Source organism: Lysinibacillus sp. BSL11, assembly GCF_052928325.1.
On the sequence record NZ_JAVGCX010000009.1, the window covers coordinates 57,672 to 111,767 of the forward strand.

Consider the following 54,096-nt stretch of genomic DNA (forward strand, 5'->3'; position numbering starts at 1 on the left):
GTGAAGGCACTAACGATTCCTCCCCCACGGCATCCACAAAATATACAGCCTCTACCGATGCAAGCAATTGAAGGGGTATCTGTTGACAGGCTAACCATTGAAAAGATTGTAGAGGAAGTACTCACAAAGCTAAGTAATTAGAGGGGGAAAAGGAAATGAGCGTAGAGATAAATGGAGCTTTAGGCATGATTGAAACAAGAGGCTTAATCGGATCAATTGAGGCGGCAGATGCCATGGTAAAGGCAGCAAACGTCAATATTGTAGGGAAAGTACATGTTGGTGGCGGTATTGTGACGGTGCTGGTGACAGGTGATGTCGGGGCAGTCAAGGCAGCGACGGATGCAGGCTCTGAGGCCGCACGTCGAGTAGGTGAGCTATTATCGGTACATGTTATTCCACGCCCTCATTCGGAATTATACGCAATTTTACCTAAGTGAAAAGTGAGGGAGTGTGATGAAAAACAAGCAAGTACATGCTGCTGTTGTTACGAATCAAAGTATCCCGATTGCGATTTCTGCCCGTCATTGTCATGTTAATGAGGAGGATTTCTATTATTTATTTGGTAGAGAGGCAGCGTTACAGAGCTGGAAGGATCTTTCCCAGCCAGGTCAATTTGCATCACAGCATGTCCTAACGCTAAAGGGACCCAAAGGTCAAATTGACAAGGTTCGGGTTTTAGGCCCATTTCGCACTGCAACCCAAATCGAAATCAGTCAAACGGATGCCATAAAGCTTGGCGTAACACCACCGATTCGTATGTCAGGCGACTTAGAAAAATCTGAATCGATTACATTGATTGGGCCTCATGGAACTCTCCATAAAAAGCAAGGATTGATTATTGCACAAGCACATATACACATGGATATATCCGATGCTATTGCCTTCAATGTCCAAGATAAGGAAATCGTGACGGTGGAAATCTGTGGGGATGTACGTCAACTACGATTAATGAATGTGGTCATACGCGTTTCACCAGCATTCGTTCTTGAGATGCATGTAGATACAGATGAGGCGAATGCAGCCGCTCTTCAACAGTATTCAATTGGCAAGCTTATCAAAATGGAGTGACAGGTATGGATATAAAAGAATTACAGAGAATCATCGAAGAAGTAGTCACATCGATGATGGAAAAAAAGCATAAAAGACTTTTGCTTGTCCATTCTCATACGACCATTTCTGAGAAACAGGTGGGCGTATTACAAAGCTATTGCCATGTTGAGGAGTGGCAGGCAAATGATACCATCAGTCCCACTCAGCTATTCTACGATGCTATTGTTTTTCTCGAGGTGGATCAAACATTTATCGTCAGCAGTGCCCAAGGCTTGCCTACTACACCGGCAGCCTTGTATCTGTCTGAGTTGCTGGTGAACAATCGAACAGCAATTTTAATTCCTAATGAAAAATTATCTGCTGTTGTCACAGCAAAGGAACCGAATCCTTACATGAAAATGTTGTTGCATCATATAGAGCGCCTAAAGGAGTTTGGCTGTGACATTCAGTTATTTGCACAGCTTATTCGATTTTTAAAGCAGCAAGAGGAACCTATTCGTTCGACTATAGTGGCAAACTATTTGACAGCAGAGATGCTTCAATCGTACAAGGGGCAACAGCTGACACTGCCTGCCCACACAAAACTTACAGCACTAGCACAAGAAATGATCCAGGAAAAAGGGATGACGATACAAAGATATTAGCAGGAGTGTTGTTACATGATGAAATCGATTGGTATTGTGGAGACAAGAGGACTTGCGATTTCCATACGAATCGCAGATGCTATGCTCAAAGCAGCGGATATTCGAATACTTCGACAAGAAACCATCGATTTGGCTCTAGTAACCATTGCCATTGAAGGGGACACAGCGGCCATTCAGGAAGCGATAGCCATTGGTACACAACTAGCTAAAGCAGCCAACCAATGGATTGCCTCTTCGACTATTTTAAGGCCAGATATTGCGGTGAATGGATTAGTAACAGAAATTGCGAAAAAGCCAAGTACTTAAAATGAAGAAAAGGAAAGGTGGAGGAACGAGTTGAAGGTCGATTTAACGGGGAAGGTTGTCATAGTTACTGGTGGTAGTAAAGGAATTGGGAAGGGGATTGCTACCGTATTTGCGGAACAGGGTGCTCATGTGGTGATTGCAGCAAGAGGTATTGAAGCTGCCACAGAAGTAGCAAATCAATTACAAGCGCAAGGATTCTCAGCTTCTGCTGCCACTGTTGATGTTGAAAACTATGAATCTGTTGAAAGCATGGCTACGGAGGTTGCTAGCTCCTTTGGTTCCATCGATATTTTATGTGCCAATGCTGGTATTTTTCCCTCCATGAAACTAGAGGACATGACCACTGACCATTGGGATCAGGTATTAAATGTCAATGCCAGAGGAACGATGTTTGCTGTCAAAGCTTGCGTGCCCCATTTAAAGAAAGCGAATGCTGGCAGGGTCATTATTACCTCATCGATAACGGGTCCGGTGACTGGCTATGCTGGATGGACACATTATGCCGCAAGTAAGGCAGCTCAATTAGGTTTTATGCGGACTGCGGCTCTTGAATTAGCCCCTTATAATATTACGGTCAATGCCGTGTTGCCAGGAAATATTGCAACAGAAGGCTTAGATGGTCTTGGTGAATCCTATCTACAAAAGATGGCGAAGGCGATTCCTTTTGGTAGCCTTGGTCGTGTGGAGGATATAGCGTATGCTGCATTGTTCCTAAGTAGTAAGGAGGCAGGCTTTATTACGGGTCAATCGATCATTATTGATGGTGGCCAAACATTGCCTGAAGATGCAGAGGCATTTTAAGAGAAGGAGGGATACGAGATGAATTTAGGCGCATTAGGAATGATTGAAACAAAGGGCTTAGTGGGCTCTATTGAAGCAGCCGATGCAATGGTCAAGGCTGCCAATGTGAATATTGTTGGTAAAGTCCATGTGGGTGGCGGTATTGTCACGGTACTTGTTCGCGGGGATGTAGGGGCTGTGAAAGCCGCAACAGATGCAGGAGCCGCAGCAGCACAACGTGTTGGAGAGCTATTATCTGTACATGTGATTCCACGACCACATGCAGAATTGGAAGCGATTTTAAAAGTGTAATAATGAGTGAGGTGGCTATATGAATGAACAAACAATAATGCAAATTGTTAATGATGTCATAGCCGAATTACTACCTAAAAAAGAAGCAGCTTCTACATCATATGAAATTCCTATAGGTATCTCTGCAAGGCATATTCATTTACAACAAGAGCATGTCGAGCAGCTATTTGGGAAAGGTGCTAAGTTAAGTGTGAAAAAAATGTTAGCTCAACCCGGCCAGTTTGCAGCACATGAAACGCTACAGGTGGTGGGACCAAAAGGAAGCATCCAAAATGTACGTGTATTAGGTCCAGCTCGCACCTTCACACAAATTGAAATTAGTCATACTGATGCGATTGCCCTAGGAATTCAACCACCTTTGCGTGAATCGGGTGAAATTGCTGGCTCAGCTAGCTGTATCCTGGTAGGACCTAGGGGAAGTTTGATTTTACAAGAAGGGGTCATTATCGCACAAGCACATATTCATATGGCACCTGCTGATGCACAGCAGTTAGGTGTTCAAAACGGTCAATATGTCTCCGTTAAGGTGCAAGGGCGACGTCCCATTACCTTTGAGCAAGTGAAAATTCGTGTGGCTGATCACTATCAATTAGAAATGCATATAGATACAGATGAAGCAAACGCAGGCTTCATCCAACAGGGCGAAACAGGTTCAATTATAACAGGTAAGATGGCAGGAGAGCCTTACAATAACTTCGTTCGTCCTCCAATTGAAATTAAACACAAGATTATAACGGCAAATGATGTAAGCCGTTATCAAGGTGAGACAGTGATAGTCCCCAAAGAGGCAAGGTTGACGGCACTGGCGAAGGAGGCCGTGGAAAAATTAGAAATTGAACTTCAGTTTCACGAAAAAGGATGAGGATGCATGCGGATAGGAACAGTGGTCGGAAATATCTGGGCAACACGTAAAGAGGAAGGGCTACAGGGATTGAAATTACTCATTATCCAGCCAATAAAGCTGGATGGTCAACTGAGTGATGAACAAATTGTTGCTGCAGATCGTATAGGTGCAGGTGTTGGGGATAATGTCATTTTAACAATGGGCAGTGCTGCCGTACGAAGTTTTTCTACGACCAGTATTTGTCCAATTGATGCCATTGTTGTTGGCATTATAGATGGCACAGATGAATCGTGAGGTGAACACAGTGACAGAAGCGATAGGAATGATCGAAACGTATGGCTTGATTGGCTCCATTGAGGCTGCGGACGCTATGCTAAAAGCAGCCAATGTCCAATTAGTGAAACAGGAGCTAGTAGACGGTGGTATCGTAACCATTATTGTCGAGGGAGATGTTGGTGCAGTACAGGCTGCGGTTGAGGCTGGCAAAGCGGCAGCAACGCGAACGAGCAAGCTACTAAGCGCACATGTAATTCCACGAGCAGCCAATGAAGTATTCACAGCGATTATTGATGAAAAACAAGCGACAAAAGCGACGGAGACAGCAGCCAAAAAAACAAGCGCTCGCCAGAAGCCTCAGCAAACAAAACTTGTCGAGGATGAGCAGGCAGATAAGTAATCGGCGATCTTTAGCAATGAATCTATGTCGTTAGGAGGGAGAGGCAGATGAGCTTTAGGCGACCCAAAATCGCCATCATTGGCGCTGGACATACAGGTGCAACCGTAGCGTTAATGGTCGCACAGAAACAGATCGGGGATATTGTGCTTATCGATTTACCAGATTTCGAAAATGCTGCGAAAGGGAAGGCACTAGATATTCTCCAAACTGGACCCATAGAAAGATTTAACGTACAGGTGACGGCTACTTCAAAGTATGAGGAAATAGCTCATGCTGATATTGTGGTTATCACGGCAGGTATTGCAAGAAAGCCTGGCATGACACGACAGGATTTAATTCATACAAATGCGGCAATCATCCGCACCGTAAGCGAACAGATCAAACGTTATGCGCCAACTAGCTATATTATCGTCTTAAGTAACCCTGTTGATGCCATGACCTATGTTTGTCTGAAAACTACAGGTTTTCCCAAAAATCGTGTCATGGGACAATCAGGTGTTTTAGATACAGCGCGCTTTAATACCTTTATCGCACAGGCTCTTCAGCTCGCTGTCGAGGATATATCGAGCTTCGTCTTGGGTGGGCATGGCGATGAAATGGTGCCACTCGTTCGCTATACGTATGTCGGAGGAATACCACTAGAAAAATTAATGCCACAAGCACAGATTGAGCAATTAGTGGAGCGAACGCGAAAAGGTGGAGGCGAAATTGTCGCCCTACTTGGCAATGGCAGTGCTTACTATGCCCCAGCCGCCGCCATTGTCCAAATGATTGAAGCGATTGTGAAGGATCAACGGAAAGTATTGCCCATCATTACGTATTTACAGGGCGAATATCAAGTAAACAATGCCTGCATCGGTGTCCCCGTTGTTTTAGGGGGAGCTGGTATTGAAAGTGTAATTGAATTGCATTTAAACGAAGAGGAACAGCAAGCATTTAATCATTCGGTTCACCAAGTTTATCAAACATTAGCCTATATCAAATGATGCAAGCGCATGACACCATCTAATAGTGACATGTATTAGATGGTACCGTACATAGTTGAGGCACCTTACGATGTTGTAAAGGTGCTTTTTGTTGTTCAAAATTTTCTTTTAATGGAAGATTGTTTTCTGTACAATTAAAAATGTTACTACTGATACACAAAGGAGGACACGATGAAACAAGCACTCATCATTATCGATATACAAGAGGCTTTCTTTCTAGATGGCCAGCAAAATCTTTGGAACAGTGAAGCTATTATCAAAAATATTAATGCCTCCATTACATGGGCACGGCGCAACGAAGTACCCGTTATTTTTATTCAGCATACAGACGCAGATGATGTGGATTTTACATTAGGTCAACCAGGCTGGGAACTCTATCATGGATTACTTAGACAGGCGGAGGATCAAGTGATTCAAAAAACAACGTGGGACGCTTTCTATCAAACGGAGCTTGCAGCTTATTTACAAGCGCATCACATCGACCAATTGATTTTCGCGGGTGCTCAAACAGAGTTTTGTCTTGATACAACAATCCGTAGTGCTTTTAGTCATGGCTACCAGCATAATATTTTAATAGAAGATGCACATAGCACCTTAGATAGTAATGTACTGGCAGCACCACAAATTATTCAACATCACGAATCCATTTGGCATAATCGTTTTGTGCGGATTCAGTCAATTGGAGGATTCGAACATGCTGATTGATCAGAAAGAGCTCCAGATAAAAGAGCTATCCTATACAATTCGCTGTGCCCGACGCGAAGATGCCCAAGCCTTATCGAATTTACGCTTGCAATTAGACGGTGAAACGGAAAACTTCGATCGTGAACAGGGCGAGGCGTTGATTGATCGAGCAGGCTTTGAGCGGCTTATTCAACATGATAGCGAAAGCCCCAAAAATCTATGTTTAGTAGCGGTTGTCGATGATCGGATCGTTGGATTCTCAAGGTGTGAGGGCTCTCCACTCAAAAGGCTTGCCCATAAAGTAACATTTGGTGTTGGTGTCAGTAAAGAGTTTTGGGGCTATGGCATCGGAAAAGCCTTGCTGCAAGAATCCATTGATTGGGCAGATGCCAATGGTGTTCGCAAAATAGCACTAGAAGTGTTAGAAACCAATGAAAAAGCGATACAGCTCTATAAAAAAATGGGCTTTTTAGTGGAAGGCATTCTGAAAAATGATAAATGCCTTGCAGATGGTATGTTCTATCATACGATCATAATGGGAAGATGGCAGGAATAGCAACGTAGAAGGAATTTGAAACAGTATGACAAATTTTATGTATATCTTTTGTTTAATTGTCTGGGGTCTTAATTTTATTGCAGTCAAAATTCAAGGAACGCCAGTCAGTTTAGAATTATCTTTAACCTATCGTTTAGTCATGACAGCCCTTTTATTTTTCATCCTTGCTTGGTTCTTGAAACCACAGGGTAAACCACAACAGCGCGATGTACCGTTTATCATCGTTTTTGGCGTTTGTAATTTTGCATTCAGCTATTTAGCACTGTATTATGCGACGATATGGAGCTCGGCTGCGATTGTCACATTAATTTTTTCATTAAAAGTCATACTAACACCCATCGCTCTACGGATATTTCTCAAGGAGCCATTGCATCGTCGTGTTTTAATTGGCGGCATTTTAGGTGTCATCGGCGTGGGGGTGCTGATTTATCCAGCTTTACATAATATCGAGTTAAAAGGAGTTTTGATTGCCTTCGTAGGGACTGTCCTGACAGCCATCGGAGATGCAAGCTCTGCCCGAAATGCCAAGCATCAAATAAACCCCGTTTATGCCAATGCCATTGGTTTTGCATTGGGCAGTGCAGTCATGTGTGCCATTGTTTGGCTACAGGGACAAACAGTCGTGATACCTAAATCTTTTACCTACTTATCGGCTCTCTTGTACTTAACGCTTATCGCATCCTTCCTCGCATGGTTATTTTACTTAAAACTAGTCGAACGAATAGGCGGGGCAAAAAGTGGCTATATGGTTGCGTTATTCCCCGTAATTGGCGGTTTTGCTTCAGTTGTCATTGGCGAATCAACACTTAGTATTTATTTAATTCTAGGCTGTCTTTTTAGCTGTATTGGGGCTGCGATTGCCTTAGGCTTTAAAATTAAGCCTATTTTACGATGAACGAAAACCCCTTTCGCTTCATAAACTAGATAAGAACGCTTGAAAAGGGTGAGGGACAAAATGTCATTCGTTCCATTGAATGCAATGGGTATCAGGAGAGAAAAAGATGAGGATCACTGGGACATTGATCGCTGGGAAAATGATGGTGGCAGAAGCTTAGAGGCGTGAGGGAGACAGAAATTTGTCTCCCTTTAAATATTTTTGAAACCTTTTGATCAATTGCTCGTATGATAAGTAGACAAGTTTTCATTATCAGCTATAAAAAAGGGAGAAATGATTTTTTTGAACCATTGAACAAAACGATTACTATTCATTATTTACGTGATTGTCATTGCGGATGCGTATTACACAACGCTCTATATTGAACCAAAAACACCGCCGCAACACCAAACCATCAAAGCAACAGCCATCACGGTAGACCAACTACGGTAGCAAGCCTCACAAAAAGAGGCGAACAGCCCGTCGCTCGAAGCCTTTTTCCTTCAAGCAATTTCTTCAAAGCGTGGCCCAAGAAATGGTGATGCAAGGAAATTTCGTCGAAGCACGAACTCAAAAGCGTGTCTATTTACACTATCAACAGCTACGTTGCTGACACCCTGTACATTTACAGGGTTTTTTTAATAGGAGGAGCAAAATATGAGTATGGCAACCTATATAGGCTTCAATTTTCCAGTTGAAATACAGGATGACTATACAGAAAATGAAATTGACATAATTTATTTTTTCTCAGTAGAAGAGAATCGCCAAATTGTACAGGCAAAGCATTTTACAACACCCTATGTATATGAAATCGAAACAAAGGGAGAGCCCATTTGGCAAATGCATAACGAGAATAAAGTGTCTTCCCCACATAACTATGAAAAAGCCAAAAAAACTTTTCTTCATGTTTGTGACTTTCTAAAGAATTTCCTTCCCAAAGGAGATTATTGCGAAATCTATATTTGCTGGATAGGAGAAGAAGGGGAGGACCATGAGAAAAAATTCGAACTTTCGTTAGACCAACTGCCAGTAGATGAGGTAGAAATCGATGAGAAATGTTTGATGATGTTGAGAAACTAAAACCTTCAAACAGAAAAAAGATTGAAGCAATAAGCCTCAATCTTTTTTCTGTTTGCTAGGAAGCTGATAGCCCTCTAAGTCTGGAATAAATTCTTGTGGATCAATCGGCACATTCACTTCAAGCCTTTCTGGATGAACATAGCTTGTCAGCTCACCATTTTGGTCATATGTTTCACTTTTAACGAGAATGCCAGTATCTTTATCCACCCAAAAACGAAACGCTTCTGTCGTGCCTTTTAAATTTTCACTATTTGTCACCGTTTCATCCATTTTCCCAGCTAATACGATTGTATTATGACCTAACAACGCTTCATTTTGTTTTTCAATCTCCCAATGTTCCATATTTCTTAAATAACTAGCTGCTTTCTCATAAGCGAACAACGACATACTTGAACTTCCAAATGAAGGTCTTTCTCTCAATTTATTAGATGAAATAGGCGGATATTTCAAGTCAATACTAAAAGCTTGCTCAGGAGTAACTATGTCTCGTTTTGACTTCTGTTTCGTTTCACTAACTGTAGAAACTTTTTGTCCATTAAGTGCTGTATATTTTAACCAGCTCTTTCTGTTGTTATAATAATACTCCTGTGTATCGTTCTTGATTCCCGTCGTGTTATCATCTAAAGCGATTATTTTTTCATAGCCTCCAATTTCTTTTTTGGTACTTACTTTATAAGTAACACCTAATGTTCTAGTGGAATCGTCTTGAGAAATTTTATATTCTTCAAATTTTCCAGCTGCAGAGTGAAAATAATCGATCGAATTTAATAATTTACTCACGACTTCCTCTTTCGTCATATCCCCATAAAATTCTTCTTGGATCGGGGGATGATAAAGAGTAGTTTCCATTGTAGGTTCGTGTGAACGGTCTCCCTTAGCAACTGGTTGTTCTGTCAGCTCCGTGACCATAAAATAGCTAGCCCCTATAAGAAAAAAACCAATGACAGCTATAGGTAACAAATGATTGAAAATGGATTGAAATTGGGGTTGTTTCTTGTGACCTTTTCGAAGCCTCTGCCTTACTTTTTCTTTATGTTTCTCATTAAAATGAATGTCCTTGAATGCCGTGTCATCCAATGCCTTGCCTATATTTTTAAACATATCATTCATTTATCTTGCACCCCTCCATTGATTTTTTGAGCAAAAGGCGAGCCCTATGAAGTCGAGACTTAATGGTTTGTAAACGCAAATCTAACAAATCAGCTATTTGGTTATAGGACAGCTCTTCATAATAATATAAAATAATAAGTTCTCTGTACCGTATTGGTAGAGCAAGAATCTTTTCAGAAAGTAATCGTTTATCCTCCTGTCCGACTAATTCCAGCTCAGGAGATTTACTAGTACTCTTAATTTTTGAGAAAAATTCTGTCAGAACAATATTTCTATAAGACCAGCTTTTTAATTTATCTTTACATAGATTGACAGTAATTCGATATAACCATGTTTTATAGGAAGATTCATTCCTGAAATTATCTAATTGCTCATAGCACTTTATAAACACTTCTTGCGCAATATCTTCCGAAAGCTGCTTGTGCTTTATATACGTAAAGGCAAGACGTGCTATGTCATCTCCGTATGCCTTCATCAACCATTCAAGCCTCTCCTCCTTACTACATTCACTGCTAACTTCTATTGATGTTCTCACATGTTCAAGCATCTTCCACACCCTTTCAATTATTAGACGGAGTTGGTGCTATTTGGTTGTAATCAATTTACTATAATAACGAAGGATTTGTAATAGCAATAGAAAGAGAGTATGAGAGGTTTTTGTGTTATTATTCAATAGTAAAATGCTAATAAATGGTGAAAAAGGGGAGTAGTATGCATACACAATTCGAATTTACGGTTTTTCCTCAATTGGAAACAGAACGTTTTATTTTACGAAAAGGGATATTGGATGATGCCCAAGATATTTTAAGTCTTTATTCTAATGAAAATGTAGTGAAGTACCTGCCATTACCATTGTTTGCTTCAGTTGAAGATGCTATTGATGAAATCAATTGGTATGAGAAAATTTTTAAAGAACAAAAAGGCTTAAGATGGGTAATCGAGGAAATTCAGACCAACAAGGTGATTGGCACATGTGGCTATTTGAATTATGAAAAAGAGCATAATCGTATAGAAATTGGCTATGATTTAAACCCTGACTATTGGGGGAAGGGTGTGATGCAAGAGGCTTTAAGCATGATCATCCACTTTGCCTTTACATCCATGGGAATCAATAAAATCGAAGCAAAAATAGAACCAGAAAACATAGCATCTATCAAACTATTGGAAAAATTAAACTTTTCTCAAGAGGGCCTTTTGAGGCAACATGAATTTGAAAAAGGGAAGTATGTGGATCTCGCTATCTTTTCCCTATTGAAAAGTGAATTTTAGGTGGTTAGAAAAGTCGCACTCATTATGAGGGGTGGCTTTTTTTACTGCGAGATAAATAGAAAATCAGCCATATTTCACGTATTTATTAAATGGAAAATATTATAAAATTAACTAATGTAAGGTATTGTTATAAGTAATGGATAACCTTCTAAGGAGTGAGAGAGATGAAGCTCATAAAAGTTGTATTGACAGGACTATTGATTAGTGGATTGTTAACAGGTTGTATCGAGGAAGAAGAAACGAAAGGCGAAAAGGTAAAAACAGAAGTAACAAAAATCAAACAAGTAACAACAGTAAACCCTTCGAAAATCTGGAAGGATGTTTCAACCCCAGAAGGCTTCAATAACTATGGAATTGAACCAACGTTGGAAGCATGGATTGCCTATCATGCCCAAGATATTAACAAAACAACAGACGTAGACGAATATTATCTAAGGGCAGATCGTCTCACGAAGGAAATGATTTATTTTAGGGTTCAAGGGGAAGACCTTCAAAAGGATTTTGAAAATTTAAATGTACTGCAGATTTTGATGGGACATCTGGATTATGTGATATCGGTAGAGAAACAGCAAGGTCTTGATACAGCTGAGTTCTATGGAAAATTAACTAAGTGTTTTACGTATTTCACTGAATTACTTCACGATCTCAACGTAATCATCAATAACGATGGCAAGGGTGAAACATATGGGCTCACACACCAATTAGACGGGAGCAAGGTGGACGAACTCGAAAAACTTCTTTATTCAGAGGCTGGTAAGGAGTAAAAGTAAAATAGATTTATTTACTATAAAGAAAAATATCAGGAGGAATATTTTTGAATAATAAACAACTAATTCCTACAAATGAAATTAAAGAAGAGTTTGAGGCCATTTTAGTAGAAAATGATAGTATTGCGCAATGTGTGATTCATTTAAAAAACGGCACGATCAAAAACAAACAACGCTTAGACACCCGCTATGACGAGTTTGCTTTGGATACTGTGAATAATGAATTTTGTTTTAGTCTAAAAGATAAAAATAGCATAAATTTTCATAGAATTAATCTTCAAACATTCAGTCAAATAAATGCGGTAACATTAAATTTATACAATTATTTTTCTTCTGAAGAACTTAAGGATGAAAGCTATTATTCCAAGTTAATTTACCTTAATCATCAATATTTGTTGTATTTTATTACGAAAAGAGAAATGAACTATGGACATCCTTTTTATCAATGTATTTTTTTAGTAGACACTTCAACAGGAGAGATAAAACAATTAAATCCTTTACTTCCAAACGGAGATAATTTACTAAGATTAGATACTTCCAAAAACATCTATCTAAGCAATCATAATCACTTTTTGCTGTTAAAAACCGGGAGAATTAGACCCTTTGAAAAACAATCAATGTATAAAAATGTAGATATTGAAAATCCTTATCATGACCACCTTGAATCTATTTATTTAATGAAGGTTTCATCTTTAATTGATCAACAAAATTTTAATAATGCAACACTGATATCTTTATTAAATTATTCAGGTGCTTCTGAAAAATTGCAATATGAGAACAATATTCTATCATACGTAGTATCTGATTTTACTAACAATACTAAAGAATTAATAAAACATGATTTGTTAATAGGGGATATTTCAAAGTTTCAAGATGATCAATTAATACGAGATTATTTAAATGCTGATTTTGAAATATTACCAAACTACTATGATTATATCTCTATATTATCTAAACAGGATAATGCTAATACGTTTAATCTAATTGACGATGAATTGTCGTTTAATGTAAAGCTGGACGAGATAAGCTGAGAGAATTTTAATTTGTTATAAGCATCTGTAATGGAGGATGGATTACATAGGTGGAAGAATAAACCACTCTCCGATGAAGTGACTGCATAGGATAGATACAATTATTTTCATTAGGAAGCTGTTTGGCATAGATTCGATATCCTATCGGGATTCATGTCTTTTAATTTTGCTTTCATCCATGCTAATTGGTTGGAGTGATAAATGGAAATAGTTATCCAAATGAAAGAGTTAAGAGGTATTATTACATTACAAAGCAGATTAGTGGAAGTAAGATCTGAGAGGGGCTTGTGTATGAAGCGTTTAGTTATTGGCATTGTAATAATTTGGTTGATTTTATTGACCATGTGGTTTTTTACTACAGGATCGCCAAGTTAGGGTTTAATTAGATTATTAAGCTAGCGAGGTAGGTTAATGGAAAATTTATCTACTTAGAGAGACGAGGGTAATAAAATGAAATATTTTACTAAAGAATGGCATGAACTGTGTCAAAAAAATAATCTCCATCTGCATTTAGAGGAAGAAAAGCAAGCTGAAACATTCTCAGAAGAATATTTTCAACAGCTTTACGACTTTGAATTAAATAGTTGGCTTACTTTACAGGAAGAAGCTAATTTAATATTAAAATTTAATGAAACAGCAAACAGAGATGAAGATAATCACTATGAACCTTTTAATAAAGAGAAGGGAATAGAACAATTCCATGATATTTTCATACATAATCTTATGTATTTAAAAAAGCAATTACCAAAAACAATAGTAAAACAGATTGCAGATATAAGGGTGTTTGCTTTAGATAAGGCAACTCGTAATGTAATAAATGCTGTAACTCAACTTTGCGAGGAAAATAAAAGAATTGTAACTACAGTAATTGAAGATTATAAAAGATATATAAAAGAAAACTCAGCATTACTGGATATAGAAATTGATGGGGATTTTAGCTTCCATGATTGCAAAATTATAAAATCAATCAAGAATGATAAATCCTTAAATTTACTCCTTGATAACAACGGGAGTTATACAAATATAGATGAGGTCATATTTGAAAATTTTAATATTATCAAACAAGATAATTTGTTAGAAGATGCATGGTGGCTGTATGAGGAAATATATAAAGTGAATGACAAATATGAATTTCAGGTTTTGCTACAAAATGAAACGATGGATTTAATTGATTTTATTATATCAGCTGAACAAATTTCCTTTATAAGTAATAAAAATAATCTTTCATAGTAAACTGAGGCGTTTTTAAAAAAGCCAATCCGTGATGGGTGGTCTTAATTTGTTTATGTATGATTGATTTATTAAAAGTCACATATCCAATCATAAATTTCTTAAAAAGAGTTTGAATTTAAATATGAAGGCATATTCCAAATTATGATATGCTTTTTTTTTTTTGAGGTGTAAACGTTCGTTTAGGTTGCTATTCAAAATAAGCTAACATTGACCTAACGTAAAAATCATACATATACGCCAGAAGGTTATAACAAAATTCTAGCATTTTTACTTTTATAGAAACTAGATAAATTAAATAGCCTTACTCACGCGTTACTTTACACACGTTGCAGTTTTAATCAGCCCTAATTTACATTTAACACCTCAAATTATTAAGTGAATAAAAAGGGAGGTATCTTATTGTTTAAAGAAGTTTCAAAACCTCAATTAGTACTATCTTTTTTAATGGTTTTTATAGGTTTCTCACAAGCATTTAACAACTGGGGAGAAAAGAGAGGTTTATCTTTATTCTTTTTAATTGCTAGTAGTGTACTTTTACTTCTTTCTATTATTGGTCTGATTGTTTATAGGAAAAGGCAAATAACGCTAAAGACTAAAAAGCTTCAAAGGGGTTCTGGGTTATAAAGAAAAAAAGATTGAAGCGATTAGCCTCAATCTTTTTTACTCACGCATTCCTATACATACGCTAGCCGTATTTTATTAGCCACACTAACATGTTGTAAAATACACTTGTTGCTCAAAATAGGGGATATTATCAGAGATGATGATATATCAATTGCATAGTCAACGTGCATTGCTTCTATTTTACGTTCGGATAAATCATTGTTGCTGGGTCTACATATTCATCGAACTGTTCTTCTGTAAGTAATCCGCTTGCGATGGCTGCTGCCTTTAAGGTCGTGCCTTCTTTGTGGGCCTGTTTTGCGATTTTTGCTGCGTTTTCATAGCCAATATATGGATTTAATGCTGTTACAAGCATTAATGAATTTTGTAAATTATGATCAAGTACTTCTTTGTTTGGCTCAATGCCTACCGCACAATGGTCGTTAAATGATTTCATTGTGTCTGCTAATAGGCGAGTTGATTGTAAGAAGTTGTAAATGATGACTGGTTTAAAGACGTTTAATTCAAAGTTACCTTGAGAAGCGGCAAAGGCAATTGTTGCGTCATTTCCAACTACTTGCGTGACAACCATTGTCATTGCTTCACTTTGGGTAGGGTTAACTTTACCTGGCATAATGGAAGAGCCAGGTTCGTTTTCTGGGATCGTAATTTCCCCAATACCTGAACGAGGGCCACTTGCTAGCCAGCGAACGTCATTGGCAATTTTCATTAAATCAGCCGCTAAAGCTTTTAATGCACCATGTGCTACAACAGCTTCATCATGACTTGTTAAGGCATGGAATTTATTTGCAGCCGATGTGAATTGTTTGCCTGTTAGCACACTAATTTCCTCAGCCACACGATCACCAAATTCAGGGTGAGCATTGATTCCTGTACCGACCGCTGTTCCACCAATTGCAAGCTCCTTCATATAGTCAATATTATGGATAATCATATGCTCTGATTTTGCGAGCATGGCTGCCCAACCGCCAATCTCTTGACCTAATGTAAGAGGTGTCGCATCCTGTAAATGCGTACGACCAATTTTAATAATGTCCTTAAATTGAGCGGCTTTATCTTCCAAAGTTGCTTTTAGTAAACGTAGTCTTGGTAATAAATAATCTTCCACTTTTAAAACAGCCGCAATATGCAATGCTGTTGGGAATGTATCATTAGAGCTTTGTGATTTATTGACATCATCATTAGGATGAATACGGTCCGCTTCACCAGCATCCTTTAATAGTTGATTCGCACGGTGAGCAATGACTTCGTTCACATTCATATTGGATTGTGTACCACTACCAGTCTGCCAAACCACAAGAGGGAATTGATCGTCCCATTGACCATTTAAAATTTCATCTGCAGCCTGCACGATGGCATTTGTTTTAATATCAGAAAGTTTGCCTAATTTATTATTCGCAATGGCCGCACTTTTCTTTAGGATCGTCATAGCTTGCACAAGCTCGATTGGCATTTGTTCCGTACCAATTTGGAAATTTTCTTTACTGCGCTGTGTTTGCGCGCCCCAAATTTTATTAGCAGGTACTTTAATTTCACCCATAGTATCTTTTTCAATACGATAATCCATGTCAAAACAGCTCCTTTAGTATGTAAAGTTCTCCTCATGTACAGATAAAAACGGATACTCTTAGTCTGATGTAAGAATATCCGTTTGATACATGCTTATTCAAAAAAGAGGGGGATTCTGAATGAAGCAATTTGGAGAAAGAAATAATCTATTGATAATGATAATTGTTATCAATTAAAAAGTCAACGGTTTAGCTTGAAGAAATTTAAAGTGAATGATTAGCTTACTTATTTTATTCCCGAAATTTAAGGGAATAAACCATGTTTTAGTCGATTATCTCTTTTTCTTTCCAAGCTCTTTAAGAGGCTGCTTTTTAGGGATTTTTTCGAACAATATCTTCACATGAAAATTGTTGTCATCAATTTGTAGTACCTCCAACACCTTTGCCTTACGCCCTTTAATGCGAATATCTTCTTCCACAGTAGGTAGCTTGACGAGCAATTGACTTAAAACGGACGTCTTGTTTTCGTAATAATGAGTCACAAACATCGCGATTCTCCTTCTGACTTTTGATTGTTACTCAATTTATGAGCAAGGGATAATAGTTAGAACTTTGGAGGTGGTGATCAAAAAATGAAGAACAACGAATAGATGCTTAAGATAATTAAAAATTGAAAGGGGTCTCTAGGTGTACAGTTTTTTAAACCTGAAGTATTTTGGTTCACGACATAGTAAATAACAAAAAACTATGTGATAAGAGCTAATAAAATAATTGGGTGTAAAATATGTTTGACACCTTATTTGTCCTACCTTAATATTATGGTGTAAAAGATCTTTTACAAGCCAGGAGCGGAGTGGTGTTAGAAATGAAAAATAAAATAAGGGTATATCGAGAAAAAAATAACCTCTCACAAGGTAAATTAGCGGAGTTATGCAATGTGACAAGGCAGACCATTAATGCCATTGAAAATAATAAATATGATCCAAGTTTGGAATTGGCTTTTACTTTGTCCTATATTTTAAGTGCTCCTATAGAAGAATTATTTATTTTTACATATGGAAGGAATGAGAAAAAGTGACGATTACAAAAAAGGTAAGTTTAATCGGTTCTTTAGTTATTATTGTTTCTATTGGTAGTTACGGTGTATATGAATGGATCACGAAAGAAATGATTGGTGCAGCGACAATTTTCTTTGTATTCTTAGGAATAGGTCTTTTATTTCAGTCCATTACTTGGGGAGAAATGAACGGAGTAAATGAAGGAAAAAAAGATGAGTTAGAAAAACATATAACACTTGTTAGTTCAAAAATTAGTTACTATCTTTTACTGTTATTTATGGTTATTGTTTTAGTGATCTCAGAAAGAGTAACCGCTTTAAATGATATTAAGAATATTCCACTTGTTATTGTCATAGGACTTGCTTGGATTACTATGCCAATTACTGAGTTTGTAGTTTCTAAAAAATATAGTTAAATAAATTGATCATTGTGAAGAAGGCTGATTTATTTTGATGAAGTTTAATTTTAGATCAACTTACCTCGATAGATTGATTAAGAGGTGAGTTGATTTTTTTGTTGGATATTTATGTTAAAATAACTATGGAATTTTATGACAGGTTATTGTTATTAGACTACCATGACAAAAAAATTTAGAAAAAGGGGCGAGAAAGAAGAATGACAAATAATATCATCGAACAAGCAAAACGGGGGTTGGAGGGTTTTGCTATTGGAGGTTATCATACTAGCGGAAATTTTGGTAAGTATCGGGAGGAATACTATAAATATTTTGGAGATCCAGATTATGAAACGAGAAAGTACGCTATAGCTGCATTTACTTGTATGCTGGGTACTTGGGAAACAGGTTCTCTTCAGATATTTCAGCCAATTCAAGAGTGGGAGGAAAATAAGAAATGGAGCTCAAATCCATTAGACCAAAAGCGATTTTATCGTTTTAAAGATTATCTTTATGCACTGTTAGCACATCATGAGCAGATAGAGAAAGAATTTCCTTATATGTTTGAAGAGATTGTTTTGTTTTTAATAAAAATAGAATTAAATCAAGGGATCAGTTATGAAGAATGGTTTCCAGAGCATAACCTGAATTTGTTTCAGCGATTAAGAGAAGAAATTTTAATACCTAAACAACATTTGGCAAATAAAAGAAGTAATTGGGGATTATTGTTAAAAGAAATAGGTATTGAGCCTTTTTTTGAATCGGATTAATTTAGTAATGAAAGTGATCCAAAATATCCGCTCAGAAAGGAAGTCTAGGTGATCAAAAAGAGAGGCATCCCACTTATTAGAGACAATCATTTAGCAAGCCACAGCGAAATAAAATTGCTATGGAAAACACTACTGCATGTTGTGGGGAAATCATTCACTTTGTCAGTTAAAGAGGAGGTCAATGTCCGCTTATTTTATAAAAAAATCAAAAATATGACATGATACTACAGGTAGAAATTGCAACTTTCGACATGTTTTTTATTTATTTCTCGGGAAATATCTCATAGCGATTTGTGAAAATGGTAGGGACTTCGTCAGCTGTTTTAGGCTATTTATGTTTGGCTGGCTCGGGTGGCTACATAAAAAGGTGACATTTCAATCAAACAGGTGGGTGGATTACGTTTCAGCTAGGGGGATGTTCGTTATAATAAGAGTAAGGAGGAAATGAAATGTATTTAAAATCATGTAAGGTGTTACAGGATACGATTCCCAATAAACAGGAGTATCCTTTTAATATTCCAAGATTGCAGGATTTGCATGAGCTGGAGTTCCCGACGAATGTGACGTTCTTTGTTGGGGAAAATGGTTCGGGGAAATCAACATTACTGGAGGCGATTGCTGATCGCTGCGATTTCAATACGGCTGGTGGCGGTCGTCAAAATTTATATGAAGTACATAAGGCGGAATCTTCATTGGGGGAATATATCCGTTTGTCGTGGTTGACGAAAATATCGAATGGGTTTTTTCTTCGATCAGAAACATTTTATCAATTTGCCAGTCATATTGATTTGTTAGAGCGCCATCCAAACAAATATGCTGCTTTTGGTGGGAAATCTCTACACCACCAATCTCATGGTGAATCCTTTCTTGCGTTATTTATGAATCGCTTTAAGGGTAAAGCCATTTATTTATTGGATGAGCCTGAGGCGGCATTGTCTCCAACGAGGCAGCTGAGCTTGCTGAAAATAATGAAGGACCTTGAGCATGAGGCACAATTTATTATTGCTACACACTCACCCATTTTGCTTGGCTATCCCAATGCAACGATTTATAGTTTTGATCAAGGAGAAATTGAATCCATTCGCTATGAGGATACCATACATTACATCGTGACCAAACGTTTTTTAGATGCGCCACAGTCTATATTAAGAGAGTTATTTGATGAGGAGAGAGAATCATGAATCAACGAAAAGGCTTAATCATGCGAGAAATCCGATTAGATGAAATGGCACAGTCCATTGATTTACTGAATTATGTCTTTCAAATGTCAATGTCCATTCACAAGGATCGTCGCTTTGTGAATGCGAAGAGTAGGCAATTTAATGAAGGGCATGCCATCGGGTGGTTTGATGGTTCACAGCTTGTATCGCAAATATTAAGTTTGCCTTTTGAGGTGAATGTGCATGGTAAGATTTATGAAATGGGTGGCATCACAGCAGTTGGGACATACCCTGAATATTCAGGACATGGCTTAATGGAGAGCTTGATAATTGAAAGTCTGCAAAGTATGCGAAATGAAGGACAGTATATATCCTATTTATTTCCATATTCTATTCCTTATTACCGCAAAAAGGGATGGGAAATTATGAGTGATATTGTGGAATTTCAAGTGAAGGATACACAGCTTCCTCATTATGCTGGTCTTAATGGGAAAATTCGCCGAGTTGATCCGAAGCATGAGGATGTGGTGGATATCTACGCACGCTATGCACAGAAAACGCATGGCGTAATGGTGCGCAATAGTATTGCCTGGAACGAGAAATTTCAGGAGGATTTCTGGGAGGAGAAATTTATAGATAGTGATGTGAACCTTCAGGCAGCGGTCTACTATGATGAAGAAGATGTGGCGCAGGGCTATATGTTCTATCGTATTATGGAGGAAAATTATTACATTGATGAAATCGTCTATTTGCAGGAAGAGGCTCGTAAAGGTTTATGGAATTTCGTCTCGGCTCACAGCTCGATGGTCTACAATGTCTACGGGAAAACAACCGGAAATGAAGCGGTAGCCTTTCTATTAGAGGACAGCGAAATCATTCAAAAGGTATCACCTTATTTCATGGCAAGAATCGTCGATGTCAAAGAATTTTTACTGCGCTATCCATTTATCGGTCAGGATTTCGAGCTTCAGCTAGCTGTCAGTGATCGCACTGTGGCATGGAATAATGGTACCTACATCATCAAAATGAAAGATGGAAACCTTGCTGTGCAGAAGGTAAGTGAGACGTTGAACGCGAATGCTGTGCATTTAACAGTGCAAACACTGGCTACCATGCTGTTAGGCTACAAACGTCCAACCTATTTAGAAAAAATTGAACGATTACAGGGACGTGCAGAGGAAATTGCATTGCTTGAGGCGGTTTTACCAGTGGGTATCCCAACATTTATTGATTATTTTTAAGAGGTATGGGGGTTAAAGCCATAACGTTGACGGTTATGGCTGCCACGCCTCTTTTAACAGCTCAATCCCCAGCTTGATTTCTTCCAACGCTAATTTACTAAAGCCTAATTGCAGCATTGGTTCCTTATTTGTTTGATGGATAAAAAAGGGGCTTGTCGGATAAACCTTCACACCGTAAGTCGCCGCTCGTTGGATTAGCTGCTGCTCGGAAAGTGGAGACTTTATTTTCACTAATACATAGAGGCCTGATTGCTCGCCTAACACGGATATTTGCTGCCCAAAATGTCGTTGTAGCTCCTGTACAAGGTGCTGCATTTTTTGTTTATAGGTCAAACGCATTCGTTTAATATGGCGTGTCCATTCTCCCTGCGCCATAAATTGGGCCATAGTGCGTTGATGGAGGGACGAAGCATTTTGTTCAAAGTGAGCAAAACGCTCTTTATATGGCTGAACAAGTGCATTTGGTAGCACCATATAGCTTAAACGCACACCTGGTAAAAACGATTTTGAGAAGGTGCCGAGATAGATTACCCTTGATGAGTCGATGGAGGCCAGGGCAGGAAATGGCTGTTGCGTATAGCGAAACTCTCCATCATAATCATCCTCTAGAATATAACCATCGACTTGTTGAGCCCATTGTATTAAGGTCTGTCGCTGCTGAATAGACATGGACACTCCGTATGGGAAATGATGTGACGGGGTGACATACATTAAGCGTGATTGACAGCTTTGGAGTATATCAAGTTGAGCTCCTGTTTCCATTACAGGTAGTGACTCTATTTCGAAGTGATGTAACTGGAAGGCTTCACGTGCACCGTCATAGCCAGGGTCTTCCAAAAGAATGCTTGGAAAAGAATCTTTTAGTAAAAAGCCAAGATACAAGAGCATTTGCTGTGTGCTACTACCGATAATGATATTGTCGCTCGTTGTATAAACCCCTCTTGCTTGTAGTAAATACGGCACAAGCTGCTCCTTTAGCACTGATTCTCCAAACAGTTCTCCATATTCGTAACAGGTTGATTCCTGTAATACTTGATTGGCAATTTGGCGCCATGTTTTCATGGGAAAATGTTGCTGATCGACAGCCCCTGCGCGAAAATCTACAAGATAGGATGCAACCTTCTTTTTTGGCTGTGTCATAGGGGGCTGTTCCTGCTCCTTTAGAAAAACCTGCTCTAGTGCATTGACGAAATAGCCTTTTCGTCCCTCCCCACGTATGTATCCTTCTGCGACAAGCTGTTCATAAGCGGTTAATGTAGTATTACGACTGACCTGTAAAGTTTCTGCAAGTTTTCGTATGGAGGGCAGGGAATCATCTGTTTGAAGTGTACCTTGCGTAATAAGTACTTTAATTTGCTGATACACTTGCTTATATTTTGCCTCCTTTTCTGTTAATAGAAAGATAAAATCGTCCATAAGGCACCACCTTGACATGTTAAAATGTTTGGAACTGTTTCTTTTGAAATGTCAGATTATTTACTACCATCATACTAGAAGGACAATCAAAAGGAAATGGAGAGCATAACATGAAAATTTGTAAGGTGACACAGGAAACGATAGGAGAAGTAGTCCCATTATTTAATGCCTATCGTGAATTTTATGGACAATCATCTGATTTACAGCAAGCCGAGCAGTTTATACAGGAGCGAGTGATGGGAGGAGAGTCTATTATTTTTCTGGCATATTTGGAGGAGAAGCCAGTTGGATTTGCACAATTGTTTCCAGTCTTTTCATCTGTAGCTATGAAACGAGCGTTTCTCTTAAATGATTTATTTGTGGCGGAACAAGCCAGAAAACAAGGTATAGCACAGTCGTTGATGGAGCAATGCTATGCCTATTGTCAGCAGGAAGGTGCTCGTTACATGATGCTTGAAACCGCCAGAGATAATGTCCAAGCACAGAAGCTCTATGAAAAAATGGGCATGACGGTTGATGAAACTGTTTATTATTACAGTATTTATTGGTGATTTTTTTCGATGTGATGGGAGTTGGTGGAGAGCCCGCTCAAATGTGAGGAGAAAGTGATCCATCAGAAGGAGAACCCGCTCAAACATGAGGAGAAAGTGATCCATCAGAAGGAGAACCCGCTCAAACATGAGGAAAAGTGATCCAACTGAAGGAGAACCCGCTCAAACATGAGGAAAAGTGATCCAACTGAAGGAGAACCCGCTCAAACATGAGGAGAAAGTGATCCATCAGAAGAAGAGCCCGCTCAATGCCCTTTTATATCTAAACTTCAGCCCCCACCATTTATTGTGTAATGGAGGGGGCTTTGTGTTTAGGCGTGGCTCATCCATCCTGAGAAGAGACCTGAGGAGAAAAAGCGGGTAATGTTTTGAAAGCCCGCTTCACTTAATAGCTGTTGGATTTCTTGATCGGAGAGGAAGGAAATATTCATGATGCCCTTGCCCATGCTATCTACCTTTTCTTTTGTATAGCCGGCATCTAAAAAGTAGCTTTGCCATATTTTGATGCGATCTTGTAGTTCGTCACTTTCTCGATCTCCGTAGGCACATGCGAGGACAAAGGGCATTCCAGGTTTTAAGTGCTTGTGAATGTTTTGCAGTAGATGAAGTTTTTCCTGTCGATCTTCAATAAAATGAAGAACGAGGATACAGCTTGCTGCATCGAATTTCGGTGTTGATTGTGGCAAGCGCTCGATTGTTCCTTGTAGTAGCTGAACGCGACTTTCAATATCAAGTTGTACGGCTTTATGTTGTGCGATTTGGAGCATTTCCTCAGATAGGTCAACCCCAGTGAACTTCCATTTAGGGTTTGTTGGTCCCCATGCAGAAAGCTCGTTGCCCCCACCAGCTCCTACAACAAGTAGGGAAGCTTCTTGTTCCCATAAATGCATGCGGAAATAGGCTTGTGTCACGGCAAATAATGTGTCATAGGCAGGCACTGATATCCGCGTGCTTTGCTCATAAGTTCGTGCCTTTTCTAATAAATGTGTAGATAATGTACCCATTGTGATAGCCTCCAGTGTTTTAATGTCTCTATTACAGACCTTCAATGTCTGTAATAGAGTATAAATGAAAATAACTGAAAAGACAAAGGAGACCTCCGTAGACAGCAATTTTTATGTAAAGCATTTAAAAATTAATAATAAAGATAAACAATTTAATGTTTATCATTAAATTACTATTGAAAATAATGGTGCTTTCTTCTATGCTTGTAGTAAACAGGAGGGGAAATAAGATGATGAATAGTTTAATTAGTGCCATTTTGCAAGTGATGTTATTTTCGGTGATTCCATTTATTTGGTGGCTTTGCACAGCGAGAAAAAAACAGCCCTTTTTAACGTGGATAGGATTGCAAAAGCCGATTGTGTTGCACAAGGGAAGGTATGCCATGTACATTGTACTCTCCATTTTCGCGCTGTTTGTACCGAGCTTTGCGCTAATCTTTTTCTATATTGATCGCTCCTTACTAGCAGCGAATCAATTCGTGGGACTTGGAGCGACGGCAGTCATTCCAGCGCTTTTCTATGCCATTATTCAAACAGGTTTATCAGAGGAGCTATTATTTCGCGGCTTTTTATTAAAGAGAGTAATGAAGACTTTTGGCTTTCAAGTAGGTAATGTCGTGCAAAGTTTTGTTTTTGGCTGTGTTCATGGTGCCATGCTATGGTCGGTGCTTCCGCTTCATGTAATCTTATTAGTTGTGCTTACAACAGCGCTTGCTGGCTATGTGATGGGCTGGGTGAATGAACGAATTGCTGGGGGCTCTATTATTGCTAGCTGGAGTATCCATAGTATCGTAAATTTCATAGCGGCGTGCTTGTATATGTTTATATTTTGACTTATTTGCATTTCTTTGCTGTCACTTGCATAATAGGGCAGAGAAGATTTTTTCGTGAAGGGACGTGCAAGCATGACAGAGTGGCCTAAGGGAGTAGCAAAACCAGCAATTCGCGCATTACATGCCGCGGGCTATACAGAATTGAAGCAGCTAGAAAGAGTTGAGCTTTCTACATTAGCTCATCTTCATGGAATGGGTCCAAAAGCTTTAGCAGCGATTGAGGCGGCACTAAAGGAAAGTAGGGAACCTCGTGAATAAGCTGACATTATTTTTACTGGCGATGGTTGTCTATTATATCCTCGTTGTAGTCGTTATTAGCAAGCTGTTTATTATTCCTATTATGAAAGTGATGGCTCTTATCTTTTTTATAGGGGCAGGTTATATCTTTTCTCGTAAAATGCGTAGGAAATTACAGTAGGAGGTAATATGAAAATTGTTAAATTAACATTCTTTTATTTAGCTATTATTTTATTGGCATTGACGCTGTCCTTAGCGGGTGTTCGTCTATCCATCTCACTTGGAATATTTGCATTAATTGCGGTAGGGATGATTTATCGCCATATACATATTTTATATCGCACAAACAATATGGAGCAGGTAGATCAATGGGTAAAAAATCATCGAAAAGAGCCTATATTTGCTGCTCTCTATGCATCAGCTTACGGGACAAAAGAGGAACAGATTCAGGCAATCGATGTCATCATCCATCATTATAAGCAGCCAGCTATTAAGTACAATTACCTCTTTATTAAGGCGATTATGGAGGAGAATCTTGGAGCTGCTAAAGCAGCCGCAAGACAAATTGATAAGGAGCCTTTAACTAGCTATGCACTATGCTATATCGCTGCGCTTGAAGGTCGATCAGCCGATATGAGAAGTGATAAACTAACACAGCCGTGGATGCAACCTGCAATTGAAGCCATCTATGCCTATACAATAAAGGATCAGGCTAAGTTCCGCCAATTCGCAGATGACAGCATCCAACAAGCACGTGGCATACAGAAATACGCTTTAATACATAATTTTAAGCAAATGGAAGATGAATTGGTAAAGGCATAATCGAAGGGCTACTTGATAATAGTATCAGGTAGCCTGATTTTGTGTCAGAAATCATAAATTCAATGAGGTGGAAATGTTTGTCTAAAATAGATCATATGATGCAGATTTTATGGATGTTGAATTCAGGTAGGAAAATTACTGCGAAAGAAATTGCTGAAAAATTAGAGATAAATATCAGATCCGTTTACCGCTATATTAACTCACTTTCTGCCAGTGGTGTGCCAATTATAGCTGAAACAGGTCATCATGGGGGATATACCCTGTTGAATAATTTTATTAAAAGTCCTCTTATTTTTGATGTTGATGAGAAAGCGGCATTACTTCATGCTTCTATTTTTGCAAAAGAAGCTGGTTATTTTTTAGATGAGGCATTAAACAGTGCAACAGCAAAGCTTACAATGTATTCAAATCAGGAGCAAGAAAAAATGATTCAACAGCATTTACAAGGTTTCGAGATAATCGGTCCAACAGAAACCTCATTGGAGCCACTATTAAAAAAATTAGAAGAGAGTATAGTAAAGGAAACCTCTATAGAAATGGAATACCATACTAATAATGAAGAGCAATCTAAGTGTAGGGTGGTTAATCCATATGGTTTGGTTTATTGGAATCAAAACTGGTATATCGTTGCATTTTGTCATGTAAGAAATGAAATCCGTACTTTTAAAGTAGGCCGAATTAGCAGTCTGCATCAAACCGTCATCCCCTTCCAACGACCACAATCTTTCTCTGCCAGTGATTTTTTTATGGATAGCCTTTTTCCCCAAGATGAACATAAACAGAAGCTTGTGCCCTTCATCATTTGTGGAAAGACAAGTGCTGTGGATGCGATCAGTCAGCATTGGTTTTTAAAGTATCACCTCAAAGAACGCACCAATAAGAACGCAATATTTTTAGTAGATGAGGAAGCACTACATACATATGTACCCTATTTACTTTTTCCCTATGGAAAATCAATCCAAGTAGTAGAACCCATAAGTCTAAAGCAAAAGATAATTGACGTTCTATATGAGCTCATACATTTTTATGGAAATGAAAACTTTACTGACGGAGAATGTCAGTAAAGTTTTTTTATACTAAGCATAGTTTCAATAAAAGGAGTGTTTATTATGCAGACAAGAAAAGTGTATCTTTATGTATTTGATACGATGGCAGATTGGGAGATAGGGTATTTAATGGCAGAATTAAATACAGGTAGGTATTTTAAAAAGGGGCTAGAGCCTTTAGAGGTGATAACTATAGGGATTGATAGAAGTCCTGTTACGACAATGGGTGGCATCACCATACTTCCAACTATTGCCGTTGCTGAATGTCACTTGAATAGCATGGATGTCTTGATTCTTCCAGGAGGCAATACATGGCTAGAATCTATTCATGATCCTGTATTGAATAAAGTCTCAAAAGCGTTGAACGAAGAAGTTTTCATAGCTGCAATTTGTGGTGCAACGTTCGGTCTCGCAAAGCTTGGTTTGCTTGATACAAGACAACATACGAGCAACGATCTCGAATACTTGAAGATGCTTTGTCCACATTATATGGGGGATGAATATTTTAAACAGAAGCCAGCCATAACTGAGGGGAATTTAGTAACGGCATCTGGCATTGCACCGCTGAATTTTGCCTACCATGTTTTGAGGCTGCTCGATGTTTTTACACCAGAAACATTACATGCTTGGTATAAGCTTTATGAGACGCAGGAGAAAAAGTATTTTTATGAATTAATGACATCCATTGAATAATAATTAGTCTAAGAAGAGCATGTTCATTGTTAAAACATGCTCTCTTTTTTTACATTAACTTTTTTTATCCAACAAAATGCCTCGCACAATACCCATCATGAAGATGCCAAATAACAGCAGTAAAAATAGGTAAGCATGCCATTGTTGTAAAATACGTTCGCATCCTAAAGCCACCGTAAGATCATTGAAAAGGGAGTAGGTAAAATACAATAGAATACTATTTTTGATGAGACAAAACGTTAGGATGCCATTTTGTCGCTGTCTATGGGATAGCGGTGCTTTATTTTTACGCATCACAGGATAAGCGGCCTTTATCTCTAAATAGTGTAAAAGTAGAAAGAGCATAAGAGCGACAAAGGGTAAATAAAAAATAGCGATTTTTGGACCGAATTGGGCATGGTCACTCGTAAAGCTTTGCAAGACAGGAATCGTGGCTGGGAGCTTGCCATATTGAATAAGTGTAGCTGTAATACCAGCTAAAAAAATAGTCGCCACAATAACCGTTAGCTGGTGACAAAAGCGTGGTGTGGGTGTTTTTTGTTGTATATGCATCCTTGCTCCTCATTTCCATCATCATTGATAATAACAATCTGTTATACTGTATCATAGAATGTTTGCTTTTTGTGCTAGAGAAAGAAGGATATTATGGAATACTTATTGTTTTTACTAATTGGCATCATTGGGAATGTCATTGGTACGTTAGTTGGGGGTGGTGGCTTAATTACCTTGCCAACGATGATGCTAATGGGAGTACCCGTCCATTCTGCTATTGGCGCAAATAAAGTGTCCAATATGGTGAGTGCTTTTTCAAGTTTTTATACAATTTATCAACGTAAGGAATTAGCATGGAATGAAATGCGTTCGGTGTTACTTGTCTCTTTAATCGGAGGTACATTGGGGGGACTTTTCGCTTCATTCATGAGTAGTCAATCATTGACGTTCATTGCTATTATTTTACTTGGCTTTGCGCTTGTCATGTCCTTTATGGGTGGAGCTGATTTTGGCGACAAGGAACGTTTTACGATGAATCGAAAAAACGGTCCGATCCTTCTTGGGGTTGGCTTTTATGACGGTATGTTTGGTCCTGGCAGTAGTACATTGGCGCTTTATACATATGCACATGAGAAAATTTCCTATATTAAAGCAGTCGGGCTATCACGGGTAGGGGTATTTGCAATGTGCTCAGGAGCAGCGATTACCTATATTGCTACAGGGAAAATCGAATGGCCCTTAACACTTATTTTAATGATTGGCTCGACGATTGGTGCACAGATTGGGCTTGTGCTAGCCAGAAAAGTGAAAGCACATCAGGTAAAGCTTTTACTGCGCATTGTAACGATTGTGCTGATCATACAGCTTGTTTATGATTTCATCCATCAGTTTTAGGAGGTGATTGTCCTGTTTGAAATTTCACCCTATCCAACCTTTTCGTGGTCGCTATCGCGTCATAAAACATTGACAAGCTGCGCCCGCAAATACGGCTATGAATATTACTTTTCACATAACGGGTGGCTCAGTTACAATGTGGAGCCATATCATCAACAGGTGTATCGCTTAAAAAAGCTGCAATCGATGCCTATTTTATTTGGGCAAATTGTCCATCGATACATTGAGCAGGCCATTAATGATTATTTACAAACAGGAAAAGCTCCAACTGTAGAGGAGCTAATTCAATTGGGGCGCGGACAGCTGAATGCAGCCTTTATTGACTCCACTCGTCGTCTTGAATTTTGGAGGCAAAAACCGAATAAGTATTATATGATGCAGGAAATCTATTATCATGGCACCCTTTCTCCTGAGCTGGTGCAAGACTATAAAGAACGTTTACGACTTGTCTTTAATCATTTTTTGATGAGTGAAACATTTCAGCAAATTACCTCACAAAAAGGCTCTCTCCGTATCGGAGAACCAGAGCAATTCCGCTCCATGAAAATAGAAGATGTCCAGGTATTTGTTGTTATGGACTTTCATTATTATGATGAATTGAGGGATAAATGGATTATTGTTGACTGGAAGACCGGTGGAGAATCTGATGATGACCGTCAGCAATTAGCCCTCTACGCTTACTATGTTCAGCAAAAATACCGTGTGTCTCTAGCGCAAATCGAGGTCTATAATGAATATTTATTAACAGGCAAGCGCAAGAAATATAGTTTTACAGACATCGATATGGAGAATATTTTGTATACGTTTCAGCGCAGCGTTTTAGAAATGAAAAAGTATCAGGCTGATATTTTTTCCAACGAGCCCGTAGACATCGAGGACTTTGAACAAACCCAAGAAAAATGGCATTGTCGTGGCTGTAATTTTAGGGAGTTATGTGCGCAGAAATATGATGAAAAAATGAGCAAGTGACCAAAAAGTCATCGAAATGGTCACTTGCTTCATTTTTATCCTTTTTGGTTAAAGACTATATGTGTTTATTGTCATTTTTATATCAGAGTGACCGAGTTGCTCCTGTATGATCTTAAAATTTACATACCGACTGACCATAAATGAGGCATATGAATGTCGTAAAGCGTGAAAATTCAACTTTGGTAAACTGTACTTTTCAATAATTCTTCTCCAGGCAAGATTTATAGCAGCAGGTTTTGGTGGATTACCATCTGATTTTTTGTAAAGTTTAAGTTTAAGGGAGTTCCATCATCATCTTTTATCAGATTCCAAGCATCACTCTTTTCATTTTTTAGTTCCAAATAGCCATCAACAAATAACTTTAGTTCACGCATCAAACTCTTTGGGACGTTAACTAATCGAGGCTTTTTGTTTTTGGGGGGTAAAATTTTTAGTTTTCTAACTTCAATATCAAATTGAAGGGTTTTGTCTACATAGATACATGCACAGATTATGAAAATGGTTAAGTATAAATATGCTGAGGTGTAAATGAGTGATTGAAAGAAATCGTTCGGAAAGAGAGGGTGGGGTCATGAATAAATGTAAATGTGGTTCAACGGAGTTTCACTGTTATTTCCATCACGTTAGCAAGGGAATTAAGCGCTTCGGATACTTGAAATGCAATAATCGATATGAATTGTAAGAAGGCTCAATGATGAAATTGGAATTTACATAAATGAACAGTATTGGCAAAATCTTGGAGCGAAACTTTATATTATCTAGCATAAACAGTAAGTGTTAATCAATTGACGGATACTATCCTAAACTTAATGTAATGTTAAGTTGTAATTAAATTATAGAACCTATTGAATAATCGAGATATTATAGGAGTATCAAAAAGCGCACGGAAATGCGTACAACATTACAAAATAAACATGTTGCTTGTACGTGTATGTCGGCAACAAGCAAAGACCACTCGTTAAGGGTGGTCATTTTAGTTAGGATAAGATACTTGCTATGGCTATTATCCCCAAAATTGTTGCAATAGCATATCTTTATAAAGGTATAAATAGAATTTTAATTATCCCTACTTTAACATTTTCACACTTCCATTCATACTAATTATAATAACACAGAAATAAATATCATTAATGTAAAAATACACCTGAATAAATTGCAATTACTTCAGGAGGTGAACAGGTTGTTTGGGCATCAGTAAGTGCAGCCCAATCTGCTTCTGCTGGATATTATATTAAAGCAGATTATAGTAGATGGAGTCGTCCGGCTGTTTTTGGTGTATAAATGGTGACAAATTATAAAGAAGAAAAATACAACGCTGCTGGAAAACTTTTATCAACAACTTATAAAAACTATCCATGGGCTGATAGAACTTATGAGAAAATATTATATGAATATTAAAAAATAAAAAGATTCTAAAGAAGATGTGGGTTAATACCCTCATCTTTTTTGGCGGAGGAACAAATATGATAAAAAGAACAATTTTGTTATTATTAGTTACTCTTCTTCTGTTAACAGGGTGCAATGAACGAAATCAAGACAATATTTCTTTCCCTGTATTTAATTGGAACGGTCATAATTATATTGTTACTAATGAACCTATCCCAAATGATGAAATAGAAGAAAAAATCGGAGAAATAAAAGAACGAACAACAGATTTACCTACAAAACACGAAGAGGGTTACAGACTAGATACCGGAACAAATATATATAAAATAAGGGGAGTGGAAATTACGAATGATATTGATAGCAATATGGCGATAGAGATAGAAGGTGAATATAGAGTAGCGAGAATAATTGTTAACATAAAATAATATTATTTAGCTTATGCCATTTGATGCTCATTTTTGTTTGTTCAAGTGCAAGTAATGATATAAACTGTGTAGCTACTACTCCAACCATTCTCCAACTCTGCAAGTTTTTAACTCAACTTATAACATTGCGGTAATATTAACGAATTTCTAACGAAATATGAGACTTGGTGAAAAAGTTACACACCTATAATATTTTGATAAATTAAAGGATTCACATACACAAAAAAACTCAAACATTTTAGTTTGAGTTTTTTTGTACAGTAATAATTCAAGCTGGGATATTTATTTGATATGCATTGGTATTTCAGCTAGTAACAATATGTGCATCAAGGTGAAAAAGAAGCGAGTGCGCTAATATAGCCTCTCGCTTCTTTTTAAGTGATTTTCGTAAAGTGAGCTTTTGTGCTTTTTTTAATAAAGTAAAGAAAAATTAATTGCACAAGTAAAACGATTAGAAACATGATGCCCAAAATAATGAATGAAACCATTTTCACTTCAGGTGTTTGCACAATCCCTGCACCATCAACATTTCTTGCCCCAATAAATACGGCGATGCCAGAAAAGATCAATAACCATACAATATTTACAGCCCACCAAATTATTTTCATACCCAATATGAACCCTCCTTCTTCTTGTAATTCCCTAGGGAGCTTAATTATAGCGATTTACCTTAAATTTGGAAATGCCCTATACACGGTCCTACATCTCAGCCTACAGACGGATTGAATATTTTTAAAATAGAAGTTTTTCACAGACTTCATTCCTTGTTTAGGGGATATATGGTAAATTTGGTATGTGCATATTAGGTATTACCTTAGAAAGGAGGCAGCATATGATGAACAATAAAAAGACGTTTATAGGGTCAATCGTTATGTTGGGTATTTGTATGTGTCTGTTTTTTCCGTATCCTTACAATGAAGCGATGATGGCACATACTACCTTCATGTCAATTCCGATCGAAACACAAGATGGATATGTGTTACTTGGCATCTTTGGCTCGATTTTATTTATAATTGCTATGATTTTACTACTTAGGAGCATAAACAAATATCATTTTCGAATATTTGTCATGGTAGTATTACTCTATTCTTTTTTACCCCATTTGCTCATCATGGCATACCAAGAAACCTTTGCTAGTGGCATTATGGCCATTTCATACAAAGGGGATGGAGAATGTCGGTTTGATATGGTGGGAAAAGACTTAATGAATGGGGAATGTACCATTGTTCTACATAATCGAAGCAATGAAGCTGTGTCCTTTGATTTACAATTTATCGATACGGATTTTTTTAAAGGCGATAAGCGGATGAATTCACTGATGAATATAGCAGGGCCATATCATGTGACCATCGAGGCCAATCGTGAAAAAGCTATTCATCTAAAGGAAATACTTGATTTAACAGATGTTCCTAATCATATAGAGGGAGGTAGCTCCTCCAAGGTGCATGTTCAATTAATTGACGGTGACAAGGAAAGAACTTTATAAATAGTCGATGCGTGGAAAATATTTTGCGTCTAATACATAGTTTCAACGTTGCATTTGCTTTTATGGTAAAGTTGTATTAAATTATAGTAAGCTATGAATTGATCTTGAGAGAGGAGGCGAAAAGTCATGGAAACGATTTTCAGAAGAACGGCGATTGAGGTAAAGACATTTTTACAATTAGATGATTTAGGCTCAAAGGGACCAGTCTGTGGTTTTTTAAGAAAACAGCATAGTGAAGGTAGTAACCGGAAGCTTTTTGCCTTTGTTAGTCATGTGTGAAAAATGACTTTTTAACCATACAAAGTAATTGGTAGACGCCGGTTTTATGGCGTCTTTTTTGTTGTGATAAAACGGAGAGAGGGTGAGTGAATTGCTAAAAAAACTAAGACAATTAAGGAATGTTGCAGTGTTCCAAGCGCTTCTAATTTAGAAAAATAATTAGAAGCGAGGAATTAACTATGAAAAAACAGCCAATTTTTACTTCATCATTTCTTTTTCTATTTATAAGTAATTTTTTCATTTTTATAGGATTTGAAATGCTATTACCTATTTTACCAGCCTATTTATTAAGCATAAACGCCAATCCGATGCAAGTAGGCTTGGTGACGACGGTATTTACACTAGGTGCCATTACGATAAGACCTTTTGTAGGGTACTATTTAATGGATCATAAGCGGAAAAAACTAGCGATTGTGGCAAGTATAGCATTACTAATAATTACAATGCTGTATCCATTGCTTCACACGATTTGGATTTTCCTATTACTTCGACTTTTCCATGGAACAGCGTGGGGTGTATCCACGACAGCCAATAGTACAATGGCTGTAGATAGTATCCCTAAAGCTCGATTAGGAGAGGGGATGGGCTATTTCTCGGTATCCACAACCGTGGGAGCGATTGTTGCACCAAGTCTCGGGATTCTTATTTACAGTACCTTTTCTTTTCACACGCTGATTTGGTCATCAGCCTTACTAAGCCTTTTTGCGATCATAATGCTTTCATTTGTGCATGCCACGGCACCTACTCAAAATGACAAGCAGCCATTTCGATTTATGGAAGCGATATTTGAAAAAGAAGTAAGGTTTCAGGCATTATTGACTGTTGTGACGACGCTTGGTTTCGGCGCCATCATTACATTTTTAGTTCTTTTTGGTGAACAAAAGGGATTACAACATATTTTCCTATTCTTTCTTATCAACGCAATTGTTTCCACGTTAATACGTCCTTTTACAGGGAAATGGTTTGATAAGCATGGACCATGGTCGATCATTATTGTATCAGCGATTTTCGGTTTTCTATCATTAATCGTGTTATCCTATACTACAAATAATTTCACTTTGATTTTCGCTGCGATTTTATTTGGTACAGGCTATGGCACCATTATGCCGTGCCTACAAACTTGGGCTGTTCAAAAAGTAAGTGAAGCCAAAAGTGGTGCAGCCAATGCCACTTTTCTTTCCAGCTTTGATGTTGGGGTCGGTATGAGCGCATTTATCTTAGGGATTTTAGCTGAGTGGATAAGTGTAGAAATGATTTTCCGACTTGTTAGCCTAAGCTTCCTTCTTGTCGCTCTGTTAGTCTACCGGGATTACATTCTTAATAAGAAAACAAACCATTAATACAGGAAGAAGGACCAGTCTCAAGTGCTGGTCCATTTTTCTTTGAACTATAAAACGTATTGGATCTTTAGCCCTAATAAACTTGCCAAATTTAATACTCTCTAGAGGTTTGGAGGTTTAATGATTGTCCCATTCCAATTGTTTAATTCTAGCACAAGGCTTCGATCTACCGTTATTTTACATAATATAGCTTCTTTGTTCGCCAAAAATATTCCTCCAAACCTTTTTATCATCGTCTTGATTTCCTGTCTGTTAAAAGTTTCCTAAATCTTTTCCATTAATAGAGCATGACAAGATGGCCATAAGAAAGAGACCATGCCATTTTGGATGGTCTCTACCTATTATTCAGTAATCGTTTCTGCAAATGTTTTACGGCCAGGGCTTACTTTATTAATATGAATATCGATTTTGCTAATGGAATCTTTGCTTAAAGGAATTTTGCCATCCTTCTCTAATCTCTTCCAAGCCTTTACATTACTACGATAGAGATATTCGGATAGGCGAAAGATATCCGCATCTATTTTTAGTCCTTCTTCAAAGGTAGTTAGGATTTCTTCCTTGACGGCTTTTTCTACTTTTTTTCTTACCTGATTGGGTGTCAGCTTCCCTTTAAAACCATTTAAAATCGTATCGAACTTTAAATTTACTTCAAACTTTACATCATTACCTTTCACAATTGGCTTGACTTTAACATCTAGCTTTTTAATATCGACGGTTAAGTAATCACTTTTTTCATTATTTTCTAATTCGACGGTGATTTCTCCTTGCTTTGTTTCATCATTCATCCACTCTATTCCACGTGCAGATTTGCCTTTAATATAGCCTTTAAAACTATCCTTTGAAAGAATACCAACGCCAGCAAAAAAGGTTTCTTTTTTGGGGCCATCCATTGTCTCCCAGTTTTCGTTGACGGTTACATAAGGAATTTTCATTTCGTGGTTGGGCTCATTTAAGCCAATGACGAGCTGTCTTAAAGTAACAGGCTCTACAAATGACTCCTGCTTCGCTGTATTTTTAGGATTACTTAATTTGGCGGCAGTTGGTGATTTCTCTAACAATGGAGAAACTAATAAAACATCCTCAATAGGATCTTGGGTACAGTAAACCCAAATATGATATCTTGTCTCTCGAAAGCGTAGAAAAGTATCAATAACCGCAATCGCATGTTCAGCTTTCATAGCACTCTCTGAGAAGAGAAGAAAGGTCATATGTCCCCAAAATACTTCTTGGTCCATTGAACGATACAATTTGTAAATGGCTTCTTCTATTGTCTTACCCTTGGCTTGACCAATTTCGGTAGGTGCTGCATTAGGGTTAGCTGATTCTGTTTTCGCTACGTTAGCAAAGTTGATAATTTGTAAGTATGCTGTATATTCATTATCCTTATAGTCAACCCCCACACCTTGTACGTAATACATTCGTTGTGGCTCTGTTACATCCCAACAGCCGGATAGCAGTAGTGTAGTCGTCAGCATTAAAATAACAATTGCAATCTGTTTTTGGCTCATATATCTCCCTACTTTTTGAAGTTCGTGTATATTAGTTTGTACAAGAACGCAAGGTATTATAAGTAGAGACCATTTAGTATGTAGGAAGTGCTGCTCTCGTCAAAATGACGTAAAGACAGCACTAATGATTTTAGTGGAAATATTTTTGGACGCGTTCAACGACCTCGTTTGCCGATAGTCCATCCGCATCAATCACAGGACCTTCCATAACTGGATCACTCATTCCCATGACATCACGATCCTGACCTGTAATAATACAAGCATCACATTTTTTCGCATCCTCTTCATTGCGAAGCTGGATGACTTCATAGCCTTGTGCTTTTAAAGCATCCTCGATATTCGTTAATGATTGTTCTACACCAATAATTCTAGACATTTCTTGTCCACCTCCTACAAGTAATGTGCCATTTCAGGTTGCTCATTATTCATACTATTTTTTAGTGGGAGAGATAATTGCTAGAGATCCGTGCGTAATAGGGGTTGTGTACTACATCTAAAAGAACCGCCTAAGCTTCGAGAAATCGTAAAGTCAACAGATTCTACGGTGATACCTCTCTTCGCTAACTGCTCGCCAATCCATGTAAATTCTTTGTCTGTAATATAGACTTTTTCATTATTAGGTAAACCGTTAGTAGCAAGTTTTGCGGCATCCTCTAGGGAAACGTGAATTTTATCCCAATCTCTTAGCTGTTCGGGAATACCATCAATGAGTGCTTCCTCGCAGACAATCATTAGACCCTCTCTAACGAGGCTAAGCGCACAGTCAAGATGAAGAATGGTTGGATGAAGTGGCACTTCAACCACCGTATAATCAAAGTTACTTGCTAAATTACGCAACCATTGCACACCATTTTTATTGGAGGCTAGTCCTGAATTTCCGACGAAAATCGTTTTATCTAACACTAACACATCGCCGCCCTCTATAAACGGGCCAGCTTCAGAATCAAAACCATCTGCCATATCAGGCTTTGGAATGGAGACATAGAAACATTGATTTTCGTTTGCTTCCTGTACTAAAAGATTGCGTACGGGCAAAATTTCGTTGCGTCTATGTGGGAATCGAAGGGAGCCCTCGATTAAGAAATGGCCGATAGTGAAAAAGGGATCGCGAACAAAGAAATTGCTATAGCCATCTTCTTTTCCTACTTCTTTTTCATAGTCTGTTAAACGTCTTGGTACTTGTACTTCTACCCCATATTTTTCTAATACTTTTTTTAAATTTGCTCGTTCTAATTCCCATTGCTGCTGTCTTTCTGGAAAGACATCTTTAAAATTTTTACCGAGTGTATCAACGCTTGCATAAAGAGCTAAAGTTTCTTCTGTTAAAAATTCATCATCTGGTGGAGCCTCCTTAGCTGGAAAAGCAAATTCCGATTGCGCCATGACAACTCGTTTTAAAGGGGCAAACTCGCTTTTTACAAAAATATTCGTCATCTTACTGTCTCCTGTTGTATGATTTAGAAAAAATAGTGAAAATGTTTCCTGCGATGTTCCTTATCGTAAGGTATATGGTTCCTATATAGTCAAGAATGGGCAGTAAGGTGGTGAAAAGATGGGCATTGCAGAGGTGTTGACTATTGTCTTTGTCGTATTAAAGCTAACAGAAGTGATTACATGGTCGTGGTGGTTCGTCTTATTCCCAGCGATTCTTTCGTTTAGTCTGTATGCCATTATTGGGGTGGTGAAGCTTGGGATGGTATTGATTGCTGTGGTAGCAGTGAAAAAGAGGGAAAAGAAGGCGGACTTATGAAATCATAGTAGCCAAATCTCTAGTAATCTGAACGACCGGATCCATCTTTTGTTTTGCATAGTAACGTAGGATAGTATTGGGGATTAGGTAAGAAAAAGGTGAGGTTAGTCCAATTAGGTCCAACCTCACCACGTTATTATTTGCTTAATTCATAGGTTTTCACAGCTGGAGGAACAAAGCTTTCGCATTTATCTAATAGGGCTGCTGCGTCCTCATCAACAATAAGTGCCTCACGATATTGGGCTTTTAAAAATTGTTCATTTTGCATATGGTCAAAGAATGATATTAATAAATCAAAATAGCGTTCCAAATTGAAAATAGCACAAGGTTTTTGAAGCAGACCGATTTGATTCCACGTAAATACTTCAAAAAATTCCTCTAATGTTCCAGGTCCACCAGGAAGGGCAATAAAGCCATCTGCTAATTCCATCATTTTACTTTTACGTTCATGCATCGTCTTTACAACAATCAGCTCTGTCAGCTGTTGATGCGCAATTTCACGTTCTTCTAATAATGTCGGAATCACCCCAATGACCTTGCCGCCTTCTTCTAGCACTGTATTCGCTACTGTTGCCATGATGCCTACAGAAGCACCACCATAAATAAGCGTAATTTGTCTTTTAGCTAATTCTTTTCCTAGTAAAATCGCTCCTTGACGATAAGCGTCGGAAGCCCCTAGACTGGATCCACAAAATACGGCAATACTTTTCATAGCTGATTTCCTCCATATCTGATCGAATTCTTTTATAGTATAATTTATTTTGAAGAGGAAGGAAATGGAGGAAGTAGAATTGGAACTAAATGACTTTCAACGCTGGGTAAAGGATTACTATGAAGCACGTGGCTGGTCAGAGCTTAATATTTTTACACGTATTGGCTTCTTGGCAGAAGAAACAGGTGAGGTAGCAAGGGCGATTCGAGCAATCGAGATTGGTAGAGATCGACCAGATGAAAAAACACAATCCTTTGAAGAAAATAAGCAGGAGCTAATTGAAGAGCTAGGGGATGTCCTAGGAAATCTTATCGTGATTGCTAATCAGTACGATATTCCATTAGAAAAAATATTTGCAGCTCATCAAGACAAGCTGATAAAGCGTTATCAGGAATAGGAGGAGCGAGATGGAATATCAAGTAGAGGTTTTACGGGAACAGCATGAGGATTTTACGAATTTTTTAAGCGAAAAAATTCGTGCCTATAATAATGAGCAATCTCCTCATCATCGTGAAAGTAGAAAGAAGGATGCGGTTCTTCCTTTACAGTTAATCGTCACAGATCAGCAGCAGCAATGGATAGGTGGTATAACAGCTGAAGTCTACTGGGGATGGGTAGAAATACATAAATTTTGGTTTAGTGAAGAATATCGTGGAAAGGGAATGGGCACAAAACTCTTAGCTCAGGCAGAGTTAGTAGCCAAGGACATGGGGGCAACAAAAGCCCTACTGACAACCTACGAGTTTCAAGCGCGTTCCTTTTATGAGGCTCATGGCTATCAAGTAGTGGGAGAAATTAAAGATTATCCACCAGGCAGTAGCTACTATACGATGGTGAAAGTGCTTCCTTAACAATAGGCTGTCTAAGGAAATAGATAGCCTGTTTTAATTGACATCGCCCAAATAGATTGTTGTTTGCTGTCCTCGTATAAACTGCTGTAACGGTTGGATAAGCGCTTTGGGGTAAAGTCTATATGTATGAAGCTTTTCAATCGGTATCCATTGGGTTCCAATTTGAAGACTATCTGGATTGGTTGGTTGACAAGTTTGCGCATTTACCTGACAGAGGAAATAATATTCTACCTGATGTACATCAGCATCAAAGGCGGCATGCTCATGATTTTGTCCGATGTATTCACGGATAAATAACAGCTCTCCAATGTGAACGGAGGAGCCAATTTCCTCAAGGCATTCCCTTTGCAATGTCTTGTGAAAGGTCTCTCCATGCTCCTGCCCACCGCCTGGGCAAAGGTAAAAGTAGCCCTCGACATCTTGATTTTTTGTTAGCAATAGTTTCCCATCCATGATGATGATGGCTTTGACAGAATTTCTAATCATCGACTTCTCCTTTTAATTGTTATTTTTCGTGATCATGACTAAAACGCTTTATGAATGTCTACCTTAGTAAAAAGGGGAGATGAAGCGTGTATTCAATGTCTAATTTTAAATTACTTGTCGAAAAACAGACTGAAATAGATACCATTTATCAAAAATGTAATGATTTAATTCAATCCAATGTTACACCAAAGCTAGATGCAGAGGTCGAGCAGTTTTTAAAGCTGGTTGAACAGCATTTGACACAGCAAGGCTTTACAATTACGAATACATCAACAGGGTTAATCGCCAATTATCAAGAGGCTGTCATTAATGTAGATAAACATTCAAAGCATTTGGAAGAATGCTTTTTTATCAATTTAAATAGTTATGCTGAGGATCAAGTCTCTATTGTACTCGATATCTCACCAACGATGCTACCGAAAATTTCAAACCAGCTCGATGGCTACACAGATATTATTGAGCAAATGACGGATAAGCTAAAGCAAGCAAAAAGTCTAGAGAAAGCCTGTACGAATCCCAAATTTCTTTATAAAACGCAAAGCAACAAAGTTTTTCATACCCCTCAGGAAGTGTTGGATTATTATTTTCAAGGATAGAGAAATAGCTAGGAAAAACTAGTAGGTGTATAAAAAGTGGAAACTTGATGTTGAGGACTGACCTCAACAGTATAGACAAATAAAAAAACACCTTCGATTGAATATGGGGTTAAAAACTAAATTTCAATTGGGAGGTGATTTTTCTAAGAGTAAAAGGTTTTAAATGAATGAATTGATACCTTTTGTGAAATAAATATAAAAAGGATGATGATTCCATTACAAATCACCATCCTTTTTAGTGTGTTAAATAACTAAAACATACTTAAACGGTAAATAAATCATTCCTTAATCCGTTTCAAAGGGCTTTTCTTTATATTTGGAAACATCATAATGCCCAATTAATTGATAATTACTAGACGTTTCATCGTCAACCTTAAATTTATTGAAATCAGCTACATCCAGTGCATCTGTCATCATCTTCAATAAATATTGTGGTTCCGGAGCTTCTTCTACTGCGGTAAGAACTAGTGCATTTCGTAAATAATGCTGTGAGAGTAATTGAGCATTGAAGTCTAGCCTATTTGCTTCAGCAAAAAGCTTCATGAAAATCGATACCGTTCGCGTATTTCCTTCTCGGAAAGGATGAACACGCCAAAGTTTTGTCATAAATGAAGAAAAGTCCTCTACAAGGCGAGGATTAGAATACTTCCATTGCTTAGATTTAGACCAACTGAAAATAGTTTTTAAATCAGATACAATGTGATCTTTATCACTATAAGCAACAGATAATCCATTTAAAACATGTTCACTTTTATAAATATTGACTGTTCGGAATTCTCCTGCCCATGAATATAGCTCATGAAAAAGGAAGTGATGAATCGTTTGGAGACTTTTATATTTTTGGAAGTCAATATCCTGCGTGATAGAAGAAATATCTATAATCCCAGCGATTAACAGTTGTGCTTCAACGTCAATCAATTGTTGTTCATCTCGAATATTTAATTTGTTGATTAAGACATTTGTATTAGGATAAATATATGGGTCCATAAACTACTGTGAAACCCTTGTATATTTTTCAACAATCGCTTGTTTCAATTGGCTGGATGATACTTGACCATTTTCATATTGGTTTAAGAGGTTCTGTGTAAATGCGCTCGGTTTTCCACCGTCAATGGCCGCCATACCAACTGCGAATTGCACTTGCTTTTTACGTTCTAAGGATGAATTTTCTTTCATAAATAACACCCCTCACTTTAATGGTATATCTATTATATCAGTTTTATGCATCAGGAGATAGTTAGATCACTGCCCGATGCCTACTGACATAGTTCAATCTTTGTCAGTAGCATTTACAGTTTGAGTGAGAAAATTCATTAGGTGCCAGTGGAAAAAGTTAGAGCTAGGCAATCCTATAATCAAAGTGGGTGAAATTTTACGAAGAGTAAAATTTCACCCACTTTTTCTATTCGGAGAAGAGGTTTTGTTCTAGTCTTTCATCTATCTAAAAGCAATAGCGATTGGAAGCCCGCTTTCTTCCATTATCGAATAAACTTTCTCCCGCAAAGCCACATCATCAAGGATAGACCTAAGAAATAGAGTGGCATTGTCAGTAAAGAACCGTTATGCAGTAAGCTCATACCAGATGTGATGGCACTGACGAGTAAGTAATAGCCGAGACTAAAGATAGCGCCTGCTGTGCCAATGACATCCTGAAAATCTACTAACGCTAAACTTAAGCAATTAGGAAGTGCAATGCCCGAGCCTAGCAGTGTTATAAAAATAGTAATCAGCATACTAATGGCCATCATGCTCGCGTGCAATGGTAGCGTACAGACGATGGTCAAAAGCAAAGTGCCACCAAGCATTACCAAACAGCCAACATGGATGATTTTTTGTGGCGGATGGCTGATGACGAGTCGCTTTGAAATCATAGCCCCTATTATGGAAGCAAGGGCAACGATAATGCCAAGAAATCCATACAGGCCAGGTGACAGTCGGAAATGCTCAATGAATATAAAGGGTGCTTCGGCATAGTAGCTAAATAGAATACCATTGATGCCTCCAATTAGTAGACCATAGACAAGCACGATGGGTGAAGCGAAAATGCGTTTGACGACAGGCAAAATCGCAGTTCTTTGTCTTGTTGCAGGATTGGTTGTTTCTGGAAGTCTGCAATAAGCATAGATAAATAACAAAATACTCATGATGACAAGGACAAAAAACACGGCTCGAAAGCCTAGTGCTTGATCCACCCAACCACCAATCAACGGCCCTACCGCTGGGGTAAAGGCAATGACGGCTGAAATTTGAGCAAACATTGCATGGCGTTGACTTCCCGTCACACTTTCACGCAAAATGGTTTGCGTAATAATGGAGCCAGTGGCAGCGCCGAATGCTTGGAGCAATCGACTTGCTAATAGAAAAGGAATTGTCTCTGCATAAAAGCAGAGTAGGCTACCTATTCCATAAAAAATTAAACCGCCTAGCATGGCAGGTCTACGGCCAATCAAATCAGAAATCCATCCCCAGCAGAAAACGCCGAATGCAAAGCCAATAAAATAGATACTTAATGTTAATTGGACAGAGCTATTGGCTACACCAAGTGCAGAGGCAATGTCCGGAAGTGATGGTGTGTATATTGTTTCACTAATTTGTGGAAAAGCCACAAGAACAATCATTAATAATAAAGATGGTACTGCCTGTTTTTTCAACATATTGCCCTCCTACAAGCAAAATTCTACTTTGTTAGATACAAGTAGATTGCGTAGCTAGGGAAACGGCGGGACCATTATAAGAATACGTTCATAGGATGTCATGTTGAAATCACCTTTATATGCTTGAAGTAGGAGTGCATAGTCTAGCAACTATTATAGGCTATTTTACAATACTTATATAGTAATAATTGCTAAAGCTAAGAGATATTGCTTGTACATGGAAGGGGGATTTTGTAAAATGGAACAAACGTTCTTTTAAATTTGGATGACAGAGGGTGTATCTAATTGAATTTTGAGCTAACTTTATTTACTTCTACCGATATTCAGGGATTAATCGAGCTATCAGCTTCCGTTGGATGGGATTACGATGCCTACGAAATTGAAACGATTATGGCAGCAGGTAGAATAGTTGGACATAAAAATAGGGAAGGGAAAATTGTTTCCTGTGCAGCCATTATTCCCTACGATACAAATGTAGCTTCCATTGGTATGGTGATTGTGCATGAGCAATGCAGAGGTTTTGGCTTAGGTAGAATCGTTACACAAGCCTGTATCGATAGTGTTTCAGTGAAAACAGCGATTATGCTCGTAGCTACAAAAGAAGGACAACCTTTATATCAAAAGATGGGCTTCACGACTGTTGAGCATGTACATAAATATTTGGCAGACAAATTTGTTGAGACGACAAGAGAATCCGATTTTTTAGGCACCATCAAAGAATTTCAAGAGCAGGATTTTGAACAGCTTGCCAAGCTTGACGCAGCAGCCTTTGGGGATAGTAGAAGAATCTTTCTGCGTAAAAGAATACAGCAGTCACAGCGCTGTGTTGTTGTGAAAAATCAGGACAATCAAATGATTGGCTATGGCTTAACGATCGCGGGGCCGATTTATCTTCTTTTAGGACCAATCGTCGCGCCAAGTAAAGAAATAGCGCATGATATTATCAATGAATTGGCTAAGGGGTATCAGGGGAAATTACGTATCGACTGTCCATCTGTTCAAATGGAGCTTGGTCCAATTTTACAACAGAGTGGTTTTACGATGGCTGCAACACCACCAATCATGATCCGTAATGCCAAAAAAATACCTACAAGAAATCAAACATTATTTGCTCTAGCAGCACAAGCCTTTGGTTAATCAAACGTGCAAGCCTACTTTGGGGTTTGCACGTTTATGTTGTTAAAAAAGGATTTTGAAGGAAGAGTAGAGAATGATATGGATGGTAGAGGAGGGGAACAGCATGTTTCCAGAATTAGAGACAGCAAGACTGAGATTAAGAGAACTCACAGAGGAGGATGTTCCTGCGATTTTTCGTTGTTTTTCCAATGAGGCTTTAACACGCTATTATGGGCAGGAGCCTTTTGCCGACTTAAAGCAGGCCGAGCAATTAATCAAGCAATTTGCCAAAACCTTTGAGGAAAAGCGCGGGATTCGTTGGGGAATTGAACGAAAAGATTCGAATGAAGTGATTGGTACAGTTGGCTTCCATTTATGGTCAGCGGCACATCAACGAGCAGAAATTGGCTATGAAATTCATCCTGATTACTGGCGGCAGGGTTATACAAAAGAAGCTGTGCAGAAAGTAATTGCATATGGTTTTGGGGATATGAACTTAAACAGGATTGGAGCCATTGTTTTTTTAGAGAATGAGGCATCTTCCAAGCTTTTAATTCAGCTTGGATTCCAACAGGAAGGCATATTGAGGGACTATATGTATCAAAAGGGACAAGCACATGATACATTTATCTATTCTTTGTTAAAAAAAGATGATTAACGTAGCTTTAGCGCTTTTATAGAATAATCATTTACTTGGAAATGGATAATAAATAATAATTTAGATCGAGTTTTGAGGCTGCTTTTTTCGGTTATAGTTCTTATATGAACAACAATTCATAAGTTCGTGTAAAAAAGTAACAGATGAGGGGCTGGGTGTTATGGAGCAATATAGCACAGCTTATTTTCAAAAGCTAGATTTACTGTCAAGCTTATACGCAGGACAGGCTGCTTTAAAGGATTCCATTCCAACTGAGAAGGTCAAGCGAATGGAGCGGTATCAACAAATTGAAGCGGCGATTACAAAACTAAATAACGAAATTAGAATAATTGAACGGACCATATTAAAGTCCACCCATCCTACTAGAAATAGTTAATGGAAGTTCAACCCATGCATTTCCTTGCATGGGTTTTTCGTTTGATAAGGTAATCTTATGTATTTTCATAATAATTATAGATTTTTCTTATGGTTGATCTACTAGTACACTAAAATAAAAGGGGAGGGTGAAGAGAATGGGGATTGATTTCCACAATCAGCAACATCGTACGTCTTATACAACAAGACAGGCAGATAGCTCATGGAAGGCAGCGTTAGCGAAACATATTCCTTTTCATCGTATGGGAAAGGCAGTAGATATCGGCTGTGGCGGAGGAATTTATGCCAAGGCACTTGTCGACATGGGGGTGGCATCTGTAACAGGTGTAGACTTTTCACTAGCCATGCTAGACGGAGCGAAAGAAAATTGTCGAGCATATCCGCAAATCACATTTGTCCAAGGAAATGCTTTCAATACAGGGCTTGCAGGGGATACTTTTGATATCGTGCTTGAACGAGCCTTAATTCATCATATACAAGATGTCAAAGCATGCTTTCAAGAGGCATTTCGGCTTTTACAGAAAGGCGGTTATTTTATCGTACAGGATCGCACCCCAGAGGATTGCTTACTTCCAGGGGATGCTCATAATATAAGGGGCTATTTCTTTGAAAGTTTTCCTTCGCTTATTCAAAAGGAAGTAGAGCGCAGACACAATAGTCAGTTGGTGACAGAAAGCTTACAAGAAGTAGGCTTTCAAGAAATTAGTGAGCTAAAACTATGGGAGACGAGACAGGTCTATGCCAATAAGGAGCAATTATTGGCTGATTTACAAGGTAGAGTGGGGCGTAGTCTATTACATGAATTGAATGACAACCAATTATCGACCCTTCTTGAGGATATAAGGAATGCGATCACAACAGAAGGTTCCATTATGGAAAAGGATCGATGGACGATTTGGATCGCTAAGAAAAAATAATAACCACCTTCTGGAGAGGATCAACCCTCTCCATTTTTATTCGATTGCAGCATCAAAATATTACTCTGCTTTCACAGAGCTATATCCGTCAATTTACAGGATTTATCCGCCACTTTTAACTTTCTATCCGTCACTTTCGGATTGCTATCCACTACTTTGTACATTTTATCCGCTTTCCCATAGAAAACCCTCATTATTTAGCAAGTGCTAGCAAAAATTTATCGCGGTCTGCTTCTTCCTGCATTTTACTATCGACAAGCATTGCACCTGATTGAACACTTGTGATGTCGTTGTCTACAAGAAACTGTACATTGACTTTGGCTATTTCATTGTTAACCGTGCAATCACCCTCAAACTCTACAACATCCTGTCCCTTTTGTGTTTCAAAATAGACCCAATATGGATTTTCACAGGCAGAGGCAAAGGCACTCTCCAAAGTTTTTGTACTATTTTCATAGGAATAGTTTTTTACGTATGTAATATATTCATTGTCGGTAATATCCTTTTGTGGACCATAGAAGTACCAAAATACCGCTAAGATACCGATTGGCACAATCCACAATATATTTCTTTTACTTAATTTCCCCATGTGTTATATCCCCCTTTATGTGAATATTTTAACATCTTCTTTTGCATTTTTGCTAGCTTACGATAATATTTTCTATTGAAGGCTGCGATTCTGTTCACAGCGTGAGTTTTGAATTCAGTTGACAGTTATGATAACGTTAGTTGATAGATTTGTTTCGATGTCGCCAAATGGCTTGGTGAAGGAGGTTTTTACATGCATAAAAGAAGACGTGGTGTGCTGCTAATTCTTGTGCTGATGTTAATGGGTCTAGCCTTTTTTATCGGCATGAAAATGAGACCAGTCACACAACCGACTAGAAATCCTGAGACAACGCCCGTTCAAGAGGATGCGTCTGAACAGGAAGGTGGTTCAGAGAATATTGAGGTTCTCATACAGGAGATTGCTCAATTAGCACGAGAAGGAAAAGTACCTGATGTGCCATTTGCAGCAGGAGATACAGAACAACAAGCGGTTCGTGAGCAATGGGGAGAACCGCAGCAGGTCACTGAATCCGCCAATGGACAATATGAAGATTATGAGGATGTGACGATTGGTTATCGAGGTTCACAGGCCTTCGATATCCGTTCATCGAAAGAGAATATCAAAAGCATTCGTTTAGCAGATATTAAAAATAAGTTGGGTGAACCTGATGAAGTTCGTTACTATCAGGATCCATCAACCAATCAAATTATTCTTGTCTACCAAGTAAATGCCAGCTATCAATTAAAGTGGATTTTACCCAAACCGACTGACAGTGATGCCAATCCTGCCGTTCATCATGTATCAGTCTATACGGAACTTAAGCCACAAGCGCCAGATAGGCTGGAACAAATGACATTGGACGAGAAAATCGGTCAAATGATGTTTGCAGGTGTTTCAGGCACGACGCTTCAGCCGGAGACAACAAGCCTTATTCAAAAGGCTAAAGTAGGTGGTTTGATCCTTTATGGCAATAATCTTGAAACACCCCAGCAAACAGTCACATTGATGAATGACTTAATGGCTGCCAATTCGAAGAATCAGCTACCACTTTTCCTTGGCACCGACCAAGAGGGTGGAAAAGTAGTCAGATTACCAGGCGCTTTAAACAATTTCCCAACGAACCAAAAAATTGGGGACATTAACCAATCCAAGTTTTCATTTGAAGTAGGCCAATTATTAGGGGAGCAATTAAGGGCATTTGGCTTCAATCTGGACTTTGCGCCTGTATTAGATGTCAATAGCAATCCGAATAATCCAATTATCGGGGATCGTTCGTTTTCCAATGATCCAGCTATCGTCAGCAAATTGGGCATTCAAACAATGAAGGGTCTGGAGTCGGAGCAGGTTATTCCTGTCGTGAAGCATTTCCCTGGGCATGGTGACACATCTGTGGACTCTCACTTAGAATTGCCAAAGGTGGCAAAAAGCTTGAACGATTTGAATCAGCTAGAGCTTGTCCCATTTAAAGAGGCCATTAACAATGGTGCAGATGTCGTCATGGTCGCACATATTTTATTGCCAAAAATTGATCCACAGTATCCTTCCTCAATGTCGAAGGAAATTATCACGGGTATGCTAAGAAAGCAGCTGGGCTTTGATGGTGTTGTGATGACTGATGATATGACGATGAAAGCCATCACGAATCATTATGCGATCGGGCAAGCAGCTGTTGATTCGATCAAGGCTGGTAGTGATATTATTTTAATCGCTCATGAATATGCCAATATTACAGCAGCGATAGAAGCGGTGAAGGTAGCCGTCAGCAATGGGGAAATAACAGAGGACCGCATAAATGAAAGTGTCCAAAGAATCCTAAAACTAAAAGAAAAATATCAGCTTGTCAATCAGCCCGTGCCAGCAGTCGATATCAACAAGCTTAACACGGGCATCGAAAAAGTTTTGAATACGTATATGAAATAAAGGCGAAAAGGGACATACAGCTACCGGTGTATGTTCCTTTTTGTGAATGATGGATGGGGTGAGAATAGGGATAACGAATTCAAATATGAATTCGTTGCCATGCTGGACTTCGTTAAAATCCAAGCAAGATAGCTTCAGTGAGCGTACAGCAGCCATTGTCTCTGCTTTCCTCATATCCTTTGCTAACGTTGGCTCGATTGGTACTATCGTAGGTGCAGTAAAAGGGTTAAATGAAAAGCAGGGCAACGTGGTGGCACGCTTTGGATTAAAATTGCTATACGGTGCCTCACTTGTAAGTGTACTATCCGCGATCATTATTGGGATTGTGTTTTAAATAGAAGAAATTAGAAGGGCATATTTTAGGCGTATCAATCTCTAAAATATGCTTTTTTTGATTTTTTGACGGGTTAGAAATATTGTAACTTTCTTCCACAATTTTCGTTTGATCTAGTATGAGGTTTAATTGTACTAAAAGTATAAAAATCATAAGAGGATGGATTAGAATGAAAATTTTTTATCATTGTTTCATCATGTGGATACCTTTTATAGTGCTGTTTGCCTTAGCAGGATTTGGCTTAGAAGTTTTAGAAGGAAGAAAAATCAGAACATCAGAATATATGACGGGATTTCGTGATTTAGGCGTTGGTTATATGTTCTTAATGGGTTCTTTTGCTTTTATTCTCTATCCGATTTCGTTTTTACCGCTAACATTTATTGTGAGTCGTTTTATGAAAAATGGGCTGTTCAAAGTGGTTCCCTTTACTTTATTTGGTGGGGCAATAGGGGCTTTTTCTTTAACAATCATCTATGATTCGCGATTTATAGAAGAATATAATATAAGTATTGTCAATTCCATGCTTATTTTTGGGATTGCGGGTTTCCTCTACGCTTTAGTAGAAAATGCGGTGAAGAAAAATATAAAATTTGTTTAACGAATGAATGTGTCTTTTTTCATCTAGCGGAATATGGGAAAATATTTCTACTCATTTCAGTCTAATTACCGATAGCATATTAACGGATTATCCTTTATGGTTAATAGGTCGTAAAAGACACTATCAGGAATATCCTGCAAATATTGAAATGATAGGTGGAAAACAATGAATTATCAAGTTTTATTATATTACCATTACACGAAGATTGAAGACCCAGCGGTGTTTTCAGAAACGCACTTAGCAATGTGTAAAGAAATCGGTTTAAAAGGTCGTATTTTAGTAGCCAATGAGGGTATTAACGGGACTGTTTCGGGGACGATTGAGCAAACAGAGCAATACATGGCAAACATGCAAGCAGACCCATTATTTGAAGGCATTGTCTTTAAAATGGATGCGGCAGAAGGACATGCATTCAAAAAAATGCACGTTCGCCCACGTCCTGAGTTAGTCAACTTAGGCTTAGAAGAAGACGTCAACCCACATGAATTAACAGGTCGCTACCTGTCACCAGAACAATTCCTTGCTGAAATGCAAGATGAAAATACAGTAGTATTAGATGTGCGTAACACGTATGAATACGATGTCGGCCATTTTCGTGGCGCGATTCGACCAGAGGTAAAAAATTTCCGTGATACACCTGAATGGGTCCGTGCAAACCGTGAGCTATTCGAAGGGAAAAATGTTTTAACCTATTGCACGGGTGGTATTCGTTGTGAGAAGTTTTCAGGTTGGATGAAACGTGAAGGCTTTGGCAATGTTGGTCAATTACATGGCGGTGTGGCAACATATGGAAAAGATCCTGTTGCAAAAGGTCAATTATGGGATGGGCAAATGTACGTTTTCGATGAGCGTTTAACAGTGCCAATCAATCAAGTAGAGCATGTGATTGTCGGTCGTGATCACTATGACGGTGAACCTTGTGAACGTTACATTAACTGTGCAAATCCTGAATGTAACAAGCAAATTATCGCATCAGAAGAAAATGAAGCAAAGCATTTAGGTGGCTGTACCATTGAATGTACAAAGCATGCGCGCAACCGCTATATCGTGCGCCACAATTTAACCGAAGAACAAGTAGCTCAAGCAATTGAGGCGTTAATTTAAACATACAAAGCGTTATTAAATATCTTTCATCACCTACTTTATAGAGGTACTTAAAACACTCAATGTAAGTGTTCAAACTATCCATTTCAGCATTGGACTAGTCTGCTCGCTTCCATAGGGTGTTTTTTCTTTTGAAAGAAGAGTAAATGACTCAATCATAGGTTCTGAAACTGTTTAAAGTAAATGTTCAAAGGGTATTCAACAAAATGTAACAGGATTTAAATAGTGCAAGCAAACAAAGTGTTTGTCACTAAATATTCAAAATAGGAGATGATAGTTGATGGGAAACCCACATCTAACCGATCCACGTAAAAAATTTCATACTGAAAAATTCCCAAATCAAGAACAGAACACGCCAGCGCTACAGCATGGAATGATCCCCAAACCTGACTGCGGAGAAGAATCATATAAAGGATACAATCGTCTAGAAGGGCGTAATGCGTTAATTACAGGAGGCGATTCTGGGATTGGCCGTGCTGCCGCTATTGCCTATGCACGTGAAGGAGCCAATGTAGCCATCCAATTCTTCCCTGGTGAAGAGGAAGATGCCAACGTCGTTAAAGAATTAATCGAAAAAGCAGGAAGAAAAGCATTGCTGCTACCGTATGACTTACGAGAAGATAACGCAGCGACAGAGATTGTTACAAAAACCGTGGAAGCCTTTGGTGGATTGGACATTCTTGTATTAAATGCTGCGCAACAGATCGCACAGCCCTCCCTAAGTGACTTAACGATTAAACAAGTGCAAGATACTTTCAAAGTAAACATCATCAGCATGTTCGAGACCGTAAAAGCTGCTGAAGAACATTTGGAACCAGGAAGTGCAATTATCACCACCACATCGGTTCAATCTTTCGATCCATCCTCATCTTTAATGGATTATGCTGCGACAAAAGGTGCAATAAGCAACTTTATGGTATCCCTGTCCTCCTATTTTGCTTCGAAAGGGGTGCGTGTCAATGGTGTTGCACCAGGACCAATTTGGACGCCATTGCAGTTGGATAATGGAAAATTGGAAGGAGAGATTCCTGAGTTTGGCCAAAATACGCCCCTTGGCCGTGCGGGACAGCCAGTAGAGCTTGCACCAGTGTATGTTCTGCTTGCCTCCGATGAAGGAAGTTATATCACGGGTCAGATTTATGGAGTGACAGGTGGTAAGCCGATAGACTTGTAAACTTAATAAAACCTCTCTCGACATCAGTGATCTGAGTATGGTAGATTAACAGCTTAAGATTGATAATGAAAACGAACTAAATGATATACCCCCTACAGTTAGTAGTTTGTCTCTAACTTTAGGGGGCATCTGCTTTTCAATCACCAATTGGAATCATCGTTTATAAGTAGGAGCGCTTAGCAGGCCATGAACCTTGTAGTTTACGAAGTTGAACAATTTGTCCTGTATGGTAAGCGTCGTGCAAAAGGATATTTAGATATTGTTGCCAAACTGGAAGAGCGGGACTAGGTTGATCTAATGCCTCTTCTTGAAGGGATGCTAATGAAGATTTTAAGGCATCATGTACGTGAAGTGTTCGTTTCACTGTTTCTTGCCAAGCATCTTCATCATGGGCTTCTCCTTGGACAAACGTTTCATCATTATTTTGTGGAGCAACAAATGTCTCATCTTTATGTAAGCGAGAAAGTAAGCGCTCTTTAAAGATTAATAAATGGTTTACATTTTCCCAAATCGTATTAGCAGCATTACCTTCTGGTTGCCAACTAGCTTGCGCAGCAGTGAGATTCTTTAATGCGTCTGATAACGGTGGGTACCATTCCTCTTCGTAAAACACCTGATTGACTCCATTTTGCAAGAGCTCTTTTTTACTCATTTGGATAACCTCCTTGTTGTAACGCTCAAAACATTCCTTACTATTAATTTATCAAATTTTCCGAAAATAGTACATGGTAATAGAATTTTGTTGTTCTTCACTCGACATTGCCATTTCATCTAACTAAAAATAAAATTGTAAAGTGTGCTTGACATACATAGTGATGTAAAGTAAAATTTACTTAACATTAAATGTATAGTTTGCTTTACATTTATAAAGGAGGCATTATGAAAAACAGAATTCGAGAATTACGAAAATTGAAGAAGATTACGCAGGAAGAATTGTCGAAACAAGTTGGCGTTTCACGGCAATCAATCATTGCTATTGAATCTGGAAAATTCAATCCATCCTTAGAACTTGCCTACAACATTTCCAAAGCGTTCAATAGCACAATTGAAGAGGTGTTTATATTTGAAGAGGAGGAGAATGAATGATGGAGATTAATATCTTGGGTATGATTGGTTTGTATGGGGGAGTGATTGGTGGACTCCTTGGATGGTGGCTAGGACGAAAGAAAGCTAGAAAAAACAGTGGTTTAGACGAGCTGTACTATCATATTTGGCAAAAGGCCAGATCCTATTCTTGGTATGTGACATTAGGAGCGCTGTATGTTTTCTTTACGTTACTCAATTTTGGAATAGAATTAAGCACTGCTATGGTTTTAGGTATCCTTTTATTAACACACGTAGCGAGTTGGGGAATCATTGGGATTATTTTGACCATCAATATGTCCAGTGCAGCCCCGTTACAGCCCTCGCGTGTGAAGGTGGGCCTATTCGTCTTCATGACGTCCATTATTGTATTCACGATCATCTCGATCCTGACGACAAACTGGCTGTTTTTATTATTTAGTATTCCTCCTAATTTAATTGCACTTTTTACGGCACTTACGCCAAAGCGAAAAGATTCCGAGGTAACCTACTAAACTTCATATAATATCGTACCGTTTTTTCCCCTATAGATATGGTGGTCTATAGGGGTATTTTTTTATATATGACATTAAAAGCATCTAAATGGAAAAATGGTTTTGACTAACATTGTTAAAATAAGTAAAATGATAGTTGTTACAAAATTTAGGAGGTGTTTACTTGCATACAAACTATGTTCTATATAATATTGTTCCTTTCGGATTTTTAGTGTTGTTGGTCTATATTTTTATAGATGTATTTCTTGATTACTTTAGAAAAGAAATCAAGCGTAACCAAAGACGCGTTACTTTATATAGCTTTCTCTTCTATTTACTATGTTTACTTCAAATTAAAGTAGGGGGAATAACACTTTTACCTCTAAATCCAGCAGACAAAAGTAGGA

At 38.3% G+C, this 54,096-nt stretch carries 71 protein-coding genes and 2 pseudogenes (2 of these 73 running past the window's edge); 54 read left to right on the forward strand and 19 right to left on the reverse strand.

The genetic code is table 11. The annotated features are described in order from the left end of the window. From RCJ95_RS12155 to RCJ95_RS12225, 15 genes are all read left to right on the forward strand, one after another. A protein-coding gene (locus tag RCJ95_RS12155) for an aldehyde dehydrogenase family protein (protein WP_446722357.1) crosses the window boundary here: on the forward strand, positions 1-141 show its 3' end. 1,341 nt of this gene lie to the left of the window's left edge; the window shows 141 of its 1,482 coding nt (coding positions 1,342-1,482); the start codon falls outside the window, past its left edge; it ends in the stop codon at positions 139-141. Positions 142-155: 14 nt separating this feature from the next. Next, a complete protein-coding gene (locus RCJ95_RS12160; RefSeq protein ID WP_004229005.1) occupies positions 156-437 on the forward strand; it encodes a BMC domain-containing protein in 282 nt (93 codons plus the stop codon). A 16-nt stretch (positions 438-453) separates the two neighbouring features. After that, positions 454-1,068 (forward strand): phosphate propanoyltransferase, encoded by a 615-nt coding sequence (pduL, locus tag RCJ95_RS12165; RefSeq protein WP_221683163.1) that lies wholly within the window; start codon positions 454-456, stop codon positions 1,066-1,068. Positions 1,069-1,073: 5 nt separating this feature from the next. Beyond that, on the forward strand, positions 1,074-1,694 hold the full coding sequence (locus RCJ95_RS12170) for a hypothetical protein (RefSeq protein WP_221683164.1): 621 nt from the start codon (positions 1,074-1,076) through the stop codon (positions 1,692-1,694). 15 nt (positions 1,695-1,709) lie between these two features. Continuing rightward, the gene (locus RCJ95_RS12175; RefSeq protein WP_048390435.1) at positions 1,710-2,000 is read left to right on the forward strand and encodes a BMC domain-containing protein; all 291 of its coding nucleotides are present in this window, start codon (positions 1,710-1,712) and stop codon (positions 1,998-2,000) included. A gap of 30 nt (positions 2,001-2,030) precedes the next feature. Further along, on the forward strand, positions 2,031-2,801 hold the full coding sequence (fabG, locus tag RCJ95_RS12180) for a 3-oxoacyl-ACP reductase FabG (RefSeq protein WP_221683165.1): 771 nt from the start codon (positions 2,031-2,033) through the stop codon (positions 2,799-2,801). Positions 2,802-2,819: 18 nt separating this feature from the next. After that, positions 2,820-3,092: a BMC domain-containing protein gene (locus tag RCJ95_RS12185; RefSeq protein ID WP_221683166.1), complete on the forward strand. Its 273-nt coding sequence runs from the start codon at positions 2,820-2,822 to the stop codon at positions 3,090-3,092. A gap of 19 nt (positions 3,093-3,111) precedes the next feature. Next, the gene (gene pduL, locus RCJ95_RS12190; protein WP_313150071.1) at positions 3,112-3,954 is read left to right on the forward strand and encodes a phosphate propanoyltransferase; all 843 of its coding nucleotides are present in this window, start codon (positions 3,112-3,114) and stop codon (positions 3,952-3,954) included. A gap of 6 nt (positions 3,955-3,960) precedes the next feature. After that, positions 3,961-4,230: a EutN/CcmL family microcompartment protein gene (locus RCJ95_RS12195; protein ID WP_004228986.1), complete on the forward strand. Its 270-nt coding sequence runs from the start codon at positions 3,961-3,963 to the stop codon at positions 4,228-4,230. Next, a complete protein-coding gene (locus RCJ95_RS12200; RefSeq protein ID WP_004228984.1) occupies positions 4,220-4,612 on the forward strand; it encodes a BMC domain-containing protein in 393 nt (130 codons plus the stop codon). Before RCJ95_RS12195 ends, RCJ95_RS12200 begins: the two co-directional genes overlap by 11 nt. 47 nt (positions 4,613-4,659) lie before the next feature. Further along, positions 4,660-5,598 carry a malate dehydrogenase gene (gene mdh, locus RCJ95_RS12205; protein ID WP_221683168.1) on the forward strand — a complete coding sequence of 313 codons (939 nt, stop codon included), beginning with the start codon at positions 4,660-4,662 and terminating at the stop codon, positions 5,596-5,598. Between the two features lie 171 nt (positions 5,599-5,769). Then, positions 5,770-6,303 (forward strand): cysteine hydrolase family protein, encoded by a 534-nt coding sequence (locus RCJ95_RS12210; RefSeq protein WP_274772757.1) that lies wholly within the window; start codon positions 5,770-5,772, stop codon positions 6,301-6,303. Next, on the forward strand, positions 6,293-6,838 hold the full coding sequence (locus tag RCJ95_RS12215; protein ID WP_274772759.1) for a GNAT family N-acetyltransferase: 546 nt from the start codon (positions 6,293-6,295) through the stop codon (positions 6,836-6,838). The genes RCJ95_RS12210 and RCJ95_RS12215 overlap by 11 nt, the downstream gene beginning before the upstream one ends. Positions 6,839-6,863: 25 nt before the next feature. Beyond that, positions 6,864-7,733 (forward strand): DMT family transporter, encoded by an 870-nt coding sequence (locus tag RCJ95_RS12220; protein WP_221683171.1) that lies wholly within the window; start codon positions 6,864-6,866, stop codon positions 7,731-7,733. Between the two features lie 636 nt (positions 7,734-8,369). Then, entirely contained in the window at positions 8,370-8,792 is a 423-nt protein-coding gene (locus RCJ95_RS12225; RefSeq protein WP_274772761.1) for a hypothetical protein, read from the forward strand. A gap of 36 nt (positions 8,793-8,828) precedes the next feature. Here RCJ95_RS12225 and RCJ95_RS12230 read toward each other — a convergent pair whose 3' ends face one another. Further along, a complete protein-coding gene (locus RCJ95_RS12230) occupies positions 8,829-9,902 on the reverse strand; it encodes a hypothetical protein (protein WP_274772762.1) in 1,074 nt (357 codons plus the stop codon). After that, positions 9,895-10,449 (reverse strand): sigma-70 family RNA polymerase sigma factor, encoded by a 555-nt coding sequence (locus RCJ95_RS12235; protein ID WP_274772764.1) that lies wholly within the window; start codon positions 10,447-10,449, stop codon positions 9,895-9,897. The genes RCJ95_RS12230 and RCJ95_RS12235 overlap by 8 nt, the downstream gene beginning before the upstream one ends. 164 nt (positions 10,450-10,613) lie before the next feature. Between RCJ95_RS12235 and RCJ95_RS12240 the strand changes: the two genes are divergently transcribed. The 5 genes from RCJ95_RS12240 to RCJ95_RS12260 all read left to right on the forward strand — a co-directional run bounded on the left by RCJ95_RS12240 (position 10,614) and on the right by RCJ95_RS12260 (position 14,826). Beyond that, positions 10,614-11,171, forward strand: a complete 558-nt coding sequence (locus RCJ95_RS12240; RefSeq protein ID WP_446722358.1) for a GNAT family N-acetyltransferase — start codon at positions 10,614-10,616, stop codon at positions 11,169-11,171. 164 nt (positions 11,172-11,335) lie between these two features. Beyond that, entirely contained in the window at positions 11,336-11,935 is a 600-nt protein-coding gene (locus RCJ95_RS12245) for a hypothetical protein (RefSeq protein ID WP_221683175.1), read from the forward strand. A 50-nt stretch (positions 11,936-11,985) separates the two neighbouring features. Next, positions 11,986-12,969 (forward strand): hypothetical protein, encoded by a 984-nt coding sequence (locus tag RCJ95_RS12250; protein WP_446722359.1) that lies wholly within the window; start codon positions 11,986-11,988, stop codon positions 12,967-12,969. 450 nt (positions 12,970-13,419) lie between these two features. Next, a complete protein-coding gene (locus RCJ95_RS12255; RefSeq protein ID WP_446722360.1) occupies positions 13,420-14,199 on the forward strand; it encodes a DUF4085 family protein in 780 nt (259 codons plus the stop codon). A gap of 402 nt (positions 14,200-14,601) precedes the next feature. Further along, positions 14,602-14,826 (forward strand): hypothetical protein, encoded by a 225-nt coding sequence (locus RCJ95_RS12260; protein ID WP_257521929.1) that lies wholly within the window; start codon positions 14,602-14,604, stop codon positions 14,824-14,826. A gap of 175 nt (positions 14,827-15,001) precedes the next feature. Here the strand turns inward: RCJ95_RS12260 and fumC are convergent, their stop codons facing one another. Continuing rightward, the gene (fumC, locus tag RCJ95_RS12265; RefSeq protein WP_221683178.1) at positions 15,002-16,393 is read right to left on the reverse strand and encodes a class II fumarate hydratase; all 1,392 of its coding nucleotides are present in this window, start codon (positions 16,391-16,393) and stop codon (positions 15,002-15,004) included. A 273-nt stretch (positions 16,394-16,666) separates the two neighbouring features. After that, positions 16,667-16,882, reverse strand: coding sequence for a hypothetical protein (locus RCJ95_RS12270; protein ID WP_312130176.1), 216 nt, complete (start codon positions 16,880-16,882; stop codon positions 16,667-16,669). Between the two features lie 317 nt (positions 16,883-17,199). On the opposite strand from RCJ95_RS12270, the gene RCJ95_RS12275 reads away from it, so the two are divergent. From RCJ95_RS12275 to RCJ95_RS12295, 5 genes are all read left to right on the forward strand, one after another. Beyond that, positions 17,200-17,412 (forward strand): helix-turn-helix transcriptional regulator, encoded by a 213-nt coding sequence (locus RCJ95_RS12275; RefSeq protein WP_221683212.1) that lies wholly within the window; start codon positions 17,200-17,202, stop codon positions 17,410-17,412. Continuing rightward, on the forward strand, positions 17,409-17,807 hold the full coding sequence (locus tag RCJ95_RS12280; protein WP_221683180.1) for a hypothetical protein: 399 nt from the start codon (positions 17,409-17,411) through the stop codon (positions 17,805-17,807). The genes RCJ95_RS12275 and RCJ95_RS12280 overlap by 4 nt, the downstream gene beginning before the upstream one ends. Positions 17,808-18,007: 200 nt before the next feature. Then, complete coding sequence (locus RCJ95_RS12285) at positions 18,008-18,556, forward strand: hypothetical protein (RefSeq protein ID WP_446722361.1); 549 nt, start codon at positions 18,008-18,010, stop codon at positions 18,554-18,556. A 449-nt stretch (positions 18,557-19,005) separates the two neighbouring features. Beyond that, positions 19,006-19,737: an AAA family ATPase gene (locus RCJ95_RS12290; protein ID WP_446722362.1), complete on the forward strand. Its 732-nt coding sequence runs from the start codon at positions 19,006-19,008 to the stop codon at positions 19,735-19,737. Continuing rightward, positions 19,734-20,957, forward strand: a complete 1,224-nt coding sequence (locus RCJ95_RS12295) for a GNAT family N-acetyltransferase (protein ID WP_221683182.1) — start codon at positions 19,734-19,736, stop codon at positions 20,955-20,957. Before RCJ95_RS12290 ends, RCJ95_RS12295 begins: the two co-directional genes overlap by 4 nt. Before the next feature lie 33 nt (positions 20,958-20,990). Here RCJ95_RS12295 and pdxR read toward each other — a convergent pair whose 3' ends face one another. Then, entirely contained in the window at positions 20,991-22,373 is a 1,383-nt protein-coding gene (gene pdxR / locus RCJ95_RS12300; RefSeq protein ID WP_221683183.1) for a MocR-like pyridoxine biosynthesis transcription factor PdxR, read from the reverse strand. 110 nt (positions 22,374-22,483) lie between these two features. Here pdxR and RCJ95_RS12305 point away from each other — a divergent pair, with 110 nt between their 5' ends. Continuing rightward, positions 22,484-22,924 carry a GNAT family N-acetyltransferase gene (locus RCJ95_RS12305; RefSeq protein WP_257521932.1) on the forward strand — a complete coding sequence of 147 codons (441 nt, stop codon included), beginning with the start codon at positions 22,484-22,486 and terminating at the stop codon, positions 22,922-22,924. A gap of 311 nt (positions 22,925-23,235) precedes the next feature. On the opposite strand, the gene RCJ95_RS12310 is transcribed toward RCJ95_RS12305, so the two are convergent. Further along, the gene (locus RCJ95_RS12310; RefSeq protein ID WP_274772818.1) at positions 23,236-23,928 is read right to left on the reverse strand and encodes a class I SAM-dependent methyltransferase; all 693 of its coding nucleotides are present in this window, start codon (positions 23,926-23,928) and stop codon (positions 23,236-23,238) included. 230 nt (positions 23,929-24,158) lie between these two features. Between RCJ95_RS12310 and RCJ95_RS12315 the strand changes: the two genes are divergently transcribed. The 6 genes from RCJ95_RS12315 (at position 24,159) to RCJ95_RS12340 (ending at position 27,559) form a co-directional block, all read left to right on the forward strand. Beyond that, complete coding sequence (locus tag RCJ95_RS12315; protein WP_221683186.1) at positions 24,159-24,761, forward strand: CPBP family intramembrane glutamic endopeptidase; 603 nt, start codon at positions 24,159-24,161, stop codon at positions 24,759-24,761. Positions 24,762-24,833: 72 nt separating this feature from the next. After that, positions 24,834-25,019 carry a hypothetical protein gene (locus RCJ95_RS12320; protein WP_202341883.1) on the forward strand — a complete coding sequence of 62 codons (186 nt, stop codon included), beginning with the start codon at positions 24,834-24,836 and terminating at the stop codon, positions 25,017-25,019. Next, positions 25,012-25,179, forward strand: coding sequence for a hypothetical protein (locus RCJ95_RS12325; RefSeq protein ID WP_016993359.1), 168 nt, complete (start codon positions 25,012-25,014; stop codon positions 25,177-25,179). Before RCJ95_RS12320 ends, RCJ95_RS12325 begins: the two co-directional genes overlap by 8 nt. 8 nt (positions 25,180-25,187) lie before the next feature. Beyond that, positions 25,188-25,820: a hypothetical protein gene (locus RCJ95_RS12330; protein ID WP_257521934.1), complete on the forward strand. Its 633-nt coding sequence runs from the start codon at positions 25,188-25,190 to the stop codon at positions 25,818-25,820. 77 nt (positions 25,821-25,897) lie between these two features. Beyond that, on the forward strand, positions 25,898-26,884 hold the full coding sequence (locus RCJ95_RS12335; protein ID WP_221683188.1) for a helix-turn-helix transcriptional regulator: 987 nt from the start codon (positions 25,898-25,900) through the stop codon (positions 26,882-26,884). A 45-nt stretch (positions 26,885-26,929) separates the two neighbouring features. After that, positions 26,930-27,559 carry a type 1 glutamine amidotransferase family protein gene (locus tag RCJ95_RS12340; RefSeq protein ID WP_274772824.1) on the forward strand — a complete coding sequence of 210 codons (630 nt, stop codon included), beginning with the start codon at positions 26,930-26,932 and terminating at the stop codon, positions 27,557-27,559. A gap of 54 nt (positions 27,560-27,613) precedes the next feature. On the opposite strand, the gene RCJ95_RS12345 is transcribed toward RCJ95_RS12340, so the two are convergent. Then, a complete protein-coding gene (locus RCJ95_RS12345) occupies positions 27,614-28,111 on the reverse strand; it encodes a DUF1648 domain-containing protein (protein ID WP_446722363.1) in 498 nt (165 codons plus the stop codon). A gap of 93 nt (positions 28,112-28,204) precedes the next feature. On the opposite strand from RCJ95_RS12345, the gene RCJ95_RS12350 reads away from it, so the two are divergent. Both RCJ95_RS12350 and RCJ95_RS12355 read left to right on the forward strand, forming a co-directional pair. Continuing rightward, positions 28,205-28,945 carry a sulfite exporter TauE/SafE family protein gene (locus RCJ95_RS12350; protein WP_257521936.1) on the forward strand — a complete coding sequence of 247 codons (741 nt, stop codon included), beginning with the start codon at positions 28,205-28,207 and terminating at the stop codon, positions 28,943-28,945. A gap of 12 nt (positions 28,946-28,957) precedes the next feature. Next, positions 28,958-29,914 carry a PD-(D/E)XK nuclease family protein gene (locus RCJ95_RS12355; RefSeq protein ID WP_103119067.1) on the forward strand — a complete coding sequence of 319 codons (957 nt, stop codon included), beginning with the start codon at positions 28,958-28,960 and terminating at the stop codon, positions 29,912-29,914. Between the two features lie 48 nt (positions 29,915-29,962). On the opposite strand, the pseudogene RCJ95_RS12360 reads toward RCJ95_RS12355, so the two are convergent. After that, a pseudogene (locus RCJ95_RS12360) lies at positions 29,963-30,154 on the reverse strand (tyrosine-type recombinase/integrase); the annotation flags it as partial. A 1,223-nt stretch (positions 30,155-31,377) separates the two neighbouring features. Here RCJ95_RS12360 and RCJ95_RS12365 point away from each other — a divergent pair. After that, the gene (locus RCJ95_RS12365) at positions 31,378-31,725 is read left to right on the forward strand and encodes a hypothetical protein (RefSeq protein ID WP_313150717.1); all 348 of its coding nucleotides are present in this window, start codon (positions 31,378-31,380) and stop codon (positions 31,723-31,725) included. A 374-nt stretch (positions 31,726-32,099) separates the two neighbouring features. Here RCJ95_RS12365 and RCJ95_RS12370 read toward each other — a convergent pair whose 3' ends face one another. After that, complete coding sequence (locus RCJ95_RS12370; protein ID WP_312130239.1) at positions 32,100-32,333, reverse strand: DUF3923 family protein; 234 nt, start codon at positions 32,331-32,333, stop codon at positions 32,100-32,102. 224 nt (positions 32,334-32,557) lie between these two features. On the opposite strand from RCJ95_RS12370, the gene RCJ95_RS12375 reads away from it, so the two are divergent. The 3 genes from RCJ95_RS12375 (at position 32,558) to RCJ95_RS12385 (ending at position 34,830) form a co-directional block, all read left to right on the forward strand. Further along, on the forward strand, positions 32,558-33,211 hold the full coding sequence (locus RCJ95_RS12375) for a hypothetical protein (protein ID WP_221683193.1): 654 nt from the start codon (positions 32,558-32,560) through the stop codon (positions 33,209-33,211). 126 nt (positions 33,212-33,337) lie between these two features. Further along, positions 33,338-33,490, forward strand: coding sequence for a hypothetical protein (locus RCJ95_RS12380; protein WP_202341894.1), 153 nt, complete (start codon positions 33,338-33,340; stop codon positions 33,488-33,490). 179 nt (positions 33,491-33,669) lie between these two features. Next, positions 33,670-34,830: an MFS transporter gene (locus tag RCJ95_RS12385; protein WP_221683194.1), complete on the forward strand. Its 1,161-nt coding sequence runs from the start codon at positions 33,670-33,672 to the stop codon at positions 34,828-34,830. Positions 34,831-35,171: 341 nt separating this feature from the next. Here RCJ95_RS12385 and RCJ95_RS12390 read toward each other — a convergent pair whose 3' ends face one another. The 3 genes from RCJ95_RS12390 to RCJ95_RS12400 form a co-directional block, all read right to left on the reverse strand. Then, positions 35,172-36,338, reverse strand: a complete 1,167-nt coding sequence (locus RCJ95_RS12390; protein ID WP_221683195.1) for a Ger(x)C family spore germination protein — start codon at positions 36,336-36,338, stop codon at positions 35,172-35,174. A 130-nt stretch (positions 36,339-36,468) separates the two neighbouring features. Then, positions 36,469-36,714 carry a YkuS family protein gene (locus RCJ95_RS12395; RefSeq protein ID WP_257521943.1) on the reverse strand — a complete coding sequence of 82 codons (246 nt, stop codon included), beginning with the start codon at positions 36,712-36,714 and terminating at the stop codon, positions 36,469-36,471. Positions 36,715-36,794: 80 nt separating this feature from the next. Then, entirely contained in the window at positions 36,795-37,772 is a 978-nt protein-coding gene (locus RCJ95_RS12400; RefSeq protein ID WP_446722364.1) for a dimethylarginine dimethylaminohydrolase family protein, read from the reverse strand. Between the two features lie 118 nt (positions 37,773-37,890). On the opposite strand from RCJ95_RS12400, the gene RCJ95_RS12405 reads away from it, so the two are divergent. Beyond that, positions 37,891-38,088 carry a transmembrane Fragile-X-F protein gene (locus RCJ95_RS12405; protein ID WP_221683196.1) on the forward strand — a complete coding sequence of 66 codons (198 nt, stop codon included), beginning with the start codon at positions 37,891-37,893 and terminating at the stop codon, positions 38,086-38,088. A 136-nt stretch (positions 38,089-38,224) separates the two neighbouring features. Here RCJ95_RS12405 and RCJ95_RS12410 read toward each other — a convergent pair whose 3' ends face one another. Continuing rightward, positions 38,225-38,800, reverse strand: a complete 576-nt coding sequence (locus RCJ95_RS12410; RefSeq protein WP_221683197.1) for an LOG family protein — start codon at positions 38,798-38,800, stop codon at positions 38,225-38,227. Between the two features lie 64 nt (positions 38,801-38,864). Between RCJ95_RS12410 and RCJ95_RS12415 the strand changes: the two genes are divergently transcribed. Together RCJ95_RS12415 and RCJ95_RS12420 are read left to right on the forward strand one after the other, a co-directional pair. Beyond that, the gene (locus RCJ95_RS12415) at positions 38,865-39,197 is read left to right on the forward strand and encodes a MazG nucleotide pyrophosphohydrolase domain-containing protein (RefSeq protein WP_370635396.1); all 333 of its coding nucleotides are present in this window, start codon (positions 38,865-38,867) and stop codon (positions 39,195-39,197) included. A gap of 10 nt (positions 39,198-39,207) precedes the next feature. Next, a complete protein-coding gene (locus RCJ95_RS12420) occupies positions 39,208-39,651 on the forward strand; it encodes a GNAT family N-acetyltransferase (RefSeq protein ID WP_221683198.1) in 444 nt (147 codons plus the stop codon). Between the two features lie 33 nt (positions 39,652-39,684). Here the strand turns inward: RCJ95_RS12420 and RCJ95_RS12425 are convergent, their stop codons facing one another. Then, the gene (locus RCJ95_RS12425; RefSeq protein ID WP_221683199.1) at positions 39,685-40,137 is read right to left on the reverse strand and encodes an NUDIX domain-containing protein; all 453 of its coding nucleotides are present in this window, start codon (positions 40,135-40,137) and stop codon (positions 39,685-39,687) included. A gap of 95 nt (positions 40,138-40,232) precedes the next feature. Between RCJ95_RS12425 and RCJ95_RS12430 the strand changes: the two genes are divergently transcribed. Then, a complete protein-coding gene (locus RCJ95_RS12430; RefSeq protein WP_255601736.1) occupies positions 40,233-40,733 on the forward strand; it encodes a hypothetical protein in 501 nt (166 codons plus the stop codon). A 285-nt stretch (positions 40,734-41,018) separates the two neighbouring features. On the opposite strand, the gene RCJ95_RS12435 is transcribed toward RCJ95_RS12430, so the two are convergent. From RCJ95_RS12435 to RCJ95_RS12445, 3 genes are all read right to left on the reverse strand, one after another. Further along, on the reverse strand, positions 41,019-41,720 hold the full coding sequence (locus RCJ95_RS12435) for a Fic/DOC family protein (RefSeq protein ID WP_257521946.1): 702 nt from the start codon (positions 41,718-41,720) through the stop codon (positions 41,019-41,021). 3 nt (positions 41,721-41,723) lie between these two features. Further along, positions 41,724-41,909, reverse strand: coding sequence for an antitoxin VbhA family protein (locus tag RCJ95_RS12440; RefSeq protein WP_221683202.1), 186 nt, complete (start codon positions 41,907-41,909; stop codon positions 41,724-41,726). A 302-nt stretch (positions 41,910-42,211) separates the two neighbouring features. After that, positions 42,212-43,384, reverse strand: coding sequence for a multidrug effflux MFS transporter (locus tag RCJ95_RS12445; RefSeq protein ID WP_221683216.1), 1,173 nt, complete (start codon positions 43,382-43,384; stop codon positions 42,212-42,214). Between the two features lie 288 nt (positions 43,385-43,672). On the opposite strand from RCJ95_RS12445, the gene RCJ95_RS12450 reads away from it, so the two are divergent. From RCJ95_RS12450 to RCJ95_RS12465, 4 genes are all read left to right on the forward strand, one after another. Continuing rightward, positions 43,673-44,524 (forward strand): GNAT family N-acetyltransferase, encoded by an 852-nt coding sequence (locus tag RCJ95_RS12450; protein WP_257521947.1) that lies wholly within the window; start codon positions 43,673-43,675, stop codon positions 44,522-44,524. Between the two features lie 103 nt (positions 44,525-44,627). Then, complete coding sequence (locus RCJ95_RS12455; protein ID WP_221683204.1) at positions 44,628-45,161, forward strand: GNAT family N-acetyltransferase; 534 nt, start codon at positions 44,628-44,630, stop codon at positions 45,159-45,161. A 160-nt stretch (positions 45,162-45,321) separates the two neighbouring features. Continuing rightward, entirely contained in the window at positions 45,322-45,537 is a 216-nt protein-coding gene (locus RCJ95_RS12460) for a hypothetical protein (protein WP_221683205.1), read from the forward strand. Positions 45,538-45,673: 136 nt separating this feature from the next. After that, on the forward strand, positions 45,674-46,453 hold the full coding sequence (locus RCJ95_RS12465) for a class I SAM-dependent methyltransferase (protein WP_446722365.1): 780 nt from the start codon (positions 45,674-45,676) through the stop codon (positions 46,451-46,453). A gap of 193 nt (positions 46,454-46,646) precedes the next feature. On the opposite strand, the gene RCJ95_RS12470 is transcribed toward RCJ95_RS12465, so the two are convergent. Continuing rightward, positions 46,647-47,042: a glucosamine 6-phosphate synthetase gene (locus tag RCJ95_RS12470; RefSeq protein ID WP_221683207.1), complete on the reverse strand. Its 396-nt coding sequence runs from the start codon at positions 47,040-47,042 to the stop codon at positions 46,647-46,649. Positions 47,043-47,234: 192 nt separating this feature from the next. Between RCJ95_RS12470 and nagZ the strand changes: the two genes are divergently transcribed. From nagZ to RCJ95_RS12495, 5 genes and pseudogenes are all read left to right on the forward strand, one after another. Beyond that, positions 47,235-48,923, forward strand: a complete 1,689-nt coding sequence (gene nagZ, locus RCJ95_RS12475; RefSeq protein ID WP_446722366.1) for a beta-N-acetylhexosaminidase — start codon at positions 47,235-47,237, stop codon at positions 48,921-48,923. Positions 48,924-49,056: 133 nt separating this feature from the next. Beyond that, positions 49,057-49,257, forward strand: a pseudogene (locus RCJ95_RS12480) (nucleoside transporter C-terminal domain-containing protein); the annotation flags it as partial. Positions 49,258-49,426: 169 nt separating this feature from the next. Beyond that, a complete protein-coding gene (locus RCJ95_RS12485) occupies positions 49,427-49,855 on the forward strand; it encodes a hypothetical protein (protein WP_221683210.1) in 429 nt (142 codons plus the stop codon). A 165-nt stretch (positions 49,856-50,020) separates the two neighbouring features. Further along, positions 50,021-50,959, forward strand: a complete 939-nt coding sequence (gene trhO / locus RCJ95_RS12490; protein ID WP_221683130.1) for an oxygen-dependent tRNA uridine(34) hydroxylase TrhO — start codon at positions 50,021-50,023, stop codon at positions 50,957-50,959. A gap of 280 nt (positions 50,960-51,239) precedes the next feature. Beyond that, positions 51,240-52,133 (forward strand): SDR family oxidoreductase, encoded by an 894-nt coding sequence (locus RCJ95_RS12495; protein WP_221683129.1) that lies wholly within the window; start codon positions 51,240-51,242, stop codon positions 52,131-52,133. A gap of 160 nt (positions 52,134-52,293) precedes the next feature. On the opposite strand, the gene RCJ95_RS12500 is transcribed toward RCJ95_RS12495, so the two are convergent. After that, positions 52,294-52,785, reverse strand: a complete 492-nt coding sequence (locus RCJ95_RS12500) for a DinB family protein (protein WP_202341906.1) — start codon at positions 52,783-52,785, stop codon at positions 52,294-52,296. A 227-nt stretch (positions 52,786-53,012) separates the two neighbouring features. Here RCJ95_RS12500 and RCJ95_RS12505 point away from each other — a divergent pair, with 227 nt between their 5' ends. From RCJ95_RS12505 to RCJ95_RS12515, 3 genes are all read left to right on the forward strand, one after another. After that, the gene (locus tag RCJ95_RS12505) at positions 53,013-53,219 is read left to right on the forward strand and encodes a helix-turn-helix transcriptional regulator (protein WP_004228831.1); all 207 of its coding nucleotides are present in this window, start codon (positions 53,013-53,015) and stop codon (positions 53,217-53,219) included. Then, on the forward strand, positions 53,216-53,710 hold the full coding sequence (locus tag RCJ95_RS12510; protein ID WP_446722367.1) for a hypothetical protein: 495 nt from the start codon (positions 53,216-53,218) through the stop codon (positions 53,708-53,710). The genes RCJ95_RS12505 and RCJ95_RS12510 overlap by 4 nt, the downstream gene beginning before the upstream one ends. 163 nt (positions 53,711-53,873) lie before the next feature. After that, a protein-coding gene (locus RCJ95_RS12515; protein WP_446722368.1) for a VanZ family protein crosses the window boundary here: on the forward strand, positions 53,874-54,096 show its start. The gene runs 371 nt beyond the window's last position; the window shows 223 of its 594 coding nt (coding positions 1-223); the start codon lies at positions 53,874-53,876; its stop codon lies off the right edge, out of view.

What these genes read in the sequence shown, in the direction of transcription:
- RCJ95_RS12375 (WP_221683193.1), top strand. Translation starts at nt 32,558, where the DNA reads ATGATGAACAATAAAAAGACGTTTATAGGGTCAATCGTTATGTTGGGT.
- RCJ95_RS12405 (WP_221683196.1), top strand. Translation starts at nt 37,891, where the DNA reads ATGGGCATTGCAGAGGTGTTGACTATTGTCTTTGTCGTATTAAAGCTA.
- RCJ95_RS12510 (WP_446722367.1), top strand. Translation starts at nt 53,216, where the DNA reads ATGATGGAGATTAATATCTTGGGTATGATTGGTTTGTATGGGGGAGTG.
- RCJ95_RS12315 (WP_221683186.1), top strand. Translation starts at nt 24,159, where the DNA reads ATGATGAATAGTTTAATTAGTGCCATTTTGCAAGTGATGTTATTTTCG.
- RCJ95_RS12420 (WP_221683198.1), top strand. Translation starts at nt 39,208, where the DNA reads ATGGAATATCAAGTAGAGGTTTTACGGGAACAGCATGAGGATTTTACG.
- nagZ (WP_446722366.1), top strand. Translation starts at nt 47,235, where the DNA reads ATGCATAAAAGAAGACGTGGTGTGCTGCTAATTCTTGTGCTGATGTTA.
- RCJ95_RS12470 (WP_221683207.1), bottom strand. Translation starts at nt 47,042, where the DNA reads ATGGGGAAATTAAGTAAAAGAAATATATTGTGGATTGTGCCAATCGGT.
- mdh (WP_221683168.1), top strand. Translation starts at nt 4,660, where the DNA reads ATGAGCTTTAGGCGACCCAAAATCGCCATCATTGGCGCTGGACATACA.
- RCJ95_RS12495 (WP_221683129.1), top strand. Translation starts at nt 51,240, where the DNA reads ATGGGAAACCCACATCTAACCGATCCACGTAAAAAATTTCATACTGAA.
- RCJ95_RS12430 (WP_255601736.1), top strand. Translation starts at nt 40,233, where the DNA reads ATGTCTAATTTTAAATTACTTGTCGAAAAACAGACTGAAATAGATACC.
- trhO (WP_221683130.1), top strand. Translation starts at nt 50,021, where the DNA reads ATGAATTATCAAGTTTTATTATATTACCATTACACGAAGATTGAAGAC.
- RCJ95_RS12255 (WP_446722360.1), top strand. Translation starts at nt 13,420, where the DNA reads ATGAAATATTTTACTAAAGAATGGCATGAACTGTGTCAAAAAAATAAT.
- RCJ95_RS12235 (WP_274772764.1), bottom strand. Translation starts at nt 10,449, where the DNA reads ATGCTTGAACATGTGAGAACATCAATAGAAGTTAGCAGTGAATGTAGT.
- RCJ95_RS12175 (WP_048390435.1), top strand. Translation starts at nt 1,710, where the DNA reads ATGATGAAATCGATTGGTATTGTGGAGACAAGAGGACTTGCGATTTCC.
- fumC (WP_221683178.1), bottom strand. Translation starts at nt 16,393, where the DNA reads ATGGATTATCGTATTGAAAAAGATACTATGGGTGAAATTAAAGTACCT.
- RCJ95_RS12320 (WP_202341883.1), top strand. Translation starts at nt 24,834, where the DNA reads ATGACAGAGTGGCCTAAGGGAGTAGCAAAACCAGCAATTCGCGCATTA.
- pdxR (WP_221683183.1), bottom strand. Translation starts at nt 22,373, where the DNA reads ATGGACGATTTTATCTTTCTATTAACAGAAAAGGAGGCAAAATATAAG.
- pduL (WP_221683163.1), top strand. Translation starts at nt 454, where the DNA reads ATGAAAAACAAGCAAGTACATGCTGCTGTTGTTACGAATCAAAGTATC.
- RCJ95_RS12225 (WP_274772761.1), top strand. Translation starts at nt 8,370, where the DNA reads ATGAGTATGGCAACCTATATAGGCTTCAATTTTCCAGTTGAAATACAG.
- pduL (WP_313150071.1), top strand. Translation starts at nt 3,112, where the DNA reads ATGAATGAACAAACAATAATGCAAATTGTTAATGATGTCATAGCCGAA.
- RCJ95_RS12290 (WP_446722362.1), top strand. Translation starts at nt 19,006, where the DNA reads ATGTATTTAAAATCATGTAAGGTGTTACAGGATACGATTCCCAATAAA.
- RCJ95_RS12410 (WP_221683197.1), bottom strand. Translation starts at nt 38,800, where the DNA reads ATGAAAAGTATTGCCGTATTTTGTGGATCCAGTCTAGGGGCTTCCGAC.
- RCJ95_RS12295 (WP_221683182.1), top strand. Translation starts at nt 19,734, where the DNA reads ATGAATCAACGAAAAGGCTTAATCATGCGAGAAATCCGATTAGATGAA.
- RCJ95_RS12330 (WP_257521934.1), top strand. Translation starts at nt 25,188, where the DNA reads ATGAAAATTGTTAAATTAACATTCTTTTATTTAGCTATTATTTTATTG.
- RCJ95_RS12370 (WP_312130239.1), bottom strand. Translation starts at nt 32,333, where the DNA reads ATGAAAATAATTTGGTGGGCTGTAAATATTGTATGGTTATTGATCTTT.
- RCJ95_RS12415 (WP_370635396.1), top strand. Translation starts at nt 38,865, where the DNA reads ATGGAGGAAGTAGAATTGGAACTAAATGACTTTCAACGCTGGGTAAAG.
- RCJ95_RS12210 (WP_274772757.1), top strand. Translation starts at nt 5,770, where the DNA reads ATGAAACAAGCACTCATCATTATCGATATACAAGAGGCTTTCTTTCTA.
- RCJ95_RS12365 (WP_313150717.1), top strand. Translation starts at nt 31,378, where the DNA reads ATGATAAAAAGAACAATTTTGTTATTATTAGTTACTCTTCTTCTGTTA.
- RCJ95_RS12275 (WP_221683212.1), top strand. Translation starts at nt 17,200, where the DNA reads ATGAAAAATAAAATAAGGGTATATCGAGAAAAAAATAACCTCTCACAA.
- RCJ95_RS12350 (WP_257521936.1), top strand. Translation starts at nt 28,205, where the DNA reads ATGGAATACTTATTGTTTTTACTAATTGGCATCATTGGGAATGTCATT.
- RCJ95_RS12240 (WP_446722358.1), top strand. Translation starts at nt 10,614, where the DNA reads ATGCATACACAATTCGAATTTACGGTTTTTCCTCAATTGGAAACAGAA.
- RCJ95_RS12270 (WP_312130176.1), bottom strand. Translation starts at nt 16,882, where the DNA reads ATGTTTGTGACTCATTATTACGAAAACAAGACGTCCGTTTTAAGTCAA.
- RCJ95_RS12195 (WP_004228986.1), top strand. Translation starts at nt 3,961, where the DNA reads ATGCGGATAGGAACAGTGGTCGGAAATATCTGGGCAACACGTAAAGAG.
- RCJ95_RS12245 (WP_221683175.1), top strand. Translation starts at nt 11,336, where the DNA reads ATGAAGCTCATAAAAGTTGTATTGACAGGACTATTGATTAGTGGATTG.
- RCJ95_RS12460 (WP_221683205.1), top strand. Translation starts at nt 45,322, where the DNA reads ATGGAGCAATATAGCACAGCTTATTTTCAAAAGCTAGATTTACTGTCA.
- RCJ95_RS12310 (WP_274772818.1), bottom strand. Translation starts at nt 23,928, where the DNA reads ATGGGTACATTATCTACACATTTATTAGAAAAGGCACGAACTTATGAG.
- RCJ95_RS12185 (WP_221683166.1), top strand. Translation starts at nt 2,820, where the DNA reads ATGAATTTAGGCGCATTAGGAATGATTGAAACAAAGGGCTTAGTGGGC.
- RCJ95_RS12395 (WP_257521943.1), bottom strand. Translation starts at nt 36,714, where the DNA reads ATGTCTAGAATTATTGGTGTAGAACAATCATTAACGAATATCGAGGAT.
- RCJ95_RS12465 (WP_446722365.1), top strand. Translation starts at nt 45,674, where the DNA reads ATGGGGATTGATTTCCACAATCAGCAACATCGTACGTCTTATACAACA.
- RCJ95_RS12170 (WP_221683164.1), top strand. Translation starts at nt 1,074, where the DNA reads ATGGATATAAAAGAATTACAGAGAATCATCGAAGAAGTAGTCACATCG.
- RCJ95_RS12345 (WP_446722363.1), bottom strand. Translation starts at nt 28,111, where the DNA reads ATGCATATACAACAAAAAACACCCACACCACGCTTTTGTCACCAGCTA.
- RCJ95_RS12305 (WP_257521932.1), top strand. Translation starts at nt 22,484, where the DNA reads ATGAAAATTTGTAAGGTGACACAGGAAACGATAGGAGAAGTAGTCCCA.
- RCJ95_RS12230 (WP_274772762.1), bottom strand. Translation starts at nt 9,902, where the DNA reads ATGAATGATATGTTTAAAAATATAGGCAAGGCATTGGATGACACGGCA.
- RCJ95_RS12215 (WP_274772759.1), top strand. Translation starts at nt 6,293, where the DNA reads ATGCTGATTGATCAGAAAGAGCTCCAGATAAAAGAGCTATCCTATACA.
- RCJ95_RS12340 (WP_274772824.1), top strand. Translation starts at nt 26,930, where the DNA reads ATGCAGACAAGAAAAGTGTATCTTTATGTATTTGATACGATGGCAGAT.
- RCJ95_RS12390 (WP_221683195.1), bottom strand. Translation starts at nt 36,338, where the DNA reads ATGAGCCAAAAACAGATTGCAATTGTTATTTTAATGCTGACGACTACA.
- RCJ95_RS12455 (WP_221683204.1), top strand. Translation starts at nt 44,628, where the DNA reads ATGTTTCCAGAATTAGAGACAGCAAGACTGAGATTAAGAGAACTCACA.
- RCJ95_RS12440 (WP_221683202.1), bottom strand. Translation starts at nt 41,909, where the DNA reads ATGAAAGAAAATTCATCCTTAGAACGTAAAAAGCAAGTGCAATTCGCA.
- RCJ95_RS12200 (WP_004228984.1), top strand. Translation starts at nt 4,220, where the DNA reads ATGAATCGTGAGGTGAACACAGTGACAGAAGCGATAGGAATGATCGAA.
- RCJ95_RS12505 (WP_004228831.1), top strand. Translation starts at nt 53,013, where the DNA reads ATGAAAAACAGAATTCGAGAATTACGAAAATTGAAGAAGATTACGCAG.
- RCJ95_RS12380 (WP_202341894.1), top strand. Translation starts at nt 33,338, where the DNA reads ATGGAAACGATTTTCAGAAGAACGGCGATTGAGGTAAAGACATTTTTA.
- RCJ95_RS12485 (WP_221683210.1), top strand. Translation starts at nt 49,427, where the DNA reads ATGAAAATTTTTTATCATTGTTTCATCATGTGGATACCTTTTATAGTG.
- RCJ95_RS12385 (WP_221683194.1), top strand. Translation starts at nt 33,670, where the DNA reads ATGAAAAAACAGCCAATTTTTACTTCATCATTTCTTTTTCTATTTATA.
- RCJ95_RS12400 (WP_446722364.1), bottom strand. Translation starts at nt 37,772, where the DNA reads ATGACGAATATTTTTGTAAAAAGCGAGTTTGCCCCTTTAAAACGAGTT.
- RCJ95_RS12285 (WP_446722361.1), top strand. Translation starts at nt 18,008, where the DNA reads ATGACAAATAATATCATCGAACAAGCAAAACGGGGGTTGGAGGGTTTT.
- RCJ95_RS12425 (WP_221683199.1), bottom strand. Translation starts at nt 40,137, where the DNA reads ATGATTAGAAATTCTGTCAAAGCCATCATCATCATGGATGGGAAACTA.
- RCJ95_RS12435 (WP_257521946.1), bottom strand. Translation starts at nt 41,720, where the DNA reads ATGGACCCATATATTTATCCTAATACAAATGTCTTAATCAACAAATTA.
- RCJ95_RS12500 (WP_202341906.1), bottom strand. Translation starts at nt 52,785, where the DNA reads ATGAGTAAAAAAGAGCTCTTGCAAAATGGAGTCAATCAGGTGTTTTAC.
- RCJ95_RS12160 (WP_004229005.1), top strand. Translation starts at nt 156, where the DNA reads ATGAGCGTAGAGATAAATGGAGCTTTAGGCATGATTGAAACAAGAGGC.
- RCJ95_RS12220 (WP_221683171.1), top strand. Translation starts at nt 6,864, where the DNA reads ATGACAAATTTTATGTATATCTTTTGTTTAATTGTCTGGGGTCTTAAT.